This is a genomic window from Arthrobacter globiformis (assembly GCF_030815865.1).
GTDB classification, from domain to species: Bacteria; Actinomycetota; Actinomycetes; order Actinomycetales; family Micrococcaceae; genus Arthrobacter; species Arthrobacter globiformis_B.
On record NZ_JAUSXI010000001.1, the window covers coordinates 2,740,176 to 2,797,128 of the forward strand.

The 56,953-nt window shown below is 62.6% G+C and carries 46 protein-coding genes and 14 pseudogenes (1 of these 60 running past the window's edge); 34 read left to right on the forward strand and 26 right to left on the reverse strand.

The window, feature by feature from the left end; all coding sequences use genetic code 11:
* Nucleotides 1-156 precede the first annotated feature (156 nt).
* Nucleotides 157-432: a hypothetical protein gene (locus QFZ33_RS12510; RefSeq protein ID WP_307027889.1), complete on the forward strand. Its 276-nt coding sequence runs from the start codon at nucleotides 157-159 to the stop codon at nucleotides 430-432.
* 177 nt (nucleotides 433-609) lie between these two features.
* Here the strand turns inward: QFZ33_RS12510 and QFZ33_RS12515 are convergent, their stop codons facing one another.
* Together QFZ33_RS12515 and QFZ33_RS12520 are read right to left on the reverse strand one after the other, a co-directional pair.
* A complete protein-coding gene (locus tag QFZ33_RS12515; RefSeq protein WP_307027891.1) occupies nucleotides 610-1,686 on the reverse strand; it encodes an SDR family oxidoreductase in 1,077 nt (358 codons plus the stop codon).
* A gap of 351 nt (nucleotides 1,687-2,037) precedes the next feature.
* Nucleotides 2,038-3,160: pseudogene (locus QFZ33_RS12520) on the reverse strand (IS256 family transposase).
* 762 nt (nucleotides 3,161-3,922) lie between these two features.
* Between QFZ33_RS12520 and QFZ33_RS12525 the strand changes: the two are divergent.
* Both QFZ33_RS12525 and QFZ33_RS12530 read left to right on the forward strand, forming a co-directional pair.
* Nucleotides 3,923-4,771: a metallophosphoesterase family protein gene (locus tag QFZ33_RS12525; protein ID WP_307027893.1), complete on the forward strand. Its 849-nt coding sequence runs from the start codon at nucleotides 3,923-3,925 to the stop codon at nucleotides 4,769-4,771.
* 39 nt (nucleotides 4,772-4,810) lie between these two features.
* A pseudogene (locus tag QFZ33_RS12530) lies at nucleotides 4,811-4,937 on the forward strand (helix-turn-helix domain-containing protein); the annotation flags it as partial.
* 292 nt (nucleotides 4,938-5,229) lie between these two features.
* On the opposite strand, the pseudogene istB reads toward QFZ33_RS12530, so the two are convergent.
* From istB to cspE, 4 genes and pseudogenes are all read right to left on the reverse strand, one after another.
* Nucleotides 5,230-5,951 (reverse strand): annotated as a pseudogene (gene istB, locus QFZ33_RS12535) (IS21-like element helper ATPase IstB).
* Nucleotides 5,951-7,158: pseudogene (gene istA / locus QFZ33_RS12540) on the reverse strand (IS21 family transposase). The pseudogenes istB and istA overlap by 1 nt, the downstream one beginning before the upstream one ends.
* Nucleotides 7,159-7,235: 77 nt before the next feature.
* Entirely contained in the window at nucleotides 7,236-8,387 is a 1,152-nt protein-coding gene (locus QFZ33_RS12545; protein ID WP_307027897.1) for an IS30 family transposase, read from the reverse strand.
* Nucleotides 8,388-8,561: 174 nt separating this feature from the next.
* Nucleotides 8,562-8,765, reverse strand: coding sequence for a transcription antiterminator/RNA stability regulator CspE (cspE, locus tag QFZ33_RS12550; RefSeq protein ID WP_104046164.1), 204 nt, complete (start codon nucleotides 8,763-8,765; stop codon nucleotides 8,562-8,564).
* A gap of 776 nt (nucleotides 8,766-9,541) precedes the next feature.
* Here cspE and QFZ33_RS12555 point away from each other — a divergent pair.
* The 4 genes and pseudogenes from QFZ33_RS12555 to QFZ33_RS12570 all read left to right on the forward strand — a co-directional run bounded on the left by QFZ33_RS12555 (nucleotide 9,542) and on the right by QFZ33_RS12570 (nucleotide 12,972).
* Nucleotides 9,542-9,976: a plasmid pRiA4b ORF-3 family protein gene (locus QFZ33_RS12555; RefSeq protein ID WP_307027900.1), complete on the forward strand. Its 435-nt coding sequence runs from the start codon at nucleotides 9,542-9,544 to the stop codon at nucleotides 9,974-9,976.
* Nucleotides 9,977-9,999: 23 nt separating this feature from the next.
* The gene (locus QFZ33_RS12560; RefSeq protein WP_307031797.1) at nucleotides 10,000-10,191 is read left to right on the forward strand and encodes an IS1096 element passenger TnpR family protein; all 192 of its coding nucleotides are present in this window, start codon (nucleotides 10,000-10,002) and stop codon (nucleotides 10,189-10,191) included.
* A 379-nt stretch (nucleotides 10,192-10,570) separates the two neighbouring features.
* Nucleotides 10,571-11,669: pseudogene (locus QFZ33_RS12565) on the forward strand (IS110 family transposase).
* Nucleotides 11,670-11,712: 43 nt separating this feature from the next.
* Complete coding sequence (locus QFZ33_RS12570) at nucleotides 11,713-12,972, forward strand: IS256 family transposase (protein ID WP_373427270.1); 1,260 nt, start codon at nucleotides 11,713-11,715, stop codon at nucleotides 12,970-12,972.
* A 246-nt stretch (nucleotides 12,973-13,218) separates the two neighbouring features.
* Here QFZ33_RS12570 and QFZ33_RS12575 read toward each other — a convergent pair whose 3' ends face one another.
* The 3 genes from QFZ33_RS12575 to QFZ33_RS12585 form a co-directional block, all read right to left on the reverse strand.
* A complete protein-coding gene (locus QFZ33_RS12575; RefSeq protein WP_307027901.1) occupies nucleotides 13,219-14,661 on the reverse strand; it encodes a sugar porter family MFS transporter in 1,443 nt (480 codons plus the stop codon).
* A 27-nt stretch (nucleotides 14,662-14,688) separates the two neighbouring features.
* Nucleotides 14,689-15,654, reverse strand: a complete 966-nt coding sequence (locus tag QFZ33_RS12580; protein ID WP_307027904.1) for a sugar phosphate isomerase/epimerase family protein — start codon at nucleotides 15,652-15,654, stop codon at nucleotides 14,689-14,691.
* 122 nt (nucleotides 15,655-15,776) lie between these two features.
* A complete protein-coding gene (locus tag QFZ33_RS12585) occupies nucleotides 15,777-16,778 on the reverse strand; it encodes a LacI family DNA-binding transcriptional regulator (protein WP_307027907.1) in 1,002 nt (333 codons plus the stop codon).
* Between the two features lie 427 nt (nucleotides 16,779-17,205).
* On the opposite strand from QFZ33_RS12585, the gene QFZ33_RS12590 reads away from it, so the two are divergent.
* Nucleotides 17,206-17,985: an alpha/beta hydrolase gene (locus tag QFZ33_RS12590; RefSeq protein WP_307027910.1), complete on the forward strand. Its 780-nt coding sequence runs from the start codon at nucleotides 17,206-17,208 to the stop codon at nucleotides 17,983-17,985.
* Nucleotides 17,986-18,109: 124 nt separating this feature from the next.
* Nucleotides 18,110-18,544: an MmyB family transcriptional regulator gene (locus QFZ33_RS23970; protein ID WP_373427271.1), complete on the forward strand. Its 435-nt coding sequence runs from the start codon at nucleotides 18,110-18,112 to the stop codon at nucleotides 18,542-18,544.
* 128 nt (nucleotides 18,545-18,672) lie between these two features.
* Here QFZ33_RS23970 and QFZ33_RS12595 read toward each other — a convergent pair whose 3' ends face one another.
* Nucleotides 18,673-19,539, reverse strand: a complete 867-nt coding sequence (locus QFZ33_RS12595) for a GntR family transcriptional regulator (protein ID WP_307027912.1) — start codon at nucleotides 19,537-19,539, stop codon at nucleotides 18,673-18,675.
* 266 nt (nucleotides 19,540-19,805) lie between these two features.
* Here QFZ33_RS12595 and QFZ33_RS12600 point away from each other — a divergent pair, with 266 nt between their 5' ends.
* The 7 genes and pseudogenes from QFZ33_RS12600 to QFZ33_RS12635 all read left to right on the forward strand — a co-directional run bounded on the left by QFZ33_RS12600 (nucleotide 19,806) and on the right by QFZ33_RS12635 (nucleotide 27,405).
* Nucleotides 19,806-21,071, forward strand: coding sequence for a RuBisCO large subunit C-terminal-like domain-containing protein (locus QFZ33_RS12600; protein WP_307027914.1), 1,266 nt, complete (start codon nucleotides 19,806-19,808; stop codon nucleotides 21,069-21,071).
* Nucleotide 21,072: 1 nt separating this feature from the next.
* On the forward strand, nucleotides 21,073-22,359 hold the full coding sequence (locus QFZ33_RS12605) for a four-carbon acid sugar kinase family protein (RefSeq protein ID WP_307027916.1): 1,287 nt from the start codon (nucleotides 21,073-21,075) through the stop codon (nucleotides 22,357-22,359).
* Between the two features lie 65 nt (nucleotides 22,360-22,424).
* Nucleotides 22,425-23,468, forward strand: coding sequence for a zinc-dependent alcohol dehydrogenase (locus QFZ33_RS12610; RefSeq protein WP_307027918.1), 1,044 nt, complete (start codon nucleotides 22,425-22,427; stop codon nucleotides 23,466-23,468).
* A gap of 75 nt (nucleotides 23,469-23,543) precedes the next feature.
* Nucleotides 23,544-24,557, forward strand: a complete 1,014-nt coding sequence (locus QFZ33_RS12615) for a 2-keto-3-deoxygluconate permease (protein ID WP_307027920.1) — start codon at nucleotides 23,544-23,546, stop codon at nucleotides 24,555-24,557.
* Between the two features lie 111 nt (nucleotides 24,558-24,668).
* The gene (locus QFZ33_RS12620; RefSeq protein WP_307027922.1) at nucleotides 24,669-24,920 is read left to right on the forward strand and encodes a hypothetical protein; all 252 of its coding nucleotides are present in this window, start codon (nucleotides 24,669-24,671) and stop codon (nucleotides 24,918-24,920) included.
* Nucleotides 24,921-25,373: 453 nt separating this feature from the next.
* Entirely contained in the window at nucleotides 25,374-25,547 is a 174-nt protein-coding gene (locus QFZ33_RS12630) for a universal stress protein (RefSeq protein WP_307027924.1), read from the forward strand.
* Between the two features lie 629 nt (nucleotides 25,548-26,176).
* Nucleotides 26,177-27,405 (forward strand): annotated as a pseudogene (locus QFZ33_RS12635) (amidohydrolase).
* 576 nt (nucleotides 27,406-27,981) lie between these two features.
* Here the strand turns inward: QFZ33_RS12635 and QFZ33_RS12640 are convergent.
* Nucleotides 27,982-28,281, reverse strand: a complete 300-nt coding sequence (locus tag QFZ33_RS12640) for a hypothetical protein (protein ID WP_307027926.1) — start codon at nucleotides 28,279-28,281, stop codon at nucleotides 27,982-27,984.
* Nucleotides 28,282-29,144: 863 nt separating this feature from the next.
* Here QFZ33_RS12640 and QFZ33_RS12645 point away from each other — a divergent pair.
* From QFZ33_RS12645 to QFZ33_RS12655, 3 genes and pseudogenes are all read left to right on the forward strand, one after another.
* Nucleotides 29,145-29,489, forward strand: a complete 345-nt coding sequence (locus tag QFZ33_RS12645; protein ID WP_307027927.1) for a hypothetical protein — start codon at nucleotides 29,145-29,147, stop codon at nucleotides 29,487-29,489.
* Between the two features lie 230 nt (nucleotides 29,490-29,719).
* Complete coding sequence (locus tag QFZ33_RS12650; RefSeq protein ID WP_307027929.1) at nucleotides 29,720-30,133, forward strand: transposase family protein; 414 nt, start codon at nucleotides 29,720-29,722, stop codon at nucleotides 30,131-30,133.
* A gap of 156 nt (nucleotides 30,134-30,289) precedes the next feature.
* Nucleotides 30,290-31,011: pseudogene (locus QFZ33_RS12655) on the forward strand (ISL3 family transposase).
* 579 nt (nucleotides 31,012-31,590) lie between these two features.
* Here QFZ33_RS12655 and QFZ33_RS12660 read toward each other — a convergent pair.
* From QFZ33_RS12660 to QFZ33_RS12680, 5 genes are all read right to left on the reverse strand, one after another.
* Entirely contained in the window at nucleotides 31,591-32,382 is a 792-nt protein-coding gene (locus tag QFZ33_RS12660; RefSeq protein WP_307027931.1) for an SDR family NAD(P)-dependent oxidoreductase, read from the reverse strand.
* Between the two features lie 102 nt (nucleotides 32,383-32,484).
* Nucleotides 32,485-33,297, reverse strand: coding sequence for a sugar phosphate isomerase/epimerase family protein (locus tag QFZ33_RS12665; protein WP_307027933.1), 813 nt, complete (start codon nucleotides 33,295-33,297; stop codon nucleotides 32,485-32,487).
* A gap of 178 nt (nucleotides 33,298-33,475) precedes the next feature.
* Entirely contained in the window at nucleotides 33,476-34,894 is a 1,419-nt protein-coding gene (locus QFZ33_RS12670; RefSeq protein ID WP_307027935.1) for an MFS transporter, read from the reverse strand.
* Nucleotides 34,895-35,291: 397 nt separating this feature from the next.
* Nucleotides 35,292-35,834 (reverse strand): AAA family ATPase, encoded by a 543-nt coding sequence (locus QFZ33_RS12675; RefSeq protein ID WP_307027937.1) that lies wholly within the window; start codon nucleotides 35,832-35,834, stop codon nucleotides 35,292-35,294.
* Complete coding sequence (locus tag QFZ33_RS12680) at nucleotides 35,834-36,481, reverse strand: bifunctional 4-hydroxy-2-oxoglutarate aldolase/2-dehydro-3-deoxy-phosphogluconate aldolase (RefSeq protein WP_307027939.1); 648 nt, start codon at nucleotides 36,479-36,481, stop codon at nucleotides 35,834-35,836. Before QFZ33_RS12680 ends, QFZ33_RS12675 begins: the two co-directional genes overlap by 1 nt.
* A gap of 147 nt (nucleotides 36,482-36,628) precedes the next feature.
* Here QFZ33_RS12680 and QFZ33_RS12685 point away from each other — a divergent pair, with 147 nt between their 5' ends.
* The 6 genes from QFZ33_RS12685 (at nucleotide 36,629) to QFZ33_RS12710 (ending at nucleotide 42,039) form a co-directional block, all read left to right on the forward strand.
* A complete protein-coding gene (locus QFZ33_RS12685) occupies nucleotides 36,629-37,615 on the forward strand; it encodes a Gfo/Idh/MocA family protein (RefSeq protein WP_307027941.1) in 987 nt (328 codons plus the stop codon).
* Nucleotides 37,608-38,603: a LacI family DNA-binding transcriptional regulator gene (locus tag QFZ33_RS12690; protein WP_307027943.1), complete on the forward strand. Its 996-nt coding sequence runs from the start codon at nucleotides 37,608-37,610 to the stop codon at nucleotides 38,601-38,603. Before QFZ33_RS12685 ends, QFZ33_RS12690 begins: the two co-directional genes overlap by 8 nt.
* On the forward strand, nucleotides 38,600-39,175 hold the full coding sequence (locus tag QFZ33_RS12695; protein ID WP_307027945.1) for a VOC family protein: 576 nt from the start codon (nucleotides 38,600-38,602) through the stop codon (nucleotides 39,173-39,175). The genes QFZ33_RS12690 and QFZ33_RS12695 overlap by 4 nt, the downstream gene beginning before the upstream one ends.
* On the forward strand, nucleotides 39,172-40,074 hold the full coding sequence (locus QFZ33_RS12700) for a sugar phosphate isomerase/epimerase family protein (RefSeq protein ID WP_307027947.1): 903 nt from the start codon (nucleotides 39,172-39,174) through the stop codon (nucleotides 40,072-40,074). Before QFZ33_RS12695 ends, QFZ33_RS12700 begins: the two co-directional genes overlap by 4 nt.
* A complete protein-coding gene (locus QFZ33_RS12705; protein ID WP_307027949.1) occupies nucleotides 40,071-41,069 on the forward strand; it encodes a Gfo/Idh/MocA family protein in 999 nt (332 codons plus the stop codon). Before QFZ33_RS12700 ends, QFZ33_RS12705 begins: the two co-directional genes overlap by 4 nt.
* Nucleotides 41,070-41,289: 220 nt before the next feature.
* Nucleotides 41,290-42,039, forward strand: a complete 750-nt coding sequence (locus QFZ33_RS12710) for an SDR family NAD(P)-dependent oxidoreductase (RefSeq protein WP_307027951.1) — start codon at nucleotides 41,290-41,292, stop codon at nucleotides 42,037-42,039.
* 576 nt (nucleotides 42,040-42,615) lie between these two features.
* Here the strand turns inward: QFZ33_RS12710 and QFZ33_RS12715 are convergent.
* The 3 genes and pseudogenes from QFZ33_RS12715 to QFZ33_RS12725 form a co-directional block, all read right to left on the reverse strand.
* A pseudogene (locus tag QFZ33_RS12715) lies at nucleotides 42,616-43,185 on the reverse strand (recombinase family protein).
* Between the two features lie 405 nt (nucleotides 43,186-43,590).
* Nucleotides 43,591-44,202, reverse strand: a complete 612-nt coding sequence (locus QFZ33_RS12720; RefSeq protein WP_307027953.1) for a GNAT family N-acetyltransferase — start codon at nucleotides 44,200-44,202, stop codon at nucleotides 43,591-43,593.
* Between the two features lie 389 nt (nucleotides 44,203-44,591).
* The gene (locus QFZ33_RS12725) at nucleotides 44,592-45,788 is read right to left on the reverse strand and encodes an MFS transporter (protein WP_307027956.1); all 1,197 of its coding nucleotides are present in this window, start codon (nucleotides 45,786-45,788) and stop codon (nucleotides 44,592-44,594) included.
* Between the two features lie 398 nt (nucleotides 45,789-46,186).
* Here QFZ33_RS12725 and QFZ33_RS12730 point away from each other — a divergent pair.
* Together QFZ33_RS12730 and QFZ33_RS12735 are read left to right on the forward strand one after the other, a co-directional pair.
* Nucleotides 46,187-46,682: pseudogene (locus QFZ33_RS12730) on the forward strand (FBP domain-containing protein).
* 519 nt (nucleotides 46,683-47,201) lie between these two features.
* Nucleotides 47,202-47,417: a hypothetical protein gene (locus QFZ33_RS12735; protein WP_307027958.1), complete on the forward strand. Its 216-nt coding sequence runs from the start codon at nucleotides 47,202-47,204 to the stop codon at nucleotides 47,415-47,417.
* A gap of 399 nt (nucleotides 47,418-47,816) precedes the next feature.
* Here QFZ33_RS12735 and QFZ33_RS12740 read toward each other — a convergent pair.
* The 3 genes and pseudogenes from QFZ33_RS12740 to QFZ33_RS12750 all read right to left on the reverse strand — a co-directional run.
* Nucleotides 47,817-48,582 (reverse strand): annotated as a pseudogene (locus QFZ33_RS12740) (SCO1664 family protein); the annotation flags it as partial.
* On the reverse strand, nucleotides 48,582-49,136 hold the full coding sequence (locus QFZ33_RS12745) for a DUF3090 domain-containing protein (protein ID WP_307027960.1): 555 nt from the start codon (nucleotides 49,134-49,136) through the stop codon (nucleotides 48,582-48,584). The pseudogene QFZ33_RS12740 and the gene QFZ33_RS12745, both read right to left, overlap by 1 nt.
* Nucleotides 49,137-49,160: 24 nt before the next feature.
* Nucleotides 49,161-49,310 (reverse strand): annotated as a pseudogene (locus tag QFZ33_RS12750) (histidine phosphatase); the annotation flags it as partial.
* Nucleotides 49,311-49,312: 2 nt separating this feature from the next.
* On the opposite strand from QFZ33_RS12750, the pseudogene QFZ33_RS12755 reads away from it, so the two are divergent.
* The 5 genes and pseudogenes from QFZ33_RS12755 to QFZ33_RS12775 all read left to right on the forward strand — a co-directional run.
* Nucleotides 49,313-49,419: pseudogene (locus QFZ33_RS12755) on the forward strand (IS481 family transposase); the annotation flags it as partial.
* Between the two features lie 144 nt (nucleotides 49,420-49,563).
* A complete protein-coding gene (locus tag QFZ33_RS12760) occupies nucleotides 49,564-50,106 on the forward strand; it encodes an IS110 family transposase (protein WP_373427272.1) in 543 nt (180 codons plus the stop codon).
* Between the two features lie 101 nt (nucleotides 50,107-50,207).
* Nucleotides 50,208-50,495, forward strand: coding sequence for a transposase (locus tag QFZ33_RS12765; protein WP_307027965.1), 288 nt, complete (start codon nucleotides 50,208-50,210; stop codon nucleotides 50,493-50,495).
* Nucleotides 50,407-50,682, forward strand: coding sequence for a transposase (locus QFZ33_RS12770; protein WP_307027967.1), 276 nt, complete (start codon nucleotides 50,407-50,409; stop codon nucleotides 50,680-50,682). Before QFZ33_RS12765 ends, QFZ33_RS12770 begins: the two co-directional genes overlap by 89 nt.
* Nucleotides 50,683-50,706: 24 nt before the next feature.
* A pseudogene (locus QFZ33_RS12775) lies at nucleotides 50,707-50,870 on the forward strand (integrase core domain-containing protein); the annotation flags it as partial.
* Between the two features lie 6 nt (nucleotides 50,871-50,876).
* On the opposite strand, the gene QFZ33_RS12780 reads toward QFZ33_RS12775, so the two are convergent.
* The gene (locus QFZ33_RS12780; RefSeq protein ID WP_307027969.1) at nucleotides 50,877-52,292 is read right to left on the reverse strand and encodes a ferredoxin reductase; all 1,416 of its coding nucleotides are present in this window, start codon (nucleotides 52,290-52,292) and stop codon (nucleotides 50,877-50,879) included.
* Nucleotides 52,289-53,590 (reverse strand): aromatic ring-hydroxylating oxygenase subunit alpha, encoded by a 1,302-nt coding sequence (locus QFZ33_RS12785; RefSeq protein WP_307027972.1) that lies wholly within the window; start codon nucleotides 53,588-53,590, stop codon nucleotides 52,289-52,291. Before QFZ33_RS12785 ends, QFZ33_RS12780 begins: the two co-directional genes overlap by 4 nt.
* 159 nt (nucleotides 53,591-53,749) lie before the next feature.
* On the opposite strand from QFZ33_RS12785, the gene QFZ33_RS12790 reads away from it, so the two are divergent.
* Complete coding sequence (locus QFZ33_RS12790) at nucleotides 53,750-54,682, forward strand: LysR family transcriptional regulator (protein WP_307027974.1); 933 nt, start codon at nucleotides 53,750-53,752, stop codon at nucleotides 54,680-54,682.
* Between the two features lie 389 nt (nucleotides 54,683-55,071).
* Entirely contained in the window at nucleotides 55,072-55,434 is a 363-nt protein-coding gene (locus QFZ33_RS12795) for an SOS response-associated peptidase family protein (RefSeq protein WP_307027976.1), read from the forward strand.
* A 505-nt stretch (nucleotides 55,435-55,939) separates the two neighbouring features.
* On the opposite strand, the pseudogene QFZ33_RS12800 reads toward QFZ33_RS12795, so the two are convergent.
* Nucleotides 55,940-56,104: pseudogene (locus tag QFZ33_RS12800) on the reverse strand (cyclase family protein); the annotation flags it as partial.
* 377 nt (nucleotides 56,105-56,481) lie between these two features.
* On the reverse strand, nucleotides 56,482-56,953 hold the 3' end of the coding sequence (locus QFZ33_RS12805) for an ATP-dependent DNA ligase (protein ID WP_307027978.1). 1,073 nt of this gene lie beyond the right edge of the window; 472 of the gene's 1,545 nt are visible here — the last part of the coding sequence; its start codon lies beyond the right edge, outside the window; it ends in the stop codon at nucleotides 56,482-56,484.

Here is a 56,953-nt window from a genome sequence, read left to right on the forward strand (position 1 = left end):
ATTAACAGGGTCTTGAAGGAATACTGCTGAGGAGCCGGTGGCTGCCGCCGTGACGAAGCCACCGAAGGGCAGGTCCCGATACATCGACAAGGGCACGCTGCCAGCCCGAAACTAAATCTGCGCATGTTCCGTGGTGAGACGAACAAAGGGGACACCATGGAGCAGCTCGCATTGATGACGGAATCTGACCAGGACCAAGCGCCAGGTCAGGAGTCTGCTCTCGCCGAAGACCCGTCACCGGAGTTCGTCTACAACCCTTGGAAGATGAAGGACGTCCGCCGGTTGTACATCAACCTCGCTGACGGGACGAAGGTCGGATACTTGGTGTGTGGCGAGGTCCCCGTCACGGGTAAGCGCTTTGTCCAGGATGCGAAGTCTCGTGACGGGCTCGTCGCCGCTGATGGTCAGCGGCGGGGGCCGCCCGGAGAATAATGCTGCTGTGACGGATGCACGATGTTAGGGCGCGGACCGATTCGAACCAAACGCGCGGTGACTTCGCTGCAGAAATGGTTCGAGGGTTCTTCGTCTCGGGATCCGTGACGAACTCGACTCCCTGTAGAAGTCCTCTGCCGCGGACGTCGTGGATGTTGGGGTGGCCTGTGGAACCGTTTACGGAACGATGCGTTCGGCCCTGTAGCGGTCGAACAGGCGGGTGAAGCAGTCCTGAGTGCGGCGGTAGCCGCTAAAGCCAGCTAACCGACTCTTGCTCATATCGGCAACTACTTCGATGGGACGGCCCAGGTCCGCGTCCGTGTGCCACCAGGAGGCAACGCGCGCGAGGACCGGCTCGGCCAGCCGGTGCTGGGCCACAATCCGGACCCAGCTGTCCTCGGCGCCGCGCATTTGCTCCTCCAAGGGCCGCGGCGCCTCTTGGTAGCCCTCCCAGTCGAGCCCAAAGTAGTCAGCCAGGGCTGGCCACATTCGGCGCCACCGGAAGATGTCCCCGTTGACGACGTTGTAGGCCTCGTCGCCGGCAGTCTCTGTGGTGGCGGCCCAGATCATGTGCTCGGCCAGCAGCGTGGCGTCAGTCATGTCGGTCAAGCTGTTCCATTGAGTCTCGGAGCCGGGGAACACAAAGGGACGACCGGTCTCCCGGCAGATCGCGGCTTGGGCGGCGAGGGTGAGCGCCATGTTCATGGCGTTGCCCACCGCGTGGCCGATCACGGTGTGCGCCCGGTGCACCGACCAGCGGAACCTCTGACGTTCAGCGGCGGCCCACAGCTCATCCTCCTGGGCGTAGTAGAAGTTGTCCACAGGAAGGCGCGGCTCCTCCTCCAGGAAGGGGGTGTCCGGCATTTCGCCTTGCCCGTAGGCCTCGAAGGGACCGAGGTAGTGCTTGAGCCCGGTCATCAGCGCCACGTGCTCCACCGGGGCGTGGGCCAGGGCGCCCAGGAGGTTCCGGACCATCCCGGCGTTGACCTCGATGTTCTCCTTCTCGGTGGCTTGGCGGGACCACGCGGTGAAAAACACGTGCGTGGGCCGCTCTGGGGCAAGCACCATTTCAAGGCTTTCGGCCGAGCGCAAGTCTGCGCTTAGGTGCCGCGCCATGCTACCGGGCAGGGGGGTGCGCGACAGCGCCACTACGTCCCAGTCCTGGGAGGTCAGTTGCTCAACGATCGCGGAGCCGGTGATGCCACTGGCGCCTACGACCAGGGCGGTCCGGGCGGGGGTCTCATGTGTATCCATAGGTTCCACTGTGCCATCCCAAGGCCGGGTGCCGCCCCGGTGGCTACCGCGGTGTACGCGCAGGGAGAAATCCATGGCACCAGAGCTGGGGCACCGGCTGGATCCGACAAACCGCGACGCCCAAAAGGGACCTCATGAGGGCTCCGATGCGCCCGTGCGGGGCACAAGCAATCGACAGGCGTTCCATGGCCGCTTGGATCACCCGATGAACAACCGTCATGTACTCTGCACCCGGATCGTCCTGGTGCACGCGACTCAATAGAAACAGGGGAGATAACGAGGCGGCGTTCCCAGACCTGGTCAAGTCCATTTGCGTGGTGTAGCGCGGTTGCCGCGTGATTCTTGGGTTGGTTAGGCGCTGAGCGCCAGGTCTGGGGTGCTGTCCTCCTTCGTCTCCGGGTCGGTGCCGAGGGCCTGTGATTGTTGGATGAGGTCGAGGCTGAGGTAGCGGCGGGATTCGATCCATTCGTCGTGCTGTTCGGTTAGGACGGCGCCGACCAGGCGGATCAGCGCGGTGCGGTCGGGGAAGATCCCAACGACGTCGGTGCGGCGGCGGATTTCCTTGTTCAGGCGCTCCTGCGGATTGTTGGACCAGACCTGGCGCCACAGGCCTTTGGGGAAGGGCGTGAACGCGAGGATGTCTTCCCGGGCGGTTTCGAGGTGGTCCGCGACCTTGGGCAGTTTCTCGGCCAGGGCGTCCAGGACCCGGCCGAACTGGGCGTGCACGCCGGCGGCGTCGGGCTGGTCATAGACCGAGTGCAGCAGCGTCTTCACCCATGGCCAGGACGCTTTCGGCGTGGCGGACATGAGGTTCGCCGCGTAGTGGGTGCGGCAGCGCTGCCAGGCTGCGCCGGGCAGGGCCGCCCCGATCGCCGCGACGAGTCCGGCATGGGCGTCGGAGGTCACCAGTTTCACCCCGGACAGGCCCCGTGCCGTCAGATCGCGGAAGAAACCCAGCCAGCCGGCACCGTCTTCCGCGGAGGAGGCCTGAATGCCGAGGACCTCACGGTGTCCGTCGGCGTTGACGCCGGTGGCGACCATAGCGTGGACGTTGACGACCCGGCCGCCTTCGCGGACCTTCAGGACCAAGGCGTCAGCGGCCACGAACGTGTACGGGCCGGCGTCCAGCGGCCGGGTGCGGAACGCCTCGACCTGGGCGTCCAGGTCCTGCGCCATTACCGAAACCTGGGACTTGGACAAGCCAATCCGGGAAGTACGAGCCCTGCCGAAGCTTGGGTATGGCCACGTCCAGGGTGCCGGTGCGGGTGTCGAAGTCCCGGTGCCGGTACCCGTTCCGGGAGTTCGATCGTGCCTCGGAACGGGCACCGTATTCGGCGCCGCAGACCGCGTCCGCCTCAGCGCTCATAAGCGCGTTGATGAACGTAGTCAGCATGGAGCGCATCAGATCCGGGGAAGCCTGCTCGAGCTGCTCTGACAGGAAACGGGCAGGGTCGATAACATGGGGTGCGGTCATCGCGTGAAAACTCCTTGAGAGAAGACTTTGGTCGGTCTTTCCAAGAATCACGCGATGGCCGCCTCACGTTCGGGAGCAACACGCCCTGAACCGGGCCGTTACACCACGCTAATGGGCACTACTCCAGACCTACTGACGTGACGCAACAGGGACATTTCGGCGTCTTGCGTCAGCATGGGGTGTAGTTCAACCGGATATGAGGGTCCGCCGCAACACGCCTGTTCCCGGTTTCGTAAAGTTTGCATGTCTCGTAAGCCGAGGGATGAAAGACAGGCGGCCGAGATACCTCCGAACCACAGCCCCACCTTGGATGTCTCGTTGCCGCGTCTCTCGGCCTACCGGTCGTGGCAGAAAGCTTCCTGTAGGACGTGCTTGGTGTGTGTGTGGGTTTCTGATGGGACGCAGCTGGCCTTAGTGGTGCCCGGAGTAGTTGTGAGTCCCGACGTGGGGACTAACAGTGTCCTGTAATCATCCCGGTGTTGTTCTACACTCGACATACCGGGCGTGCCCCCAACCTGCCGGAGTGGTACACACCGGCCCCACGAAGGGAGGCACGGTCCCATGCGCCGCAATCGTGTTATCGCTGGAACGTCCGCTTTCCTCTTAGGCGTCACTGGCCTTTTGGCCGCGTCCCTCGATAGTGGCGGTGGGAACACTGCTGAGTGGGCGCTGCAATCAACTGCGACTCTCGCTGCGCCACGCCTACCGCCACCCAAGGCCGCTTCACCTGCGCGTGACGTGAGGATCGCTGCTGTCGGTGACATGAACGGCCCGAAGACGTACGCACCGACTAGCCCGTCCGGGCGGAACGGTGCGGCGATCACCAGGCTGGTGCGGAACAACGAGATTGACGCGTTCCTGGGACTCGGGGACTTCCAGTACGACACCGCGTACTGCACTGACTACGTGAAGTACTGGACACGGCTGTGGGGTGGCACGAAACCCAAGTTGTACTGGGTGTCCGCACCCAACCACGACTGGAAACCCGGACGGAACGAAGACCTCGACAACTTTATGAACGGCCAATGCCCTGGGTCTAAGGCGAAGGCTGCGATCAACCAGCAGCGTGGGTTCATCGGGAACGGGAAACCGTACTCGAAGGACTTCGGGAACTGGCACTTCGCGTTCCTGTCCTCCGCGCACTGGCGTTACAACCCCACGGAGGCTCGGGCGTTGACGAGATGGCTGGACAACGACCTCGCTGCTGCGAAGGCAGCGGGTAAGCACCTGGCAGTCGTGTACCACGAACCGTACTTCACGTCGAACACGAAGGAACATAAGCGGGCCGCCGACCACAAGCCGTGGATCGACGTCATGTGGAAGCACCGGGTCCGTCTGACCCTGTCAGGGTCACAACACAACTACGAACGCTCATGTCCGGTGAACAACAAGGACCAGTGCGTCAGTGACGGGATGACAGCGTTCCAGGTTTCCACGGGAGGTATCGGTCTCCGCTCCTTCACTAGCAGTCCGTCGTTCATTGCGAAGAGGTTCAGCAACACCCACGGGTTCCTTCGGATGACACTCCGAGGCAACGGGTCTTTCGACTGGAAATTCATTCCAACGACGGGGTCGGGCACGGACGCAGGTACGCGTTCCGCACCGAAATAAAAAGCCACCGCCAAGCCAATGAGACACGCAGGGTACTAGCCGAAGCGGGCAGCCGAGCTGGTACAGCCGGGCGGCCAGCGGAATTCCCAAATCCTTCCTCACCAGCGGCTACGGCATCAGCCGGGAAACGGTGTACCAGTATCTATGCCAGACCAGACCTTCCTGAATCCCTCGCCGGCAATCCTGTTATTCCGCAACAGCAGCACAGACCCAGGTTGACGGAATCTCCACTATCAGTGAAGTTGTTGGCACGGGGGGCAGAGCGCCAGATCTCCGGCTGCCATGATCACCTCCGTCGGTGGCGGCGAATCACGACCACAAAGGCGCGCGGCGCAGCGTCACTCGTGGTTCTATCAAAGCGATGTGGAGTGGAACATCGCGTCCTGCTTGACGGGTGTCAGCGATGGTCGAAAAGTGAGCCATTTCGTGGGTTGAAAGCTGAGCCACTTTGACGTTGGTTATTCTGCCGTATTTTCTGGCCTTGTCGAGGGCAGCGAGTCGACCTGTGTGTGTTTGAGCCGGTAGCTCGAGCCTTTCAGTGTTATGACTTCAGCGTGGTGGACGATGCGGTCGATCATGGCTGAGGCGACGACCTGGTCGCCGAACACGTCGCCCCAGCGGGCGAAGGGCAGGTTCGAGGTCAGGATCAGCGAGGCATGTTCGTAGCGGGATGAGACCAGTTGGAAGAACAGGTTAGCGGCGTCCTGTTCGAAGGGGATGTAGCCGACTTCGTCCACGATGATCAGTCCGTAGCGGCGGAGCCGGACCAGTTCCTGGGGCAGCCTGCCATTCTGATGGGCGCTCTGGAGCCGGGCGACCCAGTCGATCGCGGTGGCGAACAGGACCCGGTGTCCGAGCTGGGCGGCACGTAGTCCCAGACCAGTAGCGAGGTGTGTTTTGCCGGTGCCGGGCGGGCCGAGCAGGACGATGTTGGACGCCTCGGTGAGGAACGCTCCGGTGGCCAGGTGCGCGATAGTGTCGCGTTTGAGGCCGGGCTGGTGATCGAAATTGAAGTCATCAAGCGATTTCCGGGCAGGGAACCCGGCAGCCCGTGCCCGGGTCTCCGCCCCGGAGGCTTCCCTGGCTGCCACTTCCTGGCTGCTGCCTCCCGGATCCGGGGTGCCTTCATCGCCCGGGAGTAGTACTCGATCTGGCCGGTGGTTTCCTTGGCAGCGGGCATCAGGCGACCTGCCCGTCATCGAGGATGACGCCGAACGCCCGGTCGTAGTCCGCCAGGTCCCGCAGCCCGATTGGTTCGCCAACTGGCGAGGGTTTTGGAAGGCCTTCCGTAGCGCCAGCGCTGCTTGGACGTGGTCCGGGTCGGTGAGCGTTAGACCGTTGCCCCAGGACCGGGCATGGTTTCCGACGCTTCTGCCGTCCAGGCTGATCGTGACGGTTTCCAGGTCTGCGGTGACGTCGACGAACCGGCCGATGGCCTGCGGGTGGACGGAGTAGTCGTTGGATCCCATCCGGACGTAGTAGTCCCGCGGGAGCCGGACCCTCGCGGCGAATCCTGTCACCGGCGGCACCGGCGGCAGCCCCAGCATCGCCGCCTTGTCCGCTGCGAGCAGGTCGGTGGGCCGGGCGCCGGTCCGGCGGACCAGGCGCGCATTGGCCCTCGGCAGCCATGCCGCGAGCTGGGCGTTGAAGTCCTCCGGTGATGTGAAGACCCGGCCCGGCAGGAAGGAAGTCTCCAGGAACTGGTTGGCCCGCTCAACCACGCCCTTGGTTTCCGGGTCGTAGGGTTTGACCTGAACGATCCGCGTGGCCAGGACACCGGCGAACGCCGAAACGCCGGCAGCGTAGCTGTTCCGGCGGCCGATGCCGGTTTCGTTGTCCCAGATCAGCCGCCTCGGAACAGCCCCCAATCCACCGAGCAGTTCCCACATTCCGGCCAGCAGGTCCCCGGTCATCCGGGACGGGATCGTCCGGGCCATGATGAACCTCGAATGCGAGGAGACCATCACCAGCACCGGCAGCACCCTGGCTTTGCCGGCGCCAACGGGTATCCGGACCTCCGGGAACCACAGGTCGCACTGGGCCTGGTCCCCAGGTTCGTAGCTGATCCGGTCGGCAGGATCAGCTGGGGCATACTCCGGCCGGAGCCTGGCCACGTTCTCCCGAAACCAGGCCGCCGATCCGGACCAGCCCACCCGCTCAGCCAACACCGTCGCCGGCATCCGCGGATTGTCCGTCAACAGCGCTCGAATTGCCGGCTCGATCGCCTTGATCCCGGACTCCTGCGGCGCCCGGACGTACGTCGGCGGACCGTCAGCACTGACAGCCTTCGCGACCGTATTCCGGGAGATACCCAGCCGCGCGGCTATCGATCTCATCGACTCACCCTCGGCAAGATGCAACCGCCGAATAAGCGCCCAATCCTCCACTGTGATCACCCACCCAATCGTTTGGAACGGGTGGCTCAGTTTTCAACCGGGCGGAAGTCAGCGGTCGTTGCAACGGTTTATGAGTCTGTCAGTGGTGAACCCAGTGTAGTCAGGCGCTCGAGGGGGCTCTCCCAGCCTAGAACTTCACGCGGCCGTCGATTGAGTTGATTCGCGACTGAGGCAAGGTGTTCGGCGGTGTGGACGCCCAGATCGGTTCCCTTGGGAAAGTACTGGCGGAGCAGGCCATTAGTGTTCTCGTTCGAGCCGCGTTGCCAGGGGCTGGCGGGATCGCAGAAGTAGACCGGCATGAGAGTCCGCTGCGTGAAGTCCTGGTGGCAGGCCATTTCAGTGCCCTGATCCCAGGTCAGGGAACGACGTAGATGGGCCGGGAGGGCGCTCATCGTTTCTGCCAGCCGGTCGCGCAGATTCTCTGCTCCGCGGTTGCCTGCCAGATGCACGAGGATGATGAAGCGGGTGGTCCGTTCGACCAGTGTGGCAATGGCCGAGCGGCTGCCTTTTCCAATTATTAAATCGCCTTCCCAATGCCCGGGTACTAATCTGCTGGTCACTTCTGCGGGCCTGTCACGGATCATGACCATGTCGGGGAAGCGTTTGGTCCGGTGTTCCTTCCGGCGGCGTGGCCGGCGACCGGTCCGACCGGTCCGCAGTGAGACGGCTGGATTCACCGCCAGATCCAAGCGTCCGCGCCCGTACAGGGCCTGGTAGACGGTCTCAGGCACGACGTGCATTTCCGGTTGTTCCGGGAAGACAGCGCGCAGCCGGTTGCTGATCTGGCGGGGGCTCCAGCGTTGTTCGAGGTGCTCGCGGACGAAGTCCTGCAGCTCCGGGTTGCCGGCGATCTTCCCGCTTCGCTGGCGGCTCCTTCTGCGTTCCGCGCTGCGCTGGGCCGTCCTCGGACGGTAGTTGCCAGAGGGTTTGTGAATGTTGCGTCGAATTTCCCGGCTCACGGTTGATGGACTGCGCCCGAGCTCCATGGCAATGGCACGGATGCTCCGCCGGGCATGCAGCAGGTCCGCGATCGTGATCCGTTCCGACTCGGAGAGAAATCGGGCGGAGATCACGGCTGGCCTCTGATGAGAGATGGGAGCGTACTTCTTGATGTCTCCGGACTTCAGAACGACCGTGTGGCCGTGCCGCCATCGAGTGCCGGAACTACGGCTGATTCCTACGATCCGGCACGCTTCGGAATTGCCTATTCCCTGTTTCATCAGCTGATCATAGTGAGCCCGTGCAGCGTTCTTTGGAGGAGCGCCCCGGGACTTTCGTGGTCTTTTCATCTCTCCCAGCAACTCCTAATCGCTCAGGTGTTGCAACCACCGCTAGACGCCAAGCCGAACAAAAGAAGCTGACCGGCTTGTGCCGGCCAGCTTCCTGACAACCACTTAGAGCGGCTGGATGTTCTCCGCCTGCGGACCCTTAGGGCCCTGGGTGACGTCGAACTGAACCTTCTGGTTCTCGTCGAGGGAGCGGTAACCGCTGGATGCGATTGCCGAAAAGTGTGCGAACACGTCAGCGCTTCCGTCGTCGGGGGCGATGAAACCGAAGCCCTTTTCGGCGTTGAACCACTTGACCGTACCTGTTGCCATGCCTGTTTCCTTCACGGGTCGCGGGCCGGATACGCTTTTCGGATTGCCGTCCCCGCCACTCACACCATGAGCCTATGTGCCAGCAGTGAGGGCGGGCAAGAGATTGGTCAAAGGCTGGGCTCCCGGAGGACGGCCACACGAGGTTGCGGCAGCCTGGCTTCGAGTACCTATCAGGGGCGCAATGCGCCCTCCGGGAGACGACACGACTTGCCTGTTGCCTCATTGGCAATACCTCCGGGAACGCGGGCTCACGACCGGGCTTCTTAAGTGGTTATTGTCGCGGAGGTACCGGCTTTGTGTCGGGAAATGGTCTCGAGTTCTGCAGTGAGCGCGAGAATTTGCGATAGCGCCACCACGCGGATCTTCTTGAACTGGGCGTGCCTCGCGATGATCTGCGAATCGCGCAACACGCTGCTGCCCAAATCAGGGCGCGAACCGCGGTGCATCCAATCATATGAGGTGGGCAGTCAACATGTTGCCCCTTCTGTTGCCTCGGGCGACCAGCGTGCATGAGGCCGGCTATCAGCGCTTTCGGTTTCTACTTCTCCATTAAGTACGGACGCACCCCGCTAGGGCGGGGGAGGGCCCTATCCTTGCCGCAAAGACCGTTTTGCTAGCCCATGACCAAGGACAATGTGGGCCTGCACAACGGGGGAGGGTGCTTCATGGCTGACATTTGCTGCGTTGCAGGCCTTTCGTCAAGCTACCGGCGATGGCGGGGGAGAGGTCACGACGTGATCGGAGTAGGGCCAGCGGGGTCTGAAAGAATGTGCTGCATGGACAAACTCGCGGCCGGGATCAGGGTTGGACGGGAGTCGTTCCTGGAGGTTCGCGTGGCGCTGGTCGACAGCGAGCCTGCTATTTGGCGCCAGCTCGAGATCCGAAGCACCATAACCCTGAATCAGGTCCATCAGGTCCTGCAGGCACTCTTTGGCTGGGAGGACATGCACCTGCACAGGTTCACAGCGGAGGATCCCTTCGCGCCGCTGTGGCCGGTCGACGGCGAAGTTCCGGAAGCCCTGCAGTGGCTTCCCGGGCAGGAATGCGAAGAGCCGGATGACAGGCCCGAGGAGGATTGCTCCCTGGATCAGCTGCTCGCGCTGGGTGCAGGTGCCGCGTTCTACGAATACGATTTTGGTGACAGCTGGCTTCGCCGGCTCGAGCTGGTTTCCTGCCGGCCCGCGGACATGACAGTCCACCGGCCGGGCTGATCCACGGGGCCAGACGCGGCCCGCTGGAAGACTCCGGAGGATTTCCCGCCTACGAGGAGATCATGGATGCCTTGGCCGACCCTTCCCATCCTGATTACGCCGAACAGGCCGCATGGGTTGCCGACATTACCGGGTCGGACGCGCCTTTTGACCCTGCCTTCCTGGACATCTCCGCAGTGAACCGGGCGCTGGCCAAGCAGTTCCGAGGTTCTTGAGTTGGGAGAGAACGCCACGAACGATGGCACGAAACTGTCCCTTTTGCAGGCACTCCCGCGGCGTTTTTCAAACGCCTGTGAGGATTGGGGTGGGTGGTCTGGGATTGGCTGGCAGAGTAGTTGCAGGCCGTTCCGCCCCGCGGACGTGACTCATTAAACGCTTGGCCCCGTCCGGGTGTCCTGTTATCGACATGTCCGTCCGTTGGGTGGGCGGCCGGCACCTGCCCGGCCCACCTCGGTGACTTGATCAGAAGATTGTCCGCCCCCGTGCGAGGCGTGGCTCGTCACAGTGCTGTTCCGAAGTGACCTCTACCCGGACTGGTACCGGCCCGTAACGGCCTGACGGTGTCCGCGAAATGAGGAAGGTGCCAGAGCCGCTATGACTATCGTTGCGTATTCCCACCCGTTTGTCGTGGGCGTCGACACCCACGCCCGGAAGCACGTGTATGCCATCATTGCCACGGCCGGCGGTGAGCGCCTCGAAACCCGGGAGTTCCCCACAAAGGGTGCCGGAATCAACCGCGCCATCGCTTGGGTCGCTCGTCGCACCGATGCCGATCTGGCCACCTTGTGGGTGATCGAGGGCGCGGCTTCCTATGGTGCCGTGCTGGCCGGGGCTGTCGCAGCTGCCGGCTACCAGGTCGCCGAAGCCAAGCGCATGGACGCCCTGCCGCGTCGTGGGGTTGGCAAGTCCGATCCGCTGGACGCGCACCGAATCGCTTCTGCCGTCCTTGCCTTGGAAGAGAGGCAGTTGCGCCGGCCACGGTTGAACGAAGGGGTCCGCGCGCCGTTGCGGGTCCTGGTCAGTGCGCGTCATTCAATGACCACCGACAGGACCAGGACCGTGAACGCCTTGACGGCCCTGCTCCCGATCAATGATTTGGGTTTGGATGCGCGCAAGTCGTTGACCGGAAGTCAGATACTGGAAGTGTCCCGATGGCGGATCCGCGGAGAACCTCTTGCGGTGTCGGTGGCCCGCTCTGAAGCGGTCAGACTGGCCAAGCGCATCGGCGACCTTGACGCTGAGATCGAAACAAACGGCTCCCGGATCCCCGAACTGGTTGAGGTAAGCGAAGCCGCGCCGCTGCTGCAGGAATCCGGCTTCGGACCCGTCACGGCAGCCATCTGTCTACCGCTTGGTCTCATCGGGCCGGGTACGTTCCGAGGCCGCCTTCGCCTCCCTGGCCGGGGTCAACCCCATTCCCGCTTCATCTGGACATACCGTCCGTCATAGGCTCAACCGCGGCGGCGACAGGACTCTGAATAAAGCCCTTCACATGATTGCCCTAACCAGGATGGCCTTCGATCCAGAGACCATCGAATACGTAGCGAAACGGCAAGCAGAAGGGCGAACCAAGAAAGTAATCCGTCGATGCGTGAAACGCTACCTTGCCTGGCGGATCTACCGCACACTCAATGCAACAGTCTCCAGCCGTTACTACGTTGACAACCATAGAAGAGTCGATCTGGGACTGTAAGATAAACGGTGGGAACGGCGTGGCCTGACCGAAAGGCAAGGCTATGACCGAGACCGCAGAGATGATCGATCCCATGACGGGAGAGATCATCGATCAGAAGGAGCTCGCTGAGGCGCTGCTGGAGCAGGCACGCGAGCAGGGCGTGAGCCTGCTGGGCCCTGGCGGGCTGCTGGCAGGCCTGACGAAGAACGTGCTGGAGACCGCGCTGGAGGCGGAAATTACCCAGCACCTCGGCCACGAGAGGCACGGGCCGGCCGAGAACGGGAACGTGCGCAACGGGACCCGGTCCAAGACCGTGTTCACAGAGATCGGCCCCGTTCAGATCGATGTTCCCAGGGACCGCGAGGGCAGCTTCGAACCGCAGATCGTGAAGAAACGCCAGCGCCGCCTGGACGGGATCGACGAGATCGTCCTGTCCCTGACGGCCCGGGGCCTGACAACCGGAGAAATCGCGGCGCACTTCGATGAGGTCTATGGCGCCACCGTCTCCAAGGACACCATCAGCCGGATCACCGAGAAGGTCTCGGAGGAGATGGCCGAATGGGCCAACAGGCCCCTTGACCGCGTCTACCCGGTGATCTTCATCGATGCGATTCACGTCAAGGTCCGCGACGGGCAGGTGCGCAACAAGCCCTTCTACGTCGTCCTGGGCGTCACCGTGAACGGTGAACGCGACATCCCCGGAATCTGGGCTGGAGATGGGGGCGGCGAGGGCGCGAAGTACTGGCTCGGGGTGCTGACCGAGATTAAGAACCGCGGCGTGGAGGACGTGTGCATCGCCGTCTGTGATGGCCTCAAGGGCTTGCCCGAGGCGATCACTACGGTCTGGGAGCAGGCCACGGTTCAGACGTGTGTGATCCATTTGATCCGCAACACTTTCCGCTACGCGCCGCGCCAGCACTGGGACGAACTCTCCCGGGACCTTAAGTCCGTCTACACCGCCGCGACCGAGGCCGCCGCGAAGGAGCGTTTCGGAGAATTCGAGGCTAAATGGGCGGTCAAATACCCGGCGATTGGACGGCTCTGGCGCAACGCCTGGGCCGAGTTCGCGCCGTTCCTGGACTGGGACGCCGAGATCCGAAGGGTGATCTGTTCGACGAATGCGATCGAGTCCCTCAATGCCCGCTACCGGCGCGCGGTACGGGCACGTGGTCATTTCCCGAACGACGCTGCGGCGCTGAAATGCCTCTACCTCGTGACCCGTTCCCTTGACCCCACAGGGCTGGGCCGGGCACGATGGGCCACGAGGTGGAAGCCGGCCTTGAACGCGTTCGCGATCGCATTCGAGGGCAGAATCAACTAACCACAAGCCAGGCCAGACCCACCGATAATCTGACAGACCCTGGCAGGCACACGTTGTGGCCTAGAACAACCTCGCGTGCCGACAGGTTGCATCTGCTGGTTCCTCAGCCTCGCCGACTCGGCTGACCACTCGGTAGTTGTGCTTGCCATGGGAATACCTCCTTCCTTCCCAGGTAGTTGGGGTGTGGTTTCATGCCAGCTGTGCCTGCACCAGCGCGGACTCGTCAGGGCTTCGAGTGCCTGGCTGTTACTGCTTGGGGAGGGGGATGGGGCCGGTGAAGCGGAGGGTGAGTTCTTCTTCCACTTGTTCGAGCGTGCGGCCCTTGGTTTCGGGGATTGAGCGGATGTAGAAGATGAGTGTCCCGATGTTGATGGCGGCGAAGAGGAAGAACGTGGAGCCTTGGATAGCGTGGATGAGGATCGGGAAGACCAGCGACACGATTGTGTTGGCGATCCACACGAAGGACACGGCGAGTCCGGTCGCGAATCCACGGATGCGCAGCGGGAAGATTTCCGCCAGCAGAAGCCAGAAGATCGGACCGATGCAGGCCTGCATGAAGAAGAGGAATACCAGCATGCCCGCCAGAACGAGGTAGGAGCGCAGCGTCGACTCGGGCAGCAGGAAGAAAATACCGATCAGGGCGAGGGCCATCGTCAGGCCAGCCTGGCCAGTGATGATGATCGGCCGGCGCCCAACGCCACGGTGGAGCAGGTAGATGCCGAGCAGGGTGCCGAGAACTGACACGACGCCGTTGCAGATGGTGGCGATCAGGGATGCCTGCGTGTCCAGCCCGGTGGAGATGAGGACAGTGGGTGCGAAGTACATGATGCTGTTGACGCCCGTCGTTTGGGACAGGAATGCGATCGCGACGCCCAGGAAAACCAGCTTCCGGATCCACGGAGTGCGCAGGTCCAGCCAGCTGCCCTGTCCGATCTTTGCATCGCGCGCCGCCATGTCCTGCATCTCGTCAAGCTCGCTCTCGACCGCTTCGGCCGGTCGTGTCCGGAACAACGACTTGCGCGCCTCATCGATGCGCCCCTTGCTGACCAGCCATCGTGCGGATTCCGGAACAAGGAGCATGCCGAGCCAGAGGAGTACAGCCGGCAAGGATGCGAGGACGAGCATCCACCGCCAGATGTGCCCGTCGTTGGAGACTGATCCAAGGAGCGCATTCGAGCTATAGGCGATCAGCTGGCCGGTCACGATCATCAGCTCGTTCACTGTCACGATCTGTCCGCGCCGTGAGGCAGGGGCAAGCTCGGCCAGGAAAACCGGAACGGTTGCGGAGGCTCCGCCAACGGCGAGACCGAGCACGAAGCGGGCAATGATGATCATGGCGGTGTTCGGCGCCAGCGCACATCCGATGGCGCCGACGAAGAAGATCACCGCGAGCAGCATGATGTTGCGCTTTCGGCCCTGACGGTCGGACAGCCGTCCGCCGAAGAGCGCCCCAAACACGGCTCCGAAGACGAGGGAGGCGGCAACGAGACCTTCCTGGGCGGGGTTGAGCCCCAGCCCGCCTTCGCTTCCGGGCAGCGTCATGAAGGGTAGGGCGCCGCTGATGACGCCGGTGTCGTATCCGAAGAGGAGGCCGCCGAGGGTGGCGATCCCGGTGATGAGGCCGAGTTTCGGGCCGGCTGGTCCTGCGGTGTCTGGTTTTTGGTAGGCAGGAGACGTCTTCGTCTGCATGGGCGGTCCTTTTGTTGGAGTGGTGGGTCAGATGCGGGCGGGAGCCCAGTCCGGGGTGTCGCGGAGCACTACGGAGCGAAGAAGCTCGGCGGACTTGCGGACGCCCTCGCCGGAGTTCACAATTACGTCCTCGTGCTCGATGTTTAGGGGGCCGTCGTATCCGACGGAGCGCAGGGTGTAGATGAAGTCAGCCCAGAAAGCAGCGCCTCCGGGGTGGCCCAGGCCGAGCGTCACGTAGTTCCAGGAGCGTTCCCCGGTCCGGGCCGGCGGCAGGGTGTCAAGGATGCCGTTGATGTCCGCGTTGGCCCGTTCGATGCGGGCGTCCTTTGCGTGCACGTGGAAGATCGATGACCCCAGAGCCCGGATGACTGCGAGGATGTCCGCGCCCATCCACATGAGATGTGAAGGATCGAGGTTTGCGCCCACCACATCGTCGCCCACAATGCCCTGGAGCCGTTTCATGGTGGCCACATTGAAGACGAGTTGGCGCCCGTGCATCTCAACGGCAAGGCGCACATTGTGGCGCCGGGCGAAGCCGGCGAGTTCCTCCCAGTAGGGCGCTGCGATGTCGGTCCACTGGTATTCGAGGATCTCGAGTGTTTCCGGCGGCCATGACGTGGTGATCCAGTTGGGTGACTTCTCGCCGCGCGCGCCGGGGAGTCCGGACATCAGCACGACGGTGGGAACACCCATCTCAGAAGCGACCTTGATCGTGTCGCGCACTACGCGATCCTGGGCGGGGCCGGTCACGGGATGGAGCTGGTTGCCGTTCGCGTTGAGCGCGCTCAGGGTGAGGCCCCGTGAGCTGATGGCCTGGGCGAGGGCCTCGCGCGCCGTAGCGCTCGAGACGAGTTCGCCGAGGCGTGCGTGCGGGGACTCTGACCAGTTGCCCGTCGCGATCTCCACAGTGTCGAGGCCGAGCCCGGCGGCAGTATCGAGTACCTTCTCCAGAGGTTGCGAGCCGAGCGAGTCAGTGATCAGGCCGAGCTGCATGAGCAGTCCTTTCGTACGTCGTTGTGCGGAATCTAAAGCTTTAGATTGGAAGGGGTAAAGCCAATCTAAAGCTTTAGATAGTTACATTAGACTTAATGTCCTGACATGACAACGGTTCAGCTCTAAGTTGTTTGGCCGCGCACGAATTCGACGGGCAGGACGATCTCGTGATGCTCGTCCACCGGTTTCGAGATGAGGTCAATGACTGCACTGGCGATTAGGTCGATCGGCTGGCGCACGGTTGTTAGTCGTGGGGTGATCATTTGGCCCCAGGCGATCCCGTCAAAGCCGCAGATCGCGATGTCCTCGGGCACGCGCAGGCCGGCGCGTTGCAGTTCGAAGAGAACCTGGATGGCCAGGAAGTCGTTTCCGGCGAAGTAGGCGTCGATGCTTCTGTCGCGGAGCAGCAAATCGGCAGCGACAGCGCCGGCGTCGGAGGTGCGGACCTGGCCGAATGCCGCATGCGCCACTTCGAGACCCACTTTGGCGGCCTCGTCGATGAAGCCGGTGCTGCGGCTTTGCGACGTTGGCAGCCCCTGCGGCGGGCCGGTGACCAGCGCGCGTCGGCGTCCGAGCGAGCGGAAGTGCCGGGCCGCCATGCGGGCGCCCGCCTCGTTGTCAACGGACACGGCGCCGACGCCGGCATGGGAGGTAATCTCGTCCACGATCACAATCGGCGGGCCGGAGTCGAACCGGGATTCAACATCGAGGACAGCGTCGCTCGTCATGGGGACGTAGATGATCCCGTCCGGGACTTCGTCGAACACTGTGTTGAGGTAGGACACTTCCCGGGCGGGATCCAGCTGGCAGTTCATGAGCGAGAGCATCCAGCCCTGGCTGCTTGCCGCGTTTTCGATGGCCGCGATCAGCTCCGCATAGAACGGGTTAGTCACATCCGGCACCACGGCCGAGAGGGACCGCGGTGCTCCGCGGCGCAGTGCCCGCGCGTGACGGTTTCGCTGGTATCCCAGCCGGCGAACCACCTCCAGGACCCGTTCCCGCGTGGCGTCGGCAACCGGCTCTTTCCCTGCAAGCACAAAGCTCACCGTCGCCGTTGACACCCCCGCCTCGCGGGCGACATCAATAATTCCTACGCGTTTCGACTTCTCACGATGAATGACCACAGTGGAAAGATCCTACCGGGTTCATGTCTCCCTAATTTGGACGTGCTGGAACCCGCGCAGTCTTGCTTGGATAGGGGTCACACTCATTCAAGGCAGTTCCATCCCCTTCAGAGGGTTGCTCCTCGGTGACGATGTCGCCTCCCGTCGTGGGTCCTGGTATCCGAACGCTCGAAGGGCAGGCTCACTCTGGGTTCCCCTCGCCGAGGCGGCCTGAAGGGCCGCGCGAACGCCGCCAGCGGCGGGCGGGAGGGGCGTGATCCTGCCTAGGAAAAATCTCTCCAATTGTCGGTCCGTACGCTAAGAGAGAGTCTTTTATATGTGGCCACCAGCCGCGTCCGCCGGCGGAGAGACCCACCCCCACGGGTACCTTGTTTCACTGTTAACAGTGCGCGTAGTGCGGGAAACACAATTGAGTAAGGACGACAGCTTGAAGCGCAAAATCACTTTCGACCGTGACGGTTTGACCCTGGCGGGCAACCTCTTCACCCCCGAGAACTTCGATGAGAACGGCTGCTACAAGGCAGTGATCGTCGAGGGCTCGTTCACATCGGTCAAAGAGCAGATGGCGGGAACGTACGCCGAGAAGTTTGCTGAACAGGGCTTCGTTGCCCTGTCCTTCGACTACGCCCACTACGGCGAGAGCGAAGGGACTCCGCGTCAGCTCGAGGTGCCGGCCGAGAAGCTCAGCGACCTCCAGGCGGCGGTCAGTTACCTCACCGGGCTCCCCTACGTTGAGACTGTCGGAATGGTTGGGGTCTGCACCTCGGCCAACAATGCGACCTACCTCGCCGGCCAAGATTCGCGCGTGAAGGGGCTGGCGACCATCGCCGGGTTCCTCGTCAACGAGGACGTGTTCACTGCCACCTACGGCGAAGACGGAATGGCCACACGTCGCGAGCAGGCGGCCGCGGCCAAGAAGAAGTACGACGAGACCGGCGCAGCGACGACCAATACCGTCTACAGCGAGACCGATAAGGATGCGGCCAACGACATCCCGATAGAGGGGGGCTTTCGACTACTACGACAACGAGGCCCGGGGAAACGTTCCCGAGTACAGGAACGAACTCGACGTGCAGTCCTGGGCGAACTGGCTCTCGTTTGGTGCACTGAGTCAGGCACCGTCCATCACGACTCCGACGATCGTCGTCCACTCCGAAAGCGCCCTGCCGGAGAACGCCAAGGCGCTCCACGAGGCTGTTCAGGGTGAAAAGGAACTCGTGTGGTCTGATGGCAACCACTACGACTACTACGACTCGCCGAAGCAGATGGACAACGCCGTCGCCAACGTGACCCGGTTCTTCCGCACCCACCTCGCCGCCTGACACTTCCGGGTGCCGAACCTGATCCGCAACCCTTGTCGTGTCCGGGACATACCCGTCCCGGGCGCATCGCACTCAACCAGCAGCGAGAGACGATTCCGTGAAGAACCCACACCTGGAAGCCCGGCAGGAATTCGGCACCAAGACCATCCGCCACCCGACCTCGGCGACCTCACCATCGACTGGGACGCCTTCCAGTGGGCCGGCGACCCCGACCAGCAAGTGATCATGTGGTCCGCAGAACCGGGCTCACCCACCCACGACAAGCTCCGCATTCTCAGCTCCCAGATCCAGCCCCCTCCCCCTCCGCTCAGGACGCGCCGACCGCCGACCCATGATCTGGCTGCGTGGGCATCGGGCGCCTGTAGGGGTTCAAGTTTCTTGTCCTGCCCAGTAACGCTCCCTCACTGCAACACTCGTGCCCCTCTCGAAAACCCTTGGGATTAAGAACACGTCGGTAATGAGACACACCAAGTTGGACGCATGACCTGGTTTGCTCGGCTGTTGCGCTCCCGCGGGACGTTAGGTTTCAGAGTTCCACTGCGATGAGTGTCGCAGTAGAGGATGGCTGCTTTCTAGTGTGCGCCTCGCTCGAGATCGGCTAGTTCTGATTCGAGTTGCTGGGTCAGGTTCCGTAGGCGCCGGATGTTCTCTTGGGAGACGCGCCCGGGTTGCGTTGTGACTTGTGCATCGACGTCGAAGACGGTGTTGGGGCTATGCCAGACGTTGAACCATTCGAGACCGTGGCCGAGAGCGTCGCGGGTAACGCCTTGAAGCAGGAGCAGCGGTTCCCGGGTGTTGATGTTCAACTTCCGGGCCAGGTCATGATCTGAAGACACTGCCTGAACCTGGCGGGGTCCACCGGCGGGGTGGTATCCGTGGTCGCGCATCAGGCTTAGGAGTGACGCGTTTTCCAGCAGTTCTACGGTGAAGTGCGGGAAGAAGTCGCGGGGGACCCAGGTTCGCATGAAAGCCACGGGAAGGTCATCGAGGTAGCGAACCCGCTCGATTTTCCAGGTATTGGTCGTATTGAGGGCCTCGACGCCGGCCAGGGGCGGCTCCGATGGTTCCACGGCGAGGACGTGAGTGCGCAGGCGCTGGCCGTGTGCTGCGGCTTGTTCGTCCAAGCCGCCGGCGCGCTGCACGTGTCGGCGAAGGACTGGTGTTGCGGCTACGACGCTGCCTCGGCCGCGCTGCCGGCGAATCAGGCCGAGGTCGGCGAGGCCGGACAAAGCCTGGCGAACCACGCTGCGGGAGACGCCGAACTGCCTTTGCAGCTCCTCTTCGGTAGGCAACGAAGAGCCCGGAGACAGCCCCATATCTACGATCTGACGGTGCAGGATGTCCCGGATTTGGGCGTGGAGAGGACCTCCGTCCTCCCGGTTCAGAGGGCTGGTGCGTCCCGGCTGCTCTGCCGCTGTTACTGCTGGTTCCAAACTCACGTTGACTCCTCTGCCACTGTGCAAATCTTAGCCGTCCCGCTGCTCTCCCATGGTGGGCAGTAACGAGGCGGCCTTGACGTGACCTACACCACCCATTATTGTACGTATCAAAGGTACGTACAACTTCGGTTCGCGGATCACAGGAGATGCCGTGGATACGAAGTCCGAAGTCAGCTTGAACCCGCATCGGCGCGTGAGCGAAGTGAAAGTACCTGCAGATGACAGTCGGATACGTAAGTTTCAAGTCCCCCCGAATTGGAGAGTCCATGCGCGACCCGCGCTCGGTGCGTTGCACCTACTACCTAGAATCCGAAATTGACCCGGAGAAGGCCGCGGCCATCATGGCGGGCGAACAGTCCAGCGGCACCTTCCTGCCAGTGCCGGGCGAATCAGCCCGGATCCGGGAGCGACACGCCGCGCGCATCGTGGATGTTCAGGAGCTCGGCTTTTGCCGCCCCTCCTTGCCGTCACGGGCGAACCCCGAGAAGGTCCGTTCGGCTCTGGTGACCGTCGACTTTCCGATGGAGAACGTCGGCACCGATCTGGCGACCCTGCAGACAGCAATCGCAGGCAATCTCTTCGAGCTTGGCGATCTTTATGCCTGCCGGTTGCAGGACATTGTTCTGCCGGAGGACTTCGTAGCAGCCCACCCCGGCCCGGCCTTCGGGATCGAGGGCACCCGCAAGCTCATCAGCGATGTTCAGGGAGTGATGGTCGGCACCATCGTCAAGCCCAATGTGGGTCTTTCCGAAGAGGAATTCCGGCTGGTCGTCCGGGATCTGGCGATGGCATCCATTGACCTGATCAAGGACGATGAGCTGATGACTGATCCGGCCTATCTGCCTTTGGAACGCCGGGTCGCGGTCGCCACCGAGGAAATTCGCGCCGCTGAGCAGGTCACGGGCCACTCGACCATGTATGCCTTCAACATCACCGGTGATCTCGCCGGTTTGCATAAGCGCCATGACCTGGTTGTTGAAGCCGGTGGCCGGTGCGTGATGCTGAACATCCCCGTGATGGGGATGCCGGCCCTGGCATTGCTGCGCAGCTTCGCCGAGGTTCCCATCCACGGCCACCGTGCAGGCCTGGCCGCCTCCATGCGGTCCAAGGCCCTGGGCATGGATTACCGGGTCTGGCAGCAGATGGCCCGCCTCGCAGGCGCCGACCACCTGCACGCCAGCGGGCTGGGCAGCAAGTTCTACGAGCTGGACGAAGAGGTCGCGTCGAACATCCGTAGCCTGCTCGAGCCCCTCGGAGAGACGATTACACCGCTTCCGGTCCTGTCCTCCGGGCAGAACGTCACCACCCCCGGACCCACCTTTGACGCGGTGGGGTCCACCGATCTAATGATGCTCGCCGGTGGCGGTGTCGCAGCCCACCCGGACGGTCCCGGCGCCGGAGTGCAGAGCCTGCGCCAGGCGTGGGAAGCGGCTGTGGAGGGCGTACCCCTGCAGACGGCAGCGGACAAGCTGGCACAAACGGGGGACAATGCACTCCTGCACGCTGTCCAGACCTTCGGGAAAGACGCCTGACATGCCCGCTTTCGGTTTCGTCGCGGACGACCTCACCGGAGCCGCCGACGTCCTCGCCCAGTCCCACCGCTACGGACTGGAAGCAGCCCTGGTCATCGGAGACGCACCGCTGCCCACAGACACTGACGTCGTCGGATTCGCCGGGCCCGCACGCTCCCTGTCCGGAACAGCGTTCGACAATCTGGTTAGCAGGGATCTGGCCGGCATGGCCGCGCTTAATGTGGAGGTGCTGCTATATAAGGTCTGCTCCACGTTCGACAGTTCCATCACTGTCGGCAGCATCGGCCGCGGGATCCAGCTGCTCCATGAGCAGTTCGCCCTGCACGGGGCAATCCCCGTGGTGCCCGCCCAGCCAGGTTTCGGCCGATACACCGCGTTCAGCAACCACTACGCCACCCACGGGGGCCAGATCTACCGGTTGGACCGCCACCCAGTCATGTCACAGCACCCCTCCACCCCCATGCACGAAGCCGACCTGCGCCAGGTCCTGGCCGAACAGCTCGGGGGCGGAGAAATGCCGGGGGCCATCCATCTGCCCGCTTATGATGACGGCACCTTCAAGGACGCCTGGGCGGATCGACGGCGGGAAGCCGGGGCGCAGGCCTTCGTGGTGGACGCCGTGGACGAACACCAGATGGACGCCGTTGCCGAAGCGCTCAAGCGCGAGGAACACGGTCACGGTCCTTCGATCGTGGTGGGATCCGGCGGCATCATGGCTGCACTAGCACGGTCCATCTCCGACCAGGCTCCCCGGACACCAGGACGGCAGCAGCCCTCGGGACCCGTGCTGGCCGTGAGCGCCTCAGCGTCCAGCACCACAGCAGAACAGATTAACGACGCGCTCTCCCATGGCTGGGAGGACGTTCCGGTACCTGCCGAGCTGCTGCAGCGCGATGACTCCAGGCTTGTGGCCGCCCTCGATGAGCACGTCTCGGCCGCACTTCGGTCCGGCCGCAACGTCGTCGTGCACACCACGCGGGGCGCCGGTGACCCACGCTACGGGGTCACCGGACCGGTGGACGCGGGCTACGTCGGAGCACTGATCGGCGGCATCGCCGCCAGGATGGCCGATGCCGGACTAACCCGCGACATCGCCGTCTGCGGTGGCGACACCTCCAGCCATGCACTCATCGCCATGGGCGTACGCCAGCTGCGCGTTTCCGACCAGTTCGTCACAGCCGGGCCCATCCTGCAGGCCGACGGCGCCTCCGCAGTCGCCGGATGCCGGCTGCTGCTCAAGGGGGGACAGGTCGGCCCCAGCGATATCCTGCACCGCTTCGCCGGCTAGTTTTCCGGCTAGTACCCCACCAAGCATTCTCCAAGCATCTCCAGAATCAACGAAAGGCGGCCCCCATGCGGGCAGTAGTCAAGAACGCAGCAGAGCGAGGCGTCACGTACGTCACCGACGCCGGAGACCCCAAGGCAACAGAAGGCTCAGTCGTCATCGAGGTAGGCGCCGCATCCCTCTGCGGCACCGACCGGGAACTCTACGAATGGACCCCCTCCGCCCAGGCCTTCAACCTCAACCTCCCCGTGACCCTCGGCCACGAAGGCGCAGGCACCATCGTCGAGGTCGGCCCCGGCGTCACCGGACTGCAGGTCGGCGACCAGGTCGCCCTCGAAAGCCACCTGACCTGCGGACAATGCTTCCCCTGCCGCACCGGAGACTCCCACACCTGCGAACGCACAGGGATCCTCGGCATGCACATCGACGGCGTCTTCGCCGAATACGCCGCCGTCCCGCAGGACATCTGCGTCAAACTCCCCACCGGCCTGTCCCTCGAATCCGGTGCCCTGCTCGAGGCAGCCGGTGTGGCCGTGCATGCCATCCAGCGCGCCAACTACTCCGTCGCAGGCCGGGCGGTACTCGTCAGCGGCGCAGGCCCGGTCGGCCTCGTCGTCGTGAACCTGGCACTGCTCATGGGCGCCAGCCATGTCATCGCCGTCGACCCCAACCCCTACCGCCGGGCCCAAGCCGAAAAACTCGGCGCGACCGCGCTTCACCCCAACGACGGCATCATCGAACGCTGCCGCGAACTGACCGGCCGCCGCGGCGGCTTCGACGTCGCCTTCGAATGCTCCGGAGCCCCGGGCACCCTGACAACCCTCTTCGAAGCCGTCCGCCGCGAAGCCACCGTCATCACCGTCGGACACCCCAGCCGCCCCGCCGAAGTCGACATCGCCGCCTACATCAACAAAAAAGGCATCACCCTTCGCGGCATCTTCGGACGCCGGCTCTGGGAAACCTGGGAACAAAGCCTGCTGCTGCTGGACTCCGGAAAGCTGGAGCTCGACTGGCTCATCACGCACCGCAAGAAACTCAGCGAAATCGACGAAGCCGTCGAACTGCTCACCGGAGACGCCTGCAAAGTCCTGCTCATCCCAGGCCTCGGCTAACCCAACCCAACAACGGAACTGACGGTCCGACCCGTGCAGCTCCCAACCACCCAAAGCCATTCAGAGGAGAAATCAATGTCGATTCCCATCAAGAAAGCCCTGGAGAGAATCCCCGGCGGAATGATGCTGGTGCCCCTTGGCATCGGCGCCGTCATCCACACCCTGGCCCCAGACGCCGGTAAGTTTTTCGGTTCCTTCACCGGAGCCTTCTTCACCGGCCTGCCGCCCCTCCTGGCCGTGTTCTTCGTCTGCCTCGGCGCAACACTCGAAGTCAAATCAACCCCCTACATCCTCAAAAAGGGCGGGGTGCTCCTCGGCTCAAAGATCCTCTTCGCCATCCTCATCGGCATCATCGCCGGACGCTTCCTCGGCGAAGCGCCCATCGAAACCGGGATCCTTGCAGGCCTCTCAACCCTCGCGCTCGTCGCCGCCCTGAACGACACCAACGGCGGGCTCTACATCTCCCTGATGGGACAGTTCGGCCGCAAACGCGACGCCGGGGCCTACTCGATCCTGTCGCTCGAATCCGGGCCCTTCCTGACCATGGTCACCCTCGGCATAGCCGGTCTCGCTGCATTCCCCTGGCAGGCACTCGTCGGCGCGATCCTCCCGCTGGCGCTGGGCATGCTCCTGGGAAACCTGGACAAGAACATGCGGCTTCTCCTGGCACCGCTGGTGCCGGCAATGGTGCCGTTCCTGGGCCTGGCCCTCGGCCTGACCATCAACCTCAACGCCGTCGTCGAAGCAGGACTGCTCGGCATCGCCCTTGGACTGTTCGTGGTCTTCGTCGGCGGCGCGGTACTGCTGTTGGCCGACAAACTCACCGGCGGTGACGGTGTTGCCGGTCTCGCCGCAGCCACCACAGCCGGAAACGCGGCCCTCGTCCCCGCTATCGTCGCCACGGCCAACCCCGTCTACGCGCCGGCGGCAGAGCACGCCACCGTGCTGGTGGCAGCGTCGGTCGTCGTCTCCGCGGTGCTCTGCCCGATCGTGACTGCCTCCTGGGCGCGCCGGGTGCAGAAGAAACTGGTCGCAGACGAGATGAACAAGGGCCCGGCCGAGGTGGCAGCCGTACCCAAGCACGCGTAGAACTTCAAAACTGACCCGCGTAGTACCAAAGGCAACCGGGCGGGGCGTGCACGCATATGCATGCCCCGCCCGCTCTTACACAGAAGCTTGATTAAGCCGGGAAGGAGCAACATGAACGCTGACACTCAGATGCCGAACGTCCTGACGCTTGAGACCAAAGCCCGCCCCCTCAGCTATCACAACTGGGTCCACCTAAACCCAGGTGATCGAGTCACCGTCAAACGGAGCGGGTTCGCGCACGAGCAGGGCACCGTGGACGACGTAGGCGAGGACGCAACATACTTTTGGGTCTGGATCGACGGGCAAAACCGAAACCTAATCTTTCACGGTGACGGTTCCGTCATCCACAAAATCCTCCCCTAGCGATCACAGCAAGGAGACTAGGGCGGCCAGTAGAAAGCAACCTGCAGGACCAGGCCGCTTGAACCCGTATGGCCGCTACCGTAGTAGCAGCTTTTCGCCATCAGGGCGCAGCTCCCCAGTCGGCGAGACGTGCCTGTAGAGGGTCTGCGTCGTTCAGTTCCGGCTGGCACAGGACTGCTCCCGGGTAGTCCAAAACGGACCTCATAGGACAGCGAAACGGAAAAATGGTCAACATCGTGTCGGGTGACGCGCACACCGCGGAATCTGCCCCGACCTGGCGCCGGTGCTCGGAACCGCACTGCACGTAGTAACAGCGTTCGACGGCGACCGCACCGTCGTATTCGGTACCGGGAGTGACCAATAGGTCGTCTCGACCGAAGATAACGCCGAAGAGGTCGCCAGAAACGTGGGCGTAGACCTCAGCTCAGGCGAACTCAAGGTCGCCTACTCGCGGTGTGCGGCACACCAGCCCAAGCGCTGCTCAAACAAGCGGAAAAGTACAACGCCCGAATGATCGTCGTGGGCAACAAGCGCATGCAGGGGCTCGGGCGGGTGCTCGGCAGCGTCGCAAGCAGCGTCCCACACAACGCTCCCTGCGACGTGCATATCGCCAAAACCGACAGCTGATGATCCTGTGCCCCGGGACGAATCTCCGGTAGGAGCATCACGTTCCCAGGGTCGTTAGCCCCGTGGCCCACGCGCCAACGGCCAAGTGTCTCTGCCGCCGGCACGCGGAATCGCAGCACGCAACCCCGAGGACGGGAGCCGGCGCCGGCATCCCCTGACATCGATCGGTTCCTATCCGCCCCTGTCGAGTGACCCGGCGCCTGGACTGCTCGGAACTGGCTGTCAGCCGCCGATGAACAGCGGCCATGCTCCCGCCGGCCGGCAAGGGCGAATCTGCAGATCACCGGAACCGGGTTCTTCCCGCCATAGTAAGACGGATTGGCCCCGTACGCGGGCAATAGGCCCGCCATTCGACTTCAGATCCTGCGTTCCGTTTCGGCGCGTCAATCAGCGGTAGTCACGGAGTGGACCCCCAAATGGGCCCTTCTGACCTATGACGAGGCCACTGCATTGGAGCCTGGGATCGCCCTCCACCGACGCCGCTCTGCGGACTCTTCCCAGCGGTTGGAGCGCCCACAGCCGACTGCCGCCATCCCTTAGCGTTCCACAGCGGGCCCATGATGGCTGGCGGACGCGACTATAACTTCTGTGGACAGTACAAATATCCAATCGAAGAAGGGCAACACATGATGGGCAATGCCGTGCGGGATCTTGAACTCACCGACGACGAGACTGTCCGGATGCACAAGTTGTACCGCCATCTGCACGCCAACCCCGAACTGTCCATGCAGGAACATCGGGCCGCAAGGCTCATTACCGACCATCTCACTGCCATCGCAGCCGAGACCTTTAGCTGTGGCGGGACGGGCGTCGTCGGCGTACTGCGCAACGGCGAGGGGCCAGTCGTGGGTTTCCGGGCCGACATCGACGGTCTGCCGATCAAGGAGGAAACAGGACTTGATTACGCCAGTCAGGCCACCTCTGCCCTGACTGACGGGACTCAGGTTCCGGTAATGCACGGCTGCGGCCATGACATGCACATCACCGCAGCGCTGACTGCGGCGGTCTTGCTCGCGGATGCCACCGATGCCTGGGCCGGGACAGTCGTCTTCCTCTTCCAGCCGAGGGAGGAAACGGCGGCCGGAGCCCAGGCGATGGTCGACGATGGTCTGTGGAACCGGGCTCCCACACCGGAGATAATCTACGGCCAGCACGTCGTGCCGAGTCTGGCTGGCACGGTAAGCATCAGCCGCGGTACCGCTATGGCCATGGCCGATTCCTGGAAGGTCACCGTGCACGGGCGTCAGGCGCATGGTTCCCAGCCCCAAGAAGCGATCGACCCGATCATGCTCGGGGCCCACATGTTGGTCCGGCTGCAGACCATCGTTTCGCGTGAGCTGGACCCCATGCAGTCCGCGGTCGTGACAATCGGAACCTCTATGGGGGCCTGAAGGAAAACATCATTCCCGCCATTGCCGACTTCACCATAAACGTACGGACCTTCGACCAGAAAGTGCACGAAGCCGTGCTGGCATCAATCCGCCGAATCATCCGCGCAGAGGCAGAAGCATCCTCCGCGCCGCCCCCTGAGATTGAGGAGCTGTGTTCTTTTCCGCTGTGCTACAACGATCCGACGGCGACAGATCAACTTCTCCAGGAATTTCGGGTCATGATCGGAGAGGAAGAGGTCCGCGAGATTCCGCCGATGATGGCCAGTGAAAACTTCGGGACCCTCGCAACAGCTATCTCTGCCCCCTCGGTTTACTGGACCTTCGGAGGCTATACCGCCGAGATGCTCAAGGCTGACGGGCACATCGCCGGCAATCACTCGCCACATTTCGCCCCCGCCCTGGAACCCACCCTGAGCACTGGCGTCCGGGCTGCTATGACGGCGATCCTGTCCAAAGTTGGATGCTGACAGCCCCCGTGCGCCTTTGTTGAAAAGCAGGACCCGGGCCTGCGGTGCACGATTCGCGGTCGCGACCGCTGCTTGGTCGGTGAAGGCCATAGCCGCTGCACCAAAGCAAAGTCGCGCCAGATGCGATTTGCCGGCTTCCGGGTTACGTATGCGCTGCTATCGGCGGCTGAATTCTACAGAGTGACAGAGTCTGGAAGTCGCAGAGTTGCGCGACCAAACTGCGCACGGGGCCCGTCATTAGCTGCCGAAGTCCGCCCTGACCGCGTAACCGAGGACCTTGTGATTACGTGGCTGCTGTGGCTTGAACGCGCGTTTCGCTATGCGCCTTCAAGGACCCTAGTCGTGTATTCCAGAACGCCGATATTGGACCTTTCGTCAACCTGAGAGCCCAGGCGAGCGGTACCCAGCTACGATCCATACTGCTGCCGGCCGGCACGGTGAACCACGCTTAAAGTCCAATAAGGGTGATTTTGTCAAGATATGCGGACGGGAGTGCGGGAGGCAGGGCAGTGCCTGTTCCCTCTGCCACTGAGGCGTCGGCGAGGCGACCTTCACTCCAGGCACAGCGTTCGTGGTTTAGTTCATGAACGGGAACGTGGATTCTGAAACCCGCGCAATCTTCACGTCGAAGTCCAGTCCGGCATCGTCTCCGGCGAGCCGGCGGAGCAGGTAGGCGCGGAGCGCGGTGTTGCTGGTCGTGTGTGGGGCGGGCAGTGCTTGGCCGCTGAACAGGGCGTACGAGTCGCTGACATGAAACACGGACAGGATGCAGTCCTGAATGTCATCTGTCCGCAGGCCCAGAACGGTGTCGCGGAAGCTGTCCTGTGCGCCGTTCCTGGGCAGAGCCGTCACGGAAAACGTCACTGCCTTTGCCATAATTCCAATCCTCCGCAAGCTTCTGACCCAAATCGTTGCCCCGGGCCACAATCGAAAAGGTTAGTCGATGCATGCAGCGAAAATAACCCTTACCAGGCAGTAACGTTGGGCTGCATGCCTGTCGATCTGACGACGCACGCGAGCAGTTTGGCGTGCGATGAACCTGGAACATCCGATTGGAGCATGGCGCTTCAACACGGTCAGAAGTTCTGGACAGCAAGAGCGATGTGAAGGCTCCAGCGTCTTGTTCTGAGGGCATTGGAGATGAAGTTAGCGAGGAAGTGCTGCTGGGATGTCCAGTAGCGATTCTTGTCTCGCGTCTAGGAGTCGATATTGGCTGCAGCGTTAACGTCGATGATGGTGTCGACTCCTCCGCCCGGGCGGCTTGGAGGATGGCAGCCACCACGTTCTTGTTGCGTTAGTTGATTGCCAGATGGGCTCCGGCGAGGCGCGCGAGTTCAGCTTTCCGTGCTCGGTTGAGAGTCGTGATGACCGTTGCTCCGGCCCACGCTGCGAGCTCAATGGCCGCGTGGCCCACTGCGCCTGCGCCACCGGTAACCAGTACCGTTCGTTCCCCCAAGGCTCCGGGGAGAGAGCCCGGCAGGGCCGTCCTCGGTGAGGTCAGCGCCCGGTGTGCTGTCAGGGCGGGGATACCGATGAATGCGCCCGTGTACTACCGGGGCCTGTGTACTACCGGGGATACGAGGTGGCCGTGGCCTTGCGCTGGATCGAGCGCGAGCTGGAGCCGGTAACCACGCCCCATATAGCTGTACTTCTCGGCTTCGCATACCCATTGCTTTGCGGAGGGCACTAAGGAGCAGTACGAAGCCTCTATTGCCGCTGTTCATACAGGGGAAGGGCGTTTGCCCGCCGGGCAGATCTTTCATGCGGCTGGTCCTTCCACGGGTGGCTGGACGATTCTGGCCGTCCACGAATCGAAGGCGAGCTGGGAGCAGTTTCGGGATAATACGCTTCTTCCCCGTTTTCAGCAGGGTATCGAGGGTGGTTTCACGTCCATGCCTGAGGAAGCCGTGATCGACGTGTACAAATTGATGCCCCTAGGCGCGAGCTCGCTGTCGGTGCGGCATTCCGCCCTTGCGCTGGACGCCCTGCACTGCGGAGCGCCCGCTCCGGCATCCCCGACGAAGACATCGGTCGTGACGGGGGTAACCCGTTCTGTCCTGGCGGTATCACCGAGTTTGCTGTGATCGATTGGGGACTGTGGGTTGAGGTCATGAACGGCATCGGGCCGATTCTGAAACCCGGGCGAACTTACGTCCAGCTCCAAGCCGGTCCCTTGGACGTCATCAGTACACAGACTCAAACCGGCTCTTCGTGGTTGGTGGGGAATTGATTCCGTGTCGTAGCTAAAAAAGGGGCCCGTGGCCCTGCTGGGATGAGTGTGTCTAGCATTCAACCAGGAACAGGACCACGAGCCTTGAACGAGCCTACCGGGGTGGCGTCCGACGCTGCCACCAGCATCTTCAACCTGCCCGACTACCGCGTCACCTCCGTCACCGTCCTGGACGATGGCAGGCGCCGGGTCGTCGTCGAAACCGACCAACCACCGGGCTGCCCGACCTGCGGTGTCGTTGCAACGAGGCGGAAGGAACGGCGCTTCCAGCGAATCCGGGACATCCCCGTCGCCGGCGCCGTGGAAGTCCTCTGGTCCAAGTACCGCTGGCACTGCGAGGAACAGGCCTGCCCGCGGCTCTCGTTCTTTGAATCCACCGCCCAGGTCCCGCGCCGTGCCCGCTCCACCAGCCGGCTCCGCGACCAGGTCGTTGATGCGGTCATCAGTTCCGGCCGTGCCGTGTCCGAGACTGCCACCGCGTTCGCGGTGTCCTGGTGAATGGTCCGAGCCGCGCTGAACGAAGCCTGTTTTCTCACGCTGCCCGAGGTGGATGAGCTCAGTCCGCGGATGCTGGGTATCGATGAACACCGGTTCCGGTCCATGCGGTTCTTCCGCGACCCTGAGTCGAGCTCGTGGACTCGGCATGAGCCGTGGATGACCACGATCGTGGATCTAGACACCGGCCAGGTCCTGGGCGTGGTCGATGGCCGGGACCACAAGGGCGTCGGGGACTGGCTCTTCGCCCGTCCCCTGGACTGGCGGCTCGGAGTGCAGGTGGTCGCGATCGACCCGTCGGCCGCGTTCCGCAAGGCGTTGAGAATGTGGCTTCCCCGCACCGCCGTGGCCGTTGACACTTCCACTTGGTCTCCCTGGGCAACCAGGCCATGACTGAGGCCCGACAGAACCTGTCCCAGCAGGTCAAGGGCCGCCGCGGCCGCGGGATCGACAAGGCGTGGGCCCACCGGATGCTGCTCCTGCGCGCCGGAGACACGCTCTCCGAGCAGGCCGCCCACCGCCTGGAAGAAGTCTTCGCCGCCGACGATCCGACCGGCAAGTTGCAGGCCGTGTGGAAAGTCAAAGAACAGCTGCGGATACTGCTCCGCATGAGCTCCCTCGCCGACGCCGCCGCGGCGAAAGAGGATCTCAAGGCGCTCGTGGAAGCGGCCGGGCGCCCGGAGGCAAACAAGCTCTATCGCACGGTCTGCAGGTGGTGGAAGGAGATTGAAGTCCTCATCGTCACCGGCGCCACCACAGGCAAGGTCGAGGCCAACAACACCGGAATCAAGCACATCAAACGCACTGCCCGCGGCTACCGGAACCCGGCCAATTACAAATCGGTTATTCTCATGAGAAGTGCCGTCCGTACGGCGGCATGACACTCATCCGGGAATCCCTTTCCCCATGAACCTTGAAGAGCCCTCAAAACGGTGTCGCGGAAGCTGCCCCGCGCACCGGCCTGCTTTCGGGCCGATGATCCCGCCGCCTCCTCAGCGACGGCCGTCGCGGAATCCGACCGGGTTTTATGCCCCCTAAAGAAGGTCAAGGCACATGGGTCACTTTGTCAGGTTGGGGTGTACGCGAATCTGACAAGGCATCGCTCCCATCTACGCGCCGGGTCTTCTAACGCGTGGACACCCCCGGAGTTCACAGGCGCGCTGGGCGGCCGCCGCGGCGTTTGTGGAGCGTGCGGCAGTCGGCCGAATCGGGCGAGACCCCCGCACCGTCGGCCTTCCCCGGCGGTGCGGCAGCAGGCACCGGAACCGTCGAGCCGAGCACGACGGCAGGACGGCCGAGCGGGACGGCCCCAAGCGCAACGGCGCCCTGACCCGCCATAGTGAGTCAGGGCAAATGCCTGGGGCTGGCTCGCCGGTGGCGGTCGGCGCTGCGGTGGCGGACTGCCGCTGTTCGCTGGCGACGGCTAGGGCAGTTGCCGAGGTACCGCTACAGGTCGGGCATCACGATTTGGAGCTGGGCCGACCAGGGATATGGCTAAGAATGGACTTAGAGAAGCCACCATCGACACAGATGTCTTGCCCAGTAACATAACCCGATAGAGGGCCTACAAGGAATTCGATCACGTTCGCAATGTCCTTGGGATCCCCAATCCTTGACAACGGAATAATGTCTTCCCTTGCCTTCTTGATTTGGGGATCTTCATACATTTTTTCCGTCATGCGTGTATGAGTCATACCTGGGGATACCACATTTACGCGTATTCCGTCCGGTGCCCATTCCAGCGCGAGTGTTTGGGCCAGCATTGTCAGTGCAGCCTTGCTGGGGCTGTAAGCGCCTGATCCGGCATGTGGTAGCTGGCCAGACATTGAAGAGGTAAAACAAGCGGAACCGCGGCTGTCCCTCAAATGCGGGTGGCTTGCTTTGGCAAGAAGCCACGCGCCACGGAGGTTAACGGAGAACATGTCGTCCCAGTCCTCAATGGACACGTCACAGATGGCACCAGGGCTTGCGATCCCCGCATTCGCTACCAGTGCGTCCAGCCCGCCAAACTCTGCTACCGCAGCTGCTACCAGTTTACTTGGCACCTCTGGATCACCGAGGTCGCCCGCCAATGCGATGGCGGTACCTCCCAATGACTGGATTGAACGAACGACCTGCTCTTGGCTGCTGTTCGATTCATTTCCACACACTGCAATCATCGGCTGCTCGCCCCTAGCAAGGGCCGCCTCTGCAATTCTCAGGCATGTCGCCGCGCCTATGCCGCTAGTTCCGCCACTAACCAAAGCTCTCATCGCACACTCCATTCAACGTGGATTCACAGGAGAATCATTTTTGACACAAAAATGAAAGAGAATTATGGAATGCAAAGCTCAGGTCCCTTTGCATTTTCGAAGTTAGTCACCTAGTTCCCAGCCTTGATTTTTGAGGTCCTGCGTGGCCTTCTTAAATTCCTGCACCGGGTTCTGTTCGCGAATGATCTCTAGAACAACGTTATTGACTCCGCACGTTTCTCGGGCGGCATTGCCCAGTTCATTCCAGTCGATCACTCCAGTGCCGATCGGATCATGACCCCAGGTTTCCGTGCCCGTATCAGAAATATGCACAAGTCCAATTGATTCGTGATAGGAGAGCAAGCTATCTACGGGATCCTCTCCTATGTAGGCGGCATTGGCTACGTCGTACACGATCTTGACTGAATCGTCGTTGACGGTGCTTACGACGCCGGCCAGGTCCTGGATGGTAGGCGTGAAGCAATAGGGGGTGTTTTCGAAGAGCAGCCGCGTGCCGGCCTGCTTGGCCAGCGGAATGAGATTCTCCAGACTCTCGTACATCCACCCGTAAACGTTTTCAAGTGACGGTGAAATCATTGGACGCCTTGTGCCCGGGGATATGACAACCTCGGGGACCTCCCAAGCTTCCGCCAGGTCAATCACCGACTTGATGTGCTCGACACTCTTGCGACGCATATTAGCGCCGGGGCTCGCCAGGTTGATGTCATATCCGCCGGCATTCAGCGACCTGATTTTCGCACCGTACTCATTGAGTCGTGCATAAATCGCCGCACGATCCGGACCGGATAGTTCATCAGGCCAACAGTGTGGGGAGCTAATCGGAACCTCAAAAGTCTCGTATCCGTTGTCAACCAATTCCGCAATTGCATCAATTGCCGTGGATGACCATAGATAGGAAAATGTGTTGATAATCATGTGGAGCATCTCTCAGTTCTGTGCCTAAGGAGAAAACTTGTTCCATCCATAACGCAAGGTCAATGTCTACCCTGCGCAGGGGATCGCACCCGCGAGCCAGGCGGCTCGAACGGGCCCGGGGCAAACACGCCCCTTCTTGCCCGGTCGAGCCGCCACGGCTTCCTAGGAACGAGCGTGCCTACCGGGAACGCTTCACCTCGTCGGCGGCGGACCAAGTGCTCAAGAGCAGGTGCTCGCCTTCGAGCACCTCGCGGTCGGCAGGAGCTACGGTGACACGCCCGGCCCGGCTGCCGGTCTCCGGCAGGGTGAAGTAGACGACGAGGCAGAGGGCGACAATGACGATCATGTAGACCGCGACGAGCATTGGCTGTCCGGCGCCGACGAACGCAGCAGCGACCAGTGGCGCGGTGCCACCGAAGACAGCGATCACGATCTGGTGTGCGAAACCGATGCCGGACACCCGTACCGCAGCCGGGAACAGTTCGGCCTGGATGGTCGGGTAAACGGACTGCCAGATACCGAGAACCACCCAGCCGGACGCCGATACCAGGACGTATACCCAGAAGCCCGGCTGGTTCAGCAGCAGGAGCATGGGGTAGAAGAGGACGATCATGCCGATGGCACCGATGATGGGGAAGATTTTGCGTCGACCGAGTCGATCAGAGAGCGCGCCGCAGATCGGCACGATGATAACGAGCAGGGCAAGCCCGATAACGTTTCCGGCCAGGGTGGAGGACAGGTCCCGGCCGGTGGTCAGCTTGGCGTAGGTGGGAAGGAAGGTGGCCCAGGTGTAGTAGGCCACGGCCGGGGCAGAGAGCGCTGCTGCCTGCAGCAGCGCCTTCGGGTGTTCGCGAAGCAGGTCCATCAGGCGGGCCGCGGCGGACTTCTGATCGACGAGGGCACTTGCCTCAAACTCGGGGGTCTCATCCGAGCGGGCCCGCAAGACGAGGCCGACGACGCCGAGGACACCGCCTATGAGGAAGGGAATGCGCCAGCCAAAGGAGGCGAGGTCGGCAGGAGCGAAGGATGATGTCACCATTGCCGCGCCGCCGGTCGCTGCCAGGGTCGCGAGGCCGCTCGCCATATTGGAGAAGGAGCCGAACAGCCCCCGCCGGTTCGGGGGAGCGTGTTCAACCATGAATGCGATCGCGCTCTGCTGTTCGGTGCCTGCCGAGATGCCCTGGATGATGCGTGCGACCAGGAACAGAATTGGTGCTGCGTAGCCGATGGTCGCAAATGAAGGGGTGAGGCCAATGATCAGGGCACCGAGCGCCATACCGGAGATGGACAGTGTCAGGATGAGCCGCCGGCCGAAACGGTCAGCCAGCGGCGAGATGATGATTCCGCTGAATGGGCGTACAACAAATCCGATTGCATAGGTGAGCAGGGCGGCCACAAGGGATGCGAATGCGGAATCACTTGGGAAGATCTGGCCCGAGAACACGGCGGCCAGCAGCCCGTAAATGTACCAGTCGTACCACTCCACGAAGTGGCCGATCGTGCCTGCCACCATATTGACGGTGCGGCGAGGGGGCTCAGTCACTTCGGGAAGCTCCGAAGGGTCTGGACTGCCGAAGGCTTCTTTTGAGATCTTCATTGAACTCTCCATATTTTCACGTTTGTTGCAGAGGTAATTGAGTATTCCCCGACACCCCGGTGTGCGGGTCTCGCCCGGCTGTAAATCGGGGCGAGGGGAAGCGTCGACTGCCAAGACCAACAGCCGGAGCAACGCTTGGGCACTGCCTGACTTGAAGTGGGAAGAAGGTTATCCAGCCTCCCCCTATTCCTAATAAGATCGGCGCTGAGATCGGTTGCTGAGATCGGTTGCAGACCACGATACGGATGAGTTGTGATCTTTGTCAACGTCAGTGTGTTCTCGCCTCGGATGCGAAGATAGGCCTCGGCTTCGGCCAGGCATGCCCAGCTCGAGCGTCTCCGCTTGGTTAATCCTCGCAGGCAGGCCGGCGCCACCAATCACCCGACGCCAGTTCACTTCAATCCACCTGAAGGGGCGCCTCATTGTTGAAGTCCTCGAAATCCACTCCAGACCAGGCGCATTCCAGACGGCCGTATACCGACCAGTAGTCGTCCCAGTTGGCCAGTTTCCACTGGTCTCGTTCCAGTCCGCGGCGGGTGAGCCGCATACGTAGAACGTCTTGAGGTACCCGGACCCGTATCACGGTGATCTCGGATGACGGCCATTGGAAGTCTTCTGCTACACGGGTCAAATAGTCCGGTTCTCCGAAATAGGCTCCGAAGGGAGCATCAAGGACCACTGAGCGGCCGAGGCGCAGGTTTATCCCCGCGACATCCATGAGAGTTTCGTACTCGAGGGGCAGTAAATTGGCGCGATAGTAGTCGTTGGATTCACGGTCGGTGGGATCGTGCCCGGTGGCGGTCAGCGCGAATTCGACGAAGCGGCCACTGACCCGGTCCTTGTCCAGGTAGGCAGCCTTATGCTGTTGTGCTGTTTGCTGGGCAATGGTCGTCTTTCCCGATCCGGCGGGGCCGATGACAATGAAGACGCGGGGGGGCATTATTTGCGGGCCTCTGCTACTGCTGAAAGGAACGCCCGGGCTGCTTCGGTGACGCGGGTGAAGTCGCCGTCGGGTTGCCATGCTTTGGTCACGTAGCTGCCCACACCGACGCCTGCCACGCCCGCCGCGAACCATTCGCCGACGTTGTCCAGAGTTACGCCACCAGCTGGCATGATCGGCAGGTGCGCCAGCGGAGCCAGCACGGCCTTCGCGTAGGGGATGCCGCCGGCTTCGGTGGGGAAGAGTTTGAGGATGTCGGCGCCGGCTTCCGCGGACTCAACAAGCTCGGTAGGTGTGTACGCACCGCTGACGGTAGGTATCTGGTACCGGTTCGCGGTACGGATCATTGCGGAATTGAGCTGGGGACTGACCAGGAACTGGGCCCCGGCACGGATGCACTCATACGCTGAGTGCTCGTCCAGCACTGTTCCAGCGCCGATCGCCACGCCCGCGGACCCGTGGTTGGCGGCGAGCCGACGGATCACGTCTATGGCGCCGGGAATTGAAAGCGTAATTTCGATGGCGCGGAAACCTCCTGTGATGGCAGCTTCCGCAACGCGCTCGGCAATCTCAGCGTTCTCCAGTCGCACGATGAGGACGGCCCCGGACTCGTCAATGGTTTGCAGGGTGCGGAGTTTTTTATACATTCTGGCCTCTCTCTTGGCCGGGTATCTCTAACTTCCTGAGCGGCCCGGACCTTGTTGGTGTTTGGTTCCGTTGACAAACTCTCCCACCATCCATACTGTTATTGCAACCGATCTCAGCAACCGATCTCATACAAGGGGGTATTGCGGTTGAGTAACGTACGCACAATCATTCTGGGGGCTTCCCATTGGCATGTTCCGCTCTGCGCGCAGGCAATTGCTGAAGAGCACGAAGTCATCGGAGTCAATGACGACGATGTATCCCGCATACAGGTGCAGGAGCTGGCCAAAGTCTGGGGCGCACCGGTTGAAGCCGACTGGCAGAAGCTGGTTGATCTCCCCGACGTTGGACTCGCCTATGTCTTTGGTCCCCATGACGGTATGGCCGAAAAGTGTCTTGCCCTTATCGAGCGCGGCATTCCGTTCGTCGTCGAAAAGCCATTGGGCACTTCCCTCAATGAGCTTTCTGCCGTGCGTCAGGCCGCTGAGGCAGCTGGAGTGCCTGTAACTGTCCCCTTGGTCCAGCGCGGCGGACCCACCGAAAAATGGCTTTCTAAGGCAGGCCGGTCCACCTACCAGCGAACGTCATTCATTGCAGGTCCACCATCCCGGTATCTCGCCAATGCCAATCCCTGGATGCTCGACCCGGTCAAGGGGGGCGGGGGTTGCCTGGCCAACCTTGCACCGCATTTTGTCGATCTGTTCCTCCGGGGCAGCGATGAGTCGGCAGCACATGTGGACTCCCGGCTTTCATCGGTTCTTCACCACCAGGCTGTTGAGGATCATGCCAGCCTCATCATCACGACACCGGAGGGACGCGAGGCCATTGTGGAGGTTGGCTACGCATTCCCTGGCTCGCCGCTTAAGCGCTATTGCAGCTTTACCTCGGTCGGTGAGGCCGGATTCGCCGCCGTTGATTCGGACGGCACAGCTACTTTCACGGCACTGGACGGCACCACGGAGGTCGACAAGATCAATGTGGACAGCGACCCTCTTTACGATCCGTTTGTGCGGAGCGTCGCCCGGACGCTGGAAGATGGATTCCGGGGCCTGACTACGCTGGCCCAGCTCGAAAATGTCATGCGCCCCATTTGGCAGGCCTATGACGACCAGCACGAAGGAAGAGAACATGCCTGACTTGAGTATCGACGTCGTTGCCAAAGCTGCCGGCGTCCACCGCTCTACGGTTTCCCGGGCGTTCTCACGCCCTGAGGCTGTGAAGAGTGAAACACGCGAGCACATCCTTCGGGTGGCCGAGGGACTCGGCTACACGATGAGTCCGCTCGCCCAGGCGCTTCGGACCAAGACCAGCACGTTCATCCCGCTGATCGTTCCTGACATCACCAACCCGTTCTTTGCAGAACTTGCCAAGACGATGACGCAGGCGGCCGATGAGCGTGGCTACCAGCTGCTGCTCTGCGTCACCAATGGTGACCCTGCCAAGACCGACGGATACTTCACCGCCATGCAGGCCATGTACGCGCCCTTCGGGATCGTCGCGCCTTCAACAAAGGTCGATACCGAGGCTCTGAAACGCTTTGACTTTGGCCACAAGGTTGTGGTGATCGACCGGGTGGAAGGGGACGATTCGGTCCCGACCGTCACCGTCGACAGCCGCCGGGGAATCATGCTCGCATTGGACCATCTGCATTCCCTGGGGCACACCTCGATCGGCTACGTTTCCGGCATCGCCGGAACGCACACTGCCCAGGACCGGATGGACGCGTATCTGGAGCTGTCCGCCGAGAGCGGCAGCACGCCTGTTGTGCTGGACAGCGGGTCAGATTTGGATGCGGGCACGCGCGGCGCCGAGCATTACCTCGAGATGGAGAATCCGCCAACGGCCATCATCGCGGCCAATGACATGGTGGCCTTTGCGGTAATCTCGGCCCTCGGCCGAGGCGGAGTGCGTGTGCCGGAGGACGTGTCGGTCATCGGGTTCGACGGTCTCGCTCTCGGCGCCCGGTTCAACCCGGCCCTGACGACCATCCTGCAGCCGATCGCCGACATGGGACATATCGCCATCGAACTGGCTGAGAAGCAGAACGCGGATGGCTCCGTGGACCATATCGTCCTCGAACCTCAGCTCTTGGTCCGCGGCTCCACCTCTGGACCGCGCAAATGAGCGGGGGACAGGAGTCGACGCTCCGGCGCCTGCCCGGGCTCCAGCACACGGACCACGTCGGCCTGACCGTCCCCAACCTCGAGGACGCCATCAGCTTCTTCGTAGAAGTCCTTGGAGCTGAAGAGCTGTATCGCTCAGAGCGGGGTCCCGATGAAGAATTCATGCCCACAAACTTCGAAGTCCCGGCAGATGCGAAACTTACGCTCGCCATGCTGCGCCTGCCTCCGAACCTGAACATCGAGCTTTTCGAGTGGAGCGGCGCTGAGCGGCGGGAAACCCCGCCACGGCATTGCGACGCCGGAGGGCACCACCTGTGCTTCGTTGTGGACGACGTAGATGAAGCGATCGCGGTGCTGCAGGAAACACCTGGGGTGCGCGTGCTCGGGGAGCGCAAGGAAGTCGCCGGCGACAGCCCGCGCGTGGCCGGCAACCGTTGGACCTATTTCATAACCCCCTGGGGGCTGCTGATGGAGATCGTCGACCGGTCCCGCGTCGCATCCCCGCCCCGGCTCGTCGGTCCAGCGGACTGGACAGCCATACAAGACACTTTCAGGAAGGACAATCAACAATGAGGCTTGCAGGTCACACACTGGGCACTCCACACCACACGGTCCCCCAGGCACTGAAGCTTTTTCGGGCCGCAGGGCTCGATGCCGCCGAAGTCATCTACCAGGACGGCTACACCTCAGGTCTGCCTCTGGGGGACCGGGGCGCCGCCCTGGAGGCGCTGAAGGCGGCAGAAGGCGAGGGTCTGCCGATCATTGGCCTCACGCCCTACACCACGGCCATTAACTCCCTTGACGAGAGTGAGTGGCGCGGGGGAGTTGACGAATTCCGTGGCGCAATTGAGACCGCCCATCTGCTCGGCGCCGACCGGGTGCGTGTGTACGCGGGGTCCTGGCATCGGGGGGACGCCGATCATGCCAGGCGATGGGCGAAACTGCGGGAGGCCCTGCAGACCTTGGCACCCGAGGCGGAACAGGCCGGCGTGCGGCTGTGCGTGGAGAACCACTTCGGCACCATGACCCAGACCGCGGCAGAAACCGCCGCCCTCGTCCGTGAAGTCGCCCACCCGGCCGTTCGCGTACTCTACGATCAGGCAAACCTGACATTCACCCACGACGAGACGTTCGAGGAGGCCTTTGCCGTCCAGGGCGACCTGATCGGTCACGTGCACGTCAAAGATCTCGTGTTCACCGATCCCAACGCGGCCTTCCGCGCTACGGAAACGGCCCGCGTCGACGCTTCCGAGCGCGCCGTCCGATCACGGGTCCTCGGCACCGGCGTCCTTCCCTGGCCCCAGATCCTCGCGGCGCTGCTGCGCCACGGCTACGATGACCTGCTGAGTATCGAGTACGAGTACCGCTGGCACCCGCAAGACCTCCCCACCCCTGAGGATGGATTCCGGGAATCTGCGACCGCACTGCGCGGAATGCTCACTGATCTCGCTAAAATGGAGAACGCCGGATGAACGGGCAGCGCCTCCGTGTCGGCGTCATCGGCGCCGGCAATATCGCCACCATCGCCCAACTGCCCACACTCGTCCAGCGCGATGATGTCGAGTTGGCAGCCTTGGTATCCCGACGCGAGGACCCGGGCAACCTGGTCCGGCGCTGGGGGTTCGGCGCCGCCTACCGGTCGGTGGAGGACATGCTGGACGCGCAGGACCTGGACGCCGTCTTCGTCCTCACCCCCCGGTCCGAACACGCCCACGCGGTCCAGCTGTGCCTTAACAATGACGTCGATGTGTTCTGCGAAAAACCCCTGGCCCCGGCCACCGAGGAGGCAGAACGTTTGGCGGACCTGGCCGACGAGCGCGGCCGCATCCTGATGGTTGACTTCAACCGCCGCTATGCACCCGTCTACACCGCCGGCCGTGAGCTGTTCGGCGAGAAAGGCGCTACCTTCTGCGTCGCGCAAAAGAACCGCCCCGGATCTGAATACCGCGCGACGTTCGAGAACGCCATTCACATGGTCGACCTGCTCCGCTGGTACTGCGGCGGCGAACCCGTGGACGTGGCCGCACACGCAGCCGGTGATGACCCCTGGGAAGAAGACGGCGTCGCAGCCATGATTCGCTTTGACACCGGGAACACCGGGGTGCTGATGGCAGCCCGAACAGCAGGTGCCTGGAACGAGAAACTCGACGCCTACGGCGCCGGCAAGACCGTGGAGGTGCGCGCCCCCGAAGCAGTGTCGACCACCGTCAGGGGAGTCACCACCTCGCGGGAGCTCAGCGCCGAGGCGTACGGCTGGGCAACGGCGACCGACACTCTCGGCTTCTCAGCAGCGGTCCACCATTTCCTGGACCGGGTCGCCGACCGGGCCCAGCCACTGACCTCCGGCCGCGAAGCCGTCCATACCCAGCGGCTGCTCGACCGGGTCCTCGCCGCCTCCGGACTGCCCACAGAAGAACAAGAAGGCCGGCAATGGGCAAGCCACGCCACCAGCGCGAACAACAGCTAGTCAGCACGGGCACGTACGCCACCCTGGACCGGGGATGGCACACAGCCCGGGCTTCAACAGCCGCAGCAAAAGGTCAGGGCACGGAGCGACGCCCACTGAAGCGGCCGCGCCCGGAGCGATGACACACCCTTTGAAAACACCTCAAGTAAGGACCTAGAAAGATGAAACGAGCAGCCCACCAGCCAGCCGCAGGGCAGCAACGGACAAACGGAGGTATCAGATGAGCCTTAAAGACCAGGTCGTTCTGGTGACCGGATCAAGCGGCGGAATCGGCGATGCAGTCGTCGACGCACTCACAGCCGAAGGGGCCCTCGTCATAGGTGCCGACCGCGGCCCGAAGGAGGGCCAGGAACTGGCCGGCTTCTTCCCGCTCGACATCACCTCCGAAGAACAATGCGCCACAGTCGTCCGTGACGTCACAACCAGGTACGGGCGCATCGACGCTCTCGTCCATGCAGCTGGAGTCCTGGGTGCCACGCCGGACATCATGACAACAACGACCGAAGAATTCGACTCCATTATGCGGATCAACGGTTCCGGCACGTTCTCCATGGTCCGGGAAACCGCACAATCAATGATTGGGACCGGAACTCCAGGTGCCATCGTGATCCTCTCCTCCGTTGCAGCCAAAGAAGCCCGCCTCAACTACTTGCCCTACAACGCAAGCAAACTCGCAGTACTCCACATCATGTGGTCCTTCGCCGAGCTGCTCGGCCCCAACGGCATATCGGTCAACGCCATCGCGCCCGGCCCAGTAAACACTCCCATGTGGGCACAATTCGCAAAGGACTCGGGCCCGGATGCAGCCGCCAACCGAGCCAAGCGCGCCGCGCAACTTCCCATGCGCCGGTTCGCCGAACCGGACGAAGTCGCCCGCGCCATCCTTTTCCTTGCCGACCCGGACAACCGCTACATCACCGGCGTATCCCTCGACGTTGCAGGCGGAGCACACCTGGGAATGGGAACCTGATCCAGGAACCCACCAAAGGATGACGATGCAGGCGCGGTCTAAATTCGAAGCGGGGTTGGCCATATGAGGACATTGCGGGGTCTAGGCTGGCTTTGGCTGGCGCAAGTACTGATATCGTCTCCCTGCTAATTCCGTAGAGCTGGGTCAAGCGACCTTTTGATACTCCGTTGCCTGCCATCTGAACCGGCTCGGCTGCCCGTTCCAGTGTGAGGGTCTGTTTCCGCCCCTTGTAGCGACGCGCTGCTTTGCAGATGCAATGCCGTCCCTTGGCCTGCACGAGCGCACGCAAGTCATCCAGGTTTCGTGCCAGCCGATGCGTGCTGTGCACAACGACCGTGCCACCGCGGCGCGCCAACCGCAGCAGCTCCTGGGCCATGACCTGGCAGTGTCCTGCAGGAGGCCTTGTCCATGAAGGCCCGGTCAAGTACCCAGTCCTCGAGCTGGCGTTGCTCGTTCCGGTCCAGCGTCCTTACGGGCACGTACCTATTCGTTGTCCGGCCACCGGTGCCCCACTCCCAATGGTGTAAGGGCGAATTTGGGCCTGGCTCGGGCGAACGTCAAGACAGCAATTCTCAGTCACTCCGGCTGGGCTTGGCGAAGGTACTGGTAGGCCGTTTCTCGCCTGATCCCGTAATCGCGGGCGAGGACAACTTTCGGGACGCCGCTGCCGGCGCGCTCGACCAGCTCGGCGGCCCGTTCGGGCGTGAGCGTCTTCTTCCGCCCCTTGTACGCGCCCCGCTGCTGAGCCAAGGCAATTCCTTCGCGCTGCCGCTCCCAGATCAGGGAGCAGTTCGATTCAGCGAATGCACCCATAACGGAGAGCATCAGGTTGGCGATGGGGGAGTCCTCGCCGGTGAACAAACACCAGGCTCTCTTTGACGAACTCCACCCGGACTCCTTTGCGCGTGAGGCCTTGCACCAAGGCACGCAGGTCGTCCAGGTTGCGGGCGAGACGGTCCATGCTGTGCACCACCACTGTGTCCCGTCGCGGGCGAACCGCAGCAATTCGACGAGTTGAGGTCTGGCCGTATCCCTGCCTGAAGCTTTATCCGTAAACACCCGGTCAAGAATCTGGCCTTCGAGCTGGCGCTTCTCGTTCTGGTCCAAAGTGCTGACCCGCACGTACCCGATCCGCTGTCCGCTCACCCTAGCCTCCAACCCTCTGCCTGTGAGGTTGAGTTCTAGGCTTGTCCTACAAGGAAGTCAAGATCTCCCCGCGGCCGCGGCCGCTGTCAGGTTTGGGTGTACTCCAACTGGGTGAGACGCTCTCCTGGACGTATCGGCAAGGTTGGCTACCTCGGGGGACGTTAGCCTCCGCCCCCTTCTGGGCATGCCGGGCACGCAGGAGGTCAACTTCACCACCGCCGCCGAGCTGGGCCAAGCGCTGGAAGCGCAATCGTGGGGGGTGACGGAAGCTCCAGATCATCACAGCATGGAGGTCTTGGTTACCTGCACCGGTGATGGCAGCTATCGGGGCACGGACCCTTCGTCTGGTTGGGTATGACTGAACCTGCGTTCCAACGCCAGGCGCCACGTTATTCACAGCTGTCTCTACTGGTCTGCTGGTGAGCGCATGTCCGACAGGGACCGCCTTTGACGGCCTTCCGTGTCGAAATTGCCTGGTCCGAGCCATGCCCGGAATGCCTTGCCGACGTCAGGCCATTCGGAGTCGATGATGGAATACCAGGCAGTATCCCTGCTGCGGCCTTTGTAGACCACAGCTTGTCGAAAGATACCCTCGAAGGTGAAGCCGAGTCGTTGGGCTGCCCTTCGTGAAGGGGCGTTGAGACTGTCACATTTCCACTCGTAGCGCCGATAGCCGAGCCCCTCGAAAACGTAGGACATCAACAGAAACTGCGCCTCGGTGGCCAGCGGAGTTTGCTTGAGCCGCGGCGAGAACGCTACGTAACCGACTTCGACGACACCATTGGTCGGATCTTGCCGCATCAGCGCAAGCGTACCCACCGCCTTGCCGGTGTTGAGGTCGACAACTGCGAAGTGCATCGGATCGTCCGCCTGCGTCATAATCGCTACATAGGTTCGGTAGTCCTCTCGGCCAGCGAACGGGCCGGCGGGCATGTATGTCCAGTCCCTGCCATCAGCAGCAAGAGAGTAGGCGGCGTACAGGTCGTCCGCGTGGCGGTCAGCACTGAGTGGCTCCACGCGGCAAAATCTTCCTTCGAGAGTGACCCGTGCGGGTACCGGACGAGTGGTCCATCCGGGCACCGGCTGGCCGATGGGCTGGGCATCTTCGTTCATTCGAGTAAACATCTCTTTCTCTTGATCAGAGGACCGTGATCACTGACACCGCCCCTTTTGTGTCCCAGTTTTAGATGTTCAACCAGTTTTAGATGTTCAACAGGTGCAGCCCTCATTGCGGCTGCAGGCTAGGCACTCGCCCCGAGCGGATGCTTATGGTGCGATAGGGCGCCTTGTGCTCGGCGACAATCAGCACGATCGAGGACGGAAGGCCACGGAGGCCTGAAGCTCGTCTACACTTCGGACTGAATAACTCCTGCATGGGAAGCTGCTGCACACCTAAACGCACAAACTCACCTGATGACACGGTTCCTCCCGGACAGTACGGCCATGACACACAAAACGACCATTAGCACGGCGGTGGCGGTCAGCGGGAAAGTCCAGCTGCCGGTGAGATCGTGGAGAGCGCCGAATGCCACCGGCCCCGCGGCGGCGATCGCGTAGCCCAGCGACTGCGCCATTCCCGAAAGCGAGGCGGCCTGCTCGTGGTTCCGGGTGCGGAGGCTGAACAGTGACAGCGCGATCACGATGAGGCTCCCGCAGCCCAAAGCTCCGACAACCACCCACAGTAGTGTGAGTTGCGGCGCAAGGGAGAGGCCCGCATACGCGCAGAACGCGAGGATGCTGCTGCCAAAGGCGATCGGCCGCTGATCCGACGTATGGTGCAGCAAGGTTCCTGCGGCTAAGCTGGCCAGCACGCCAACCAGCAGGAATACCGAGGTATGCAGCCCGGAGGTGGCCGCGGGTATCCCCAGTTCATGTTCGATGCTGGGCAGCCAGGCGACCATGACGTAGTAAGCCAGCGACTGCAGCCCCATGAAGAGCGTAACCTGCCAGCCCAGCGCTGACCTCCACGGGGAGCGAAGCTCAATGGTCTGGCCTTCGACCTTCGCCGCGATCGGATTCGGGGACAGCAGCTTCGGGAGCAGGATGGTCAGGGCGATCAGCGCCAACCCCGCCCAGATGCCCAGAGCCAACCGCCACCCACACGTGCTGGCTTGGGCAATAGGAACGACGACGGCGGCACCGGACGCGGCGACGGCACCCTGGACGGCTGTGTAGATTCCGGTCACCTGACTGACCCGGGCAGGGACGTCCCTCTTAACCAGCGAGGGCAGCAATACATTCAGGAAGGCGATGCCAGTACCGATCAGCACGGTACCGGTCCAAACCGCGGCTTCCAACCCAATAGATCGGCCGATGATTCCTACCGAAAGCAGCAACAGCGATACCCCCAGCGCCCGGTCCAGGCCCATCCGGCGCGCCAGGGCCGGGGCGACAGGGGAGAAGACGGCAAAAGAAATTAACGGCAGCCCGGTCAGCAGGCCTGCGGTGCTGCCGGACCAAGCGAATTCTGCGCCGATATCGGAGAGCACCGGACCCACGATCACAAAGGCTACCCGCAGGTTCACGGCGATGAGCAGGATGCCGAGGAATGCGGCGCCAACCCGTGCCCTGCGTATTGTTACTACCCGTTCAGCCACCGGCACGCGCCCTACTCCTGCTCCCAAATTGTGTATCCACGCCTTCGCCTGTAATTGGGGTCGACCTTATTGTGGCACGACCCTTGCATCGGAACCCCGCCCGTGCCCTCCTAGCTTGGCCGAGAGAGAGGAACTCGACAGCGACACAGGTCATCAGGACGAGGGCGAGGGCTCCGGTACCGAAGCTAACCCAGTATCCGTGGGAAGCGAAGTATTGGAGGACTTCCTGCCCGGTTGCGAAGCCGGAGCCGATGAGGAAGGCAACGATTGTCCCGGCGTACGTGAGAATGCGCCGGAGGCTCTATCCGGCCTCGGCCAGCGGCTCTAGCCGCCCTTTCTCTTAGCGCGGCTCACTCTAATCCTGCCGCCCGAGGCTCCTTCCATCTCCCGAAAGCAGTTATGCCATGCAAAAAATCACACCCCAACAGATTCGGTCATCATTCATCAACGCCAGCCGCTCCGAAGCCACCAAACTCAACTTGCCCCGGGACTTCGACACCCTGGACTGGGAGAGCCTCGACTTCCTGGGCTGGCGTGATGCAAAGATGCCGCTTCGCGGCTACCTGGTGTTCCCCGACAACGGCGGCCTCACCGGCGTCATGCTCCGCGCACCCGAGGGCGGCGCCAAGAAGAACCGCTCCGTACTTTGCGAACTCTGCCGTGACGTCTTCTCCAAGGAAGATGTCTTCCTCTGGGTGGCCCGGCGGGCAGGACAGTCCGGACGTGATGGCAACACCGTGGGGGACGCTGATCTGCGCTGACTTCCTATGTTCGACAAATGTTCGCGTCGAACCACCGGCCAACGAAATCAACCCGGACCCGACCGATGTAGTCAAACGCCGCATCGTCGGCCTGGAGTCCCGAACCCGGTTGTTCCTCGACAGGGTCCGCCGACACTGACACTGCAGCGCGGGGTCTCTCACTGCCCATCCAAGACCGCCCGGAATGGGCAGTAAGAGACGCTCACGGCTGCAACTTTCCCAATCGCTGCGGAACTTGCAAGTGCCGTAGGGCCAGAAACCCTCGTCGCCGCCTTTCAGCGCCGGACATATCTACGACGCCTCCCTCGGCCTGGACGGGTGGCACATGAAGGCGGGTAAGTAGGTACTGCTCCTCCAGCACGATGGTGTTCCCGGTGAGCGCATACCTCGGAGTTGTAGAACCGGCCCTGCCAGTCCGGGAGGGCGTTCATAAGACGGTCGCTCCGCTCCTGCCATTCCTAAGATTGCCCGGACGCTGGCTGCGATAAGAATATAAACTTCCGATAAGTGAGCCTACATAAAGTTGCCGCTTTGTTCGGCACAGTTTTCAACCTCACGAAGCTGAGCAGAACCGTCATTGTGGCTATGCCAAAAGAAGTGGAACAGGCCTTGGGGTCGGCACCGCTACACTGAACCAACAAAGACACAGCATGAAAGCATGGCGGACTCAATGATCGATAAGCTGCACCTCACTCCCGATGACGCGTTTCCGGAGGACCTGGAAAAGGTCCCGGACCACGAGCTACAGGTACTGGACAGCCAGGTCCAACGCCAGCTAGACCACGAAGTCGTGACTAACGGCGAACCGAACCCGGAAACCGAATTCCGCCATTACGAATTGGACGAAGAGTTCAACGACCGCGACAAGCGCTGACGGCATCCCCGGCATTGCCTCACCTGGCGGCAACAGGCCTGACCGGGCGCAGGCAGTCAAGTGGACCAGAGGCAGCAATCTGCGGAACTACGTGAAGCGGCAAGGCCAATTTGGGGCCGACTGGAATACCCCTCTTCAGCTGATTTTGAAACGCCGATAATCGGTGTTTCGTCAACTTAGGTTGATGAAAGCACTGTTATCGGCGTTTGGGCAGCGAATTCCCGGTGACAGTTGATGTATCTCCCATCGCCGAAACCTTCGGAACAGAGGGTTGCCCGCCGGGGCTGGCTCCTTGGGGAATCGCTAGCCGAGCTCGCGCTCAGGAATGATGAGCTGCGTCACTACCTTAAGATTCATGCCGTGACAGAGCCTGCGAAGCCCGTAGCCGTAATTCCCCTGGAACAGCGGCGAGGGCACGGCCGACATCTCCCCGCTCGGAGCCGGAAACCGCCCTGCCAAGCGCAACCGGGCGCAGCGCGCGGCGAGCGAAGCGATTTCGTCGGCGCTGAGCAAGTCCGCTAGGTTTCGGCCCAGCTCACGGTGCAGTCCTTCGCTGACACGATCGATGCTGTCGCGTTCATCGGTGGTCAGAGCGTCTCCCAGCCACCCCCACAGCACCGTGCGCAGCTTGTGGCCACGGTGAAAGGTGAGCCCATGGTCCACGCCGTGCCGGTGTCCGTCCGGCATGGCAAGAATGTGGTCGCCTTTGCGGTCGGCGTTGTTGACGACCGTGTCGAACACCGCCATGCGTCTGAGCGCTGGCGAGTCTTCGTGAACGAGGGCGACCATCCGTCCGTTCTCATCTCGTCCCTCGAGAACGTGTTTCCAGCCCGTCTCCGGCACGTGGTCCGTCGCGACCAGGTTCACGGCGCTTTGGGCGGGGTCTTGCTCCTGCCAGAGCTGCACCTATTCCTTCGCCCATCGGACCATCGCGCAGCCAGGTGTGCGGCACGACGTCCCAGCCGAGGACCTGCGAGACCAGGTAGGCGGCCACCTCCCGGTGAGCCAGGGTGCCGTGGGGAAAATCCCACAGCGGACTTTCGCCTGCTATCGGCTTATAGAGGACCACCACGTCGCCGATGTTGCCCAGGAATGTAGCGTTTGAAGCCGTCGTGATGCGGCCGGTGAGCGTCAGCTCGGCGGTCCCTAGGTCCGGCGCTGGCATCAGACCTCGGGAAGGGTGCAGATGTGCCCGCCGGCGTCTATGGGGTAACCGCAGAGCGAGCACATCGGACGCCCGGCGGCCACGACCTCACGGGTGCGCATGGCGAAAGCGCGGGCGGTGCCGACCGGCATTCGCACCAGCAGCATTTCGGGCTCGTTAGCGCCGTCCTCATCAAGGGATTCGTCGTTGTCATCAGCATCGACGTCGGTGATGGGGTAGGCCTCTATAACGACCTGCGCCGTCGTTGGGTCCCAACCTAAGCTCATGGCGCCGGTCCGAAACTGCTCCTGAACGGCCTCGAGCTGGTCATTGTCGACAAGTTCAATGGGAGTACTCGTGGGAACGCTGAAGGGGTTGCCCTCGACGGTGATGAGCTGGTCGAGAATTTCGTCGATCTTCTCGGCGAGCAGGGCCGACTGCTGCTTCTCCAGGGCAATACTCACGATTCGCGTCCCTGCGCGCACCTGCAGGTAGAACGTGCGCGCCCCCGGAAGGCCAACGGTGCCAACGACGACCCGATCAGGCCAGGCAAACTCGTGAACACGTGTAGGCATGTCAGTATTTTAGGCACATGAGCTTCATGGCGCCTTTTGCCCTGCACCGCCGCCCACCGGCGCATCGCCAGAGTGGATGCCGTTCGACAGCCACGACAGATTCCCCGCGTCGGTGTTGGTCGCATAGACGCTCGGCCGACTAGCGCCGTAGCGCACGATCGATACGGAGGCGGGGAGACAACGGTTCCTGCTACCGCTCCTACGCATTCAAGGACGCCCTGGGCCCGAAAACATCAAACACAAACGGACCCGCCCCTACCGGCCCCAGACCAACGGCAAAGTCTGTGAAGACTTATCGTGGTGCTGCGTCTGGTCCAGTCTGGCCCCGGCCAAGGTATGACCATGGTGTCCTTCGTTCGATTTGTCGACTGGGCTTGGCGCAGCACCACAGAGTGCGCCGGCCAGACGGATCTGACCTGATAGGAGCTTGGACCAGAAGCCCCGTCACAGACCTGTCGCCCGCCCGGCCGGCTCGCCTCTCATCCGTTCATTCATCCCAGTACGGAAGGAGCGTTTCCAGCATGACAACCCTGATCGAAGATGTCACGGTCGTTGGTGGAGTCGACACTCACCTGCGACCTCTCCTGGATACGAAGCATTACGCTTATGGATGCGCGGCTATGGCAGCCTCGCATCCATCGGAGTGGAGAGCACAGGATCATTCGGCGCTGCACTCGCACGCGAACTGACTCGCCAGGGTGAACAGGTGATCGAGGTGAACCGGCCCAATCGGATAGCTCGCCGAATGGATGGGAAGTCTGATCGCCTCGACGCTGAGCAAATCGCCCGCGCCGTTCTGGGGGAAACCTCCACCGCCACCCCGAAAAGCAAGTCAGGGACAATCGAAGTTATCCGGACCCTCCGCGTCACGCGATCCAGTGCCGTAAAGGCACGAACGCAAGCCTTCAACACCCTGTTCGGCATCATGATCGGCGGGGCGCTCCCTCAACGCTACGCGACGAGCTGGTAGACCTTACTAAACGCACCCTCGTGAACAGGTGCCTACGACTTCGCCCCGAGACAGAGACAGACCATCTTCTGTCGCTCGAATCAGCCCCCAAACGGATGCACATGGCAGGGACCAAGCTTGCACTGCGCGATCTCGCGCGCCGATGGAAGGCGTTGGACGATGAGATCAAGCAGCTCAGCGCTCAGATTGAAGCGCTGGTGGCCAATGCCGCACCCGACCTCATCCAGCTCCACGGCGTCGGCACCGAAATTGCTGGACAGTTCCTGGCCACCGTCGGCGATAACACTGGCCGGATCCGGAATGAGGCCGCGTTCGCGAAACTCTGCGGAGTCGCGCCCGCAACCGGCAAGCAGCGGACGCACCACCGGGCGGCACCGCCTCTCCCGTAGTGGCGATCGCGCCGCGAACAGTGCGCTCTACATCATCGCTATCGTCCGAATGCGCCGGCATGAACCTACTCGCGCCTACGTCGAACGACGCACCGCCGAAGGTCTCAGCAAACGCGAGATCATCCGCTGCCTCAAGCGGTACATCGCCAGAGAAATCTACGCCAACCTACCCCAGACCAGCACTTGACAATATAGGAGCATCAAACGGTTCAACCCCGCGATGCTCGACGAATGGGCCTACGCCCGCCCCTACACCTCAGAGGCCGAGCGCGTCGCCGCCTTCCCGGCCTGGCTGCACCACTACAATCACAACCGAGGCCACACCTCACTCAAGGGCTGCCACCCGCCAGCCGCGTCATCAACCTCCTTGGGTAAATACGTCTAGGCATCGATCACCAAATCGGTCCGCGCTGTGGAGCAGCAGGGCAGGAACTTGCCTGCATCGATTTCCCGTGCCCGGATCCCGCCCTGGTGGTTCATCTCGATCTCCCCGGAAAGTTTGACGATCTTGCAGGAGCCGCACATGCCTTCCTTGCAGTTTGCGCCGATCCTGACGCCCGCACGCTGGGCCGGACCCAGGATGTGCTCGTTGGGGTCGATGCGCACATTGATGCCGGTGCGCATGAAGGACAGGGTGAGGCTTCCCGTTCCGACCGTGTCGAAGCTCGAGGCGTCAGGGGTGGCAGCTTCTGGCCCCACGTCCGGACTGCCGTCGGGGGCTTCGGACGTGGGCGCGTCCGGGTCTACGGTTTCCAGAGGCAGCCCCGAGGCCTTCAGGGGTCCCTCGGCGTCGTAGCCGGGCTCGTAGAGCACGAACGCTGTGGGCTGGCTTTCGTAGTAGTCCTCGGCCGAATCAGCGATTTCCTCGGCGATTTCCTCCGCAATGTCCACTGCAAACGCGAGCTCCGCCTGGTATTCAAGGAGCGTCTGGCGGTCTCCCGTGAAGAATTCCATGTTGATGGAGGTGTCGTCGACCCCGATCTTCCCCAGGAGCTCGGTGGCGGTGTTCAGGTAACCTTCGGGGCCGCAGGCATAGACCTGGCGGCCGTTGGCATCGGGGGCAACGTCGTCGAGCATGGCCGCCGTCAGCCTTCCGCTGAGCCATTCCCATCCTTCGGGTTTACTGCGGTCGCCCAGGGCGTAGAAGACCTTGACTCGCGAGTCCACGGAGGCGATGTAGGCAAGCTCCTGGTGGAAGGCAAATCCTCCGGCCTCCGCTCCGTGGTAGAGCACAACGACATCGGCCGTTCCGGGCAGGGAGTGGATGGTCCGCAGCATCGACATGATGGGGGTGATGCCTGCGCCGGCGGCCAGCAAGAGGTACCGTGCCCGCCGGTCGGCATCGGGCAGGTGAAATGCCCCGACCGGTCCGAGCATCTCGAGGACGGTGCCGGGTGCGACGTTCTCGTGCACCCACGGTGAAACCAGTCCCGTGGGGTCACATTTGACTGTGATGCTGAAAGTCCACGGCTCGGTGGGCGAACTGGACAGCGAGTAGCTGCGGTCCACCGGATCCTGGTCCTCGCCGTTCACGGGAAAGGCAACGTTCACGTACTGGCCCGCACGGAACGCCAGGGGCGCACCGTCGCAGCGGCGGAACACGAAGGTCATCATGCCGCCCGCCTCGGGAACGGTCTCGACACATTCGGCCATGAACTCCTGCGGATGCCAGGGGCCCAATGCGCGGGCGGCACCGGCGGGTCCCTCGGTGGTGCCCATCACCCTGTTCCACGGCATCTCCAGACCGCGAATGCGCTGTGGTTCCAGGATTGCCGCGACGGTGCCGAGTTCAATCATGCCAAGTGCTCCTGCACGCGCTGCACGTACCAGTTGATGAATGCCTCCACCTGGTACTCGCTCTTCATGTAAGGGCCGGGCTCGTAGGCGGGGCTGCCGGCGCCCGTCTGGCACAGCTCCACGAACGCCTTGTCCTGCAGATTGGTCTGCTTCCAGGTGTAGGTGAGTTTCTCCAGGTCATAGTCGACGCCTTCCTCGGCGTCGTCAGCTACCAGCCAGGTGGTGCGCACCAGGGACTGGTGTTCGTTGATGGGGAAAACGCCGAACGTGATGACGTGGTCGCTCTGGAAGTGGAACCAGCTGTTGGGCTGCAGGTGCATCGAGCAGCGGCCAAGGCGGAAGTCGGGCAAGTCGCCGAGCAGCTTCTTGGAGAGCCTGTGCCCATCGGGCGAGAACGATTCGCCGTCGCCGTCGAGCGATTCCCTGGAGATGCGGATTCCTGCGATGCGCGTGTCGAGTTCCTCCACCACCTCATAGGGAAGACCATAGCGGCGGCAACGCTCCTCGAGCGATGACTGTGCTTCCTTGTTGCGGTCCCACACTTCCTCCAGGTGGGCCGGGATGAGGCCCTCCGTCAGGCCCCAGGTGGGAAAGAGGGAACAGGCGAGTTCCGGGTGGCCGTCGCAGTGGTAGCACTCACGGTTGTTCTCCATGACGAGCTTCCAGTTGCCCTCCTCGACGATGTTCTGCTGGTAGGCGATTTTCGTCTTCGACAGATCGTGGGGCGCGAGGTAAGGCTCGAAGATCTTAGCGGTTTCGTCGAAATCCGCCGGCGGTTCGTCCGCAATGCAGACGAAGATGAGTCCGGCGACAACGCGGCTGTGCGCGCGCTTGAGGCCGAAGCAGCCCTTGTCGAACTTCGTTTCCCCCGGCGCCGAGGCATGGATCAGATTGCCCTCCGGCGAGTAGGTCCAGGAGTGATAGCCGCAGACCAGGTTTCCTGTTGACCCGGCGGGTTCGGTCAGGACGCGGGCGCCGCGGTGGCGGCACACGTTGTGCAGGACGTTCACGCCGCCGTCGTCATTGCGCAGCACGATCAGGGAGTAGGGCCCGTAGTCAACGGTGACGTAGTCGCCAGCCTCCGGGAGCTCGGCGATGCTGGCGGCAAAAATCCAGTGCTGGCCAAAAATGGCTTCCATGTCGATCTTGAAAATCGTGGCATCGGTGTAGAAGGGCGCGTCGAGGGAATATCCCTTGCGCCGGAACTCGAACAGCTCGCTGATCTCCGCCAGCTGCTCTGCAGGCAAAGATGAAGCGAGTTTTCCGCGTGAACTGAGGGGCAAGACTGGAGCAGACATGTGGTTCTTCCCGGGAGGCGTGGGTAGTGAGCGATTTGTGGCAACCACGGGTGCGTGGGTGCGAGCGGCGTTGTCGAAAACCTTGTAGTCATGAGATTAGGGACGATTGAGCTGCAACAAAAGCGCAACATTTAGAAGATAACCGTGCACAATGGGTGCATGATCGATTCAAGGCTCATCACACTTCGGGTCTTTGCCCGGTGTGGCACCGTGGGCGCAACTGCGGAGCTCATGGGTTATTCTCCGTCCGCCGTCTCCGCGCAGTTGCGGGAGCTCCAACGTGTGCTTGGGATGCAGCTGCTGACGAAGGACGGCCGGGGTGTGCGGCTGACCGCCACGGGCCGCTTTCTTGTGGCGGGATCGGACACCCTCATTGCCGACTGGGAGAGCCTGCGCGCCGCTGCCATGGAGGCCGGCGACCAGGTCCAGTCTCGTTTTGGCCTCGGCGGATTCTCCACTGCGGCCGCCCAGTTGCTCGCGCCTTTGGCCGCCACGCTGCGCTCAACACGCCCCCTGCTGGAGGTGCAGGTACTCGAGGCCAACCCGGCCCGCTGCTTCGACTTGTTGGTTGCCGAGCGAATCGACCTCGCGGTCATCGTCGCCATGCAGTCCGACACCTATCTTGAGGACGATCCGCGCTTCGAGCAGACCGTCCTGCTCGACGATCCCCTGGACGTGATCATCCCCTCCGACCATCCGTTGGCATCACGGGAATCGGTGACGCTCGAAGAGCTGGCATCGGAACCCTGGATCACCGAGGCCGCCGGTTCCACCTACCATTCCCTGTTCACCGCGGCGTTCACGGCAGTCGGGGTGACGCCGCAGATTGCCCATGAGGCCGTTGAATGGGAAACCCAGATCGCCTTCGTTGGTGCCGGGCTGGGCGTGGGCCTGCTGCCGCGACTGGCCCCCCTGCGTAGTGCCGAAAACGTGGTCCGACTGCGCATTACGGGCAAGGGGAAGCCCACACGCCGTATCGTCGCTGCAGTGCGCAGGGGCAGCATCACGTCGCCCCTGATCCAGGAGTCGCTCGGCATCCTGCAGGTCAGTGCCAATCGGATCCTCGCCGCCCGACCCGAAGACGATCTCTGAAATCGCATGGCCGCGAGTCGTTGTCGACGGGCCAGCAGGTCTAGAAGGTGGCGACACGGACGCGCCGCCACCGGCTTCCGGGCGCGGAAGTCGCCTCCAGCAAAGGTTTCCGCCGGGCCGGCTGTAGCGGGGGGGGGGGGGGGCATTCGCCGGCCCGGCAGACTGGCCCGGAGGGCGCTTAGTTGGCCAGATGCCAGGATCCTGTCACCGGAATCTTGAGGAAACCCAACGAACCCTATGAACCGATACCCCTCACTCAGAAATCGCGGCCGAACATGGCGGGTGCTCCGCACTGGCCGGCGGCATGAGGACGGGGTCCCGCAACGTTCCAAGGTCTGCCGGGAATGCATCACGGCGCCGCGGCAGACTAGAAGTAAGGCAAGTGAAGGGTGTGTCCCGGACAGACCGGGTTGGCCTGCGCCGCCTCCGACGGGGGTGACCGAAGTGCCGACGCGGCGGGCGAAAGAACGAACCGCTGCTCGGGTTCGCCGGCTTGTACGAGTTCTGGGCTGATCCATCCTGTTCCTGAGGATGATCCGGGCCGCTGGTTGCTCAGCTGTACCGTGCTGACCACCACGACGCAGGACGCCTTGGGGCATGTCCACGACCGGTCTCCGGTGATCATCCCGCGGGATCGGTTCGCCGAATGGCTGGACCCTGACCTGACCGACAAGAACGACATCCAGCACCTGCTCGATTCCTTCCCGGAACCGACACTGACGCCCGGCGTGCCCCAGATCATCAACGGCTAGACCTGGCTTGAGGGTGTGCCCCATCCGATGATGCGGTGAGTCACGTGCCCGTCCGCCCAGAAAAGAGTGGGCGGGCACGTCCCGACCCTTAGGCTCCGGCGTTCCAATGGCAGCTTCCCGGTCATGCGCGTTTTCATTGCTTTGGGCCATGAGATGCGAGAAGGAGGGGTTACGTTATGACGCTTGTTGGTTTGCAGGCTGCGGCTTACCCGGCGCGCCGGTGCTGGCGTTGGGTTGACGCTGTGCGCGGAGTTCCAGCCATCATGCTGGAGCTCGGTGCGGGTATGCCGTAAGCGGGTGTGGAGCAGACCGGATTTCCACCTTCAATGAGCCGCGGCGGTCCTATGCCGGTGCATCAAACTGGCAGAAAAGAGGGTGTGGACAGTGTGCACATCCGGGGCTTTGGATTCGGTTGTACCGGCCCCGGACTGGGCCGGACTGGGGAGGTTTTCGGGGGAGTGGCGGTTTTTCAGGGGAGGAGCCCGGTTCGAGTCCCACCTTGGGCATGTGTTTTCCTGTTCAAGGGGGTGTGGATGTTGTGGCGTTTCCAAAACGGGCCTGGTTCGTTGTATGCAGAAACCTCCTCGAGACTGAAATCAATGAGGTTCGCGAACGGCGCCGGCAGCTCGAGAGTGGGTGTGGCAGTGGAGAGCCTGGCGGTCCGCTTGATCGATGTCCCGGCGGCCGCTTAGACGTCACTGTTGACTAGCAGACCTGCCGGGAACAGAAAATGTTGCGGCCGCCGGGGATGCAGCAACAGTGGTCGGGATCAACCCCACTAAGCAACGCAACTATTCGCTGCGCCTGGATTCACAGCCCGATGCAAAATGGTCCATCACCGCCTCCAGGCGTTACTTGGCACCTGAAGGCAGCGGAGTGCGTGGTGAACAAACAACGAGAACTGTCCTGATCCGGAACACCGGAGAGCTTCGGCGGTTCTGATGGGACAGGCAGCCGGCTACTCAAACATCTTCAGGTACCGGACTATATGCCGGCCCGGGCGGGTCAGCCCGGTGAGCCCGGGTGGAGAAGTGCTCAACCCGGCGTTCAGGATACCTTTCCGCCCGGTGGGGTACGGAGCAGGGCGCGCAAAGTCTGGATGGTGTCGGCCTCCGCGGCCGTGTTGTCGTCACGGTAGCGCTTGACGCGTGCGAACCGAAGGGCGATTCCACCCGGATAGCGGGGAGACTGCTGGACGCCGTCGATGGCGATCTCGACCACGGTGACCGGCTCGGTCCAGACCGTACCCGCCGTACGCCGCACCTCCAACTCCTGGAACCTTTCGGTCTGCCATCGCAGCAGTGCGTCCGTGAGGCCCTTGAAAGTCTTGCCCACCATCACATAACTGCCGGGTTCGCCGAACTCGCCAATAGGGTCCAGGGCTCCGAGGTGCAGGTTCGACAGCAGCCCGGTGCGCCGTCCTGATCCCCATTCGCAGGCGAGCACCACCAGGTCGTAGGTGAGCACCGGCTTCACCTTGATCCAGTTCGAACCCCGCCGCCCGGCGGCGTAGGCCGAG

Excerpts from the sequence above, each read along its gene's own strand:
- QFZ33_RS12510 (WP_307027889.1), top strand. The coding sequence starts at position 157 with ATGGAGCAGCTCGCATTGATGACGGAATCTGACCAGGACCAAGCGCCA.
- QFZ33_RS12515 (WP_307027891.1), bottom strand. The coding sequence starts at position 1,686 with ATGGATACACATGAGACCCCCGCCCGGACCGCCCTGGTCGTAGGCGCC.
- QFZ33_RS12525 (WP_307027893.1), top strand. The coding sequence starts at position 3,923 with ATGAACGGCCCGAAGACGTACGCACCGACTAGCCCGTCCGGGCGGAAC.
- QFZ33_RS12545 (WP_307027897.1), bottom strand. The coding sequence starts at position 8,387 with ATGAAACAGGGAATAGGCAATTCCGAAGCGTGCCGGATCGTAGGAATC.
- cspE (WP_104046164.1), bottom strand. The coding sequence starts at position 8,765 with ATGGCAACAGGTACGGTCAAGTGGTTCAACGCCGAAAAGGGCTTCGGT.
- QFZ33_RS12555 (WP_307027900.1), top strand. The coding sequence starts at position 9,542 with ATGGACAAACTCGCGGCCGGGATCAGGGTTGGACGGGAGTCGTTCCTG.
- QFZ33_RS12570 (WP_373427270.1), top strand. The coding sequence starts at position 11,713 with ATGACCGAGACCGCAGAGATGATCGATCCCATGACGGGAGAGATCATC.
- QFZ33_RS12575 (WP_307027901.1), bottom strand. The coding sequence starts at position 14,661 with ATGCAGACGAAGACGTCTCCTGCCTACCAAAAACCAGACACCGCAGGA.
- QFZ33_RS12580 (WP_307027904.1), bottom strand. The coding sequence starts at position 15,654 with ATGCAGCTCGGCCTGATCACTGACTCGCTCGGCTCGCAACCTCTGGAG.
- QFZ33_RS12600 (WP_307027914.1), top strand. The coding sequence starts at position 19,806 with ATGCGCGACCCGCGCTCGGTGCGTTGCACCTACTACCTAGAATCCGAA.
- QFZ33_RS12605 (WP_307027916.1), top strand. The coding sequence starts at position 21,073 with ATGCCCGCTTTCGGTTTCGTCGCGGACGACCTCACCGGAGCCGCCGAC.
- QFZ33_RS12610 (WP_307027918.1), top strand. The coding sequence starts at position 22,425 with ATGCGGGCAGTAGTCAAGAACGCAGCAGAGCGAGGCGTCACGTACGTC.
- QFZ33_RS12615 (WP_307027920.1), top strand. The coding sequence starts at position 23,544 with ATGTCGATTCCCATCAAGAAAGCCCTGGAGAGAATCCCCGGCGGAATG.
- QFZ33_RS12620 (WP_307027922.1), top strand. The coding sequence starts at position 24,669 with ATGAACGCTGACACTCAGATGCCGAACGTCCTGACGCTTGAGACCAAA.
- QFZ33_RS12640 (WP_307027926.1), bottom strand. The coding sequence starts at position 28,281 with ATGGCAAAGGCAGTGACGTTTTCCGTGACGGCTCTGCCCAGGAACGGC.
- QFZ33_RS12660 (WP_307027931.1), bottom strand. The coding sequence starts at position 32,382 with ATGAGAGCTTTGGTTAGTGGCGGAACTAGCGGCATAGGCGCGGCGACA.
- QFZ33_RS12665 (WP_307027933.1), bottom strand. The coding sequence starts at position 33,297 with ATGATTATCAACACATTTTCCTATCTATGGTCATCCACGGCAATTGAT.
- QFZ33_RS12670 (WP_307027935.1), bottom strand. The coding sequence starts at position 34,894 with ATGAAGATCTCAAAAGAAGCCTTCGGCAGTCCAGACCCTTCGGAGCTT.
- QFZ33_RS12675 (WP_307027937.1), bottom strand. The coding sequence starts at position 35,834 with ATGCCCCCCCGCGTCTTCATTGTCATCGGCCCCGCCGGATCGGGAAAG.
- QFZ33_RS12680 (WP_307027939.1), bottom strand. The coding sequence starts at position 36,481 with ATGTATAAAAAACTCCGCACCCTGCAAACCATTGACGAGTCCGGGGCC.
- QFZ33_RS12690 (WP_307027943.1), top strand. The coding sequence starts at position 37,608 with ATGCCTGACTTGAGTATCGACGTCGTTGCCAAAGCTGCCGGCGTCCAC.
- QFZ33_RS12695 (WP_307027945.1), top strand. The coding sequence starts at position 38,600 with ATGAGCGGGGGACAGGAGTCGACGCTCCGGCGCCTGCCCGGGCTCCAG.
- QFZ33_RS12700 (WP_307027947.1), top strand. The coding sequence starts at position 39,172 with ATGAGGCTTGCAGGTCACACACTGGGCACTCCACACCACACGGTCCCC.
- QFZ33_RS12705 (WP_307027949.1), top strand. The coding sequence starts at position 40,071 with ATGAACGGGCAGCGCCTCCGTGTCGGCGTCATCGGCGCCGGCAATATC.
- QFZ33_RS12710 (WP_307027951.1), top strand. The coding sequence starts at position 41,290 with ATGAGCCTTAAAGACCAGGTCGTTCTGGTGACCGGATCAAGCGGCGGA.
- QFZ33_RS12735 (WP_307027958.1), top strand. The coding sequence starts at position 47,202 with ATGGCGGACTCAATGATCGATAAGCTGCACCTCACTCCCGATGACGCG.
- QFZ33_RS12745 (WP_307027960.1), bottom strand. The coding sequence starts at position 49,136 with ATGCCTACACGTGTTCACGAGTTTGCCTGGCCTGATCGGGTCGTCGTT.
- QFZ33_RS12765 (WP_307027965.1), top strand. The coding sequence starts at position 50,208 with ATGGCAGGGACCAAGCTTGCACTGCGCGATCTCGCGCGCCGATGGAAG.
- QFZ33_RS12770 (WP_307027967.1), top strand. The coding sequence starts at position 50,407 with ATGAGGCCGCGTTCGCGAAACTCTGCGGAGTCGCGCCCGCAACCGGCA.
- QFZ33_RS12780 (WP_307027969.1), bottom strand. The coding sequence starts at position 52,292 with ATGATTGAACTCGGCACCGTCGCGGCAATCCTGGAACCACAGCGCATT.
- QFZ33_RS12785 (WP_307027972.1), bottom strand. The coding sequence starts at position 53,590 with ATGTCTGCTCCAGTCTTGCCCCTCAGTTCACGCGGAAAACTCGCTTCA.
- QFZ33_RS12790 (WP_307027974.1), top strand. The coding sequence starts at position 53,750 with ATGATCGATTCAAGGCTCATCACACTTCGGGTCTTTGCCCGGTGTGGC.